The sequence below is a fragment of the Paraburkholderia unamae genome (assembly GCF_003268775.1).
GTDB lineage: Bacteria > Pseudomonadota > Gammaproteobacteria > Burkholderiales > Burkholderiaceae > Paraburkholderia > Paraburkholderia unamae.
In genome coordinates this window covers 1-55,861 of sequence record NZ_QLSU01000018.1, presented here as the reverse complement: position 1 = coordinate 55,861, position 55,861 = coordinate 1, and the positions used below count along the sequence as shown (strand labels likewise).

Annotated in this window: 54 protein-coding genes (1 of these 54 cut by a window edge); 22 read left to right on the top strand and 32 right to left on the bottom strand. The window is 66.7% G+C overall.

Annotated features, from left to right (window positions below; genetic code table 11):
* The 7 genes in view from C7401_RS26685 to C7401_RS26655 are tightly spaced (at most 49 nt apart) and all read left to right on the top strand, a layout consistent with a single transcriptional unit that may run on beyond the window.
* Positions 1–536, top strand: partial view of an acyl-CoA dehydrogenase family protein gene (locus tag C7401_RS26685; protein WP_112174433.1) — the 3' end only. 637 nt of this gene lie to the left of the window's left edge; only the last 536 of its 1,173 coding nucleotides appear in the window; its start codon lies beyond the left edge, outside the window; the stop codon is at positions 534–536.
* The gene (locus C7401_RS26680; protein ID WP_112174432.1) at positions 536–1,309 is read left to right on the top strand and encodes an SDR family NAD(P)-dependent oxidoreductase; all 774 of its coding nucleotides are present in this window, start codon (positions 536–538) and stop codon (positions 1,307–1,309) included. The genes C7401_RS26685 and C7401_RS26680 overlap by 1 nt, the downstream gene beginning before the upstream one ends.
* Positions 1,306–2,367: a phosphotransferase family protein gene (locus tag C7401_RS26675; protein WP_112174431.1), complete on the top strand. Its 1,062-nt coding sequence runs from the start codon at positions 1,306–1,308 to the stop codon at positions 2,365–2,367. The genes C7401_RS26680 and C7401_RS26675 overlap by 4 nt, the downstream gene beginning before the upstream one ends.
* Before the next feature lie 4 nt (positions 2,368–2,371).
* Positions 2,372–3,079: a CoA transferase subunit A gene (locus tag C7401_RS26670; protein WP_112174430.1), complete on the top strand. Its 708-nt coding sequence runs from the start codon at positions 2,372–2,374 to the stop codon at positions 3,077–3,079.
* A gap of 2 nt (positions 3,080–3,081) precedes the next feature.
* The gene (locus tag C7401_RS26665; RefSeq protein WP_112174429.1) at positions 3,082–3,723 is read left to right on the top strand and encodes a 3-oxoacid CoA-transferase subunit B; all 642 of its coding nucleotides are present in this window, start codon (positions 3,082–3,084) and stop codon (positions 3,721–3,723) included.
* A 49-nt stretch (positions 3,724–3,772) separates the two neighbouring features.
* Positions 3,773–4,924 carry a thiolase family protein gene (locus tag C7401_RS26660; RefSeq protein WP_112174428.1) on the top strand — a complete coding sequence of 384 codons (1,152 nt, stop codon included), beginning with the start codon at positions 3,773–3,775 and terminating at the stop codon, positions 4,922–4,924.
* Between the two features lie 2 nt (positions 4,925–4,926).
* Positions 4,927–5,316 (top strand): Zn-ribbon domain-containing OB-fold protein, encoded by a 390-nt coding sequence (locus C7401_RS26655; protein ID WP_112174427.1) that lies wholly within the window; start codon positions 4,927–4,929, stop codon positions 5,314–5,316.
* 49 nt (positions 5,317–5,365) lie between these two features.
* On the opposite strand, the gene C7401_RS26650 is transcribed toward C7401_RS26655, so the two are convergent.
* Genes C7401_RS26650 through C7401_RS26640 form a run of 3 tightly spaced genes read right to left on the bottom strand, consistent with a single transcriptional unit; the run spans position 5,366 to position 8,468 of the window.
* Entirely contained in the window at positions 5,366–6,715 is a 1,350-nt protein-coding gene (locus C7401_RS26650; RefSeq protein WP_112174426.1) for an MFS transporter, read from the bottom strand.
* A gap of 29 nt (positions 6,716–6,744) precedes the next feature.
* Complete coding sequence (locus tag C7401_RS26645; protein ID WP_112174425.1) at positions 6,745–7,107, bottom strand: AtuA-related protein; 363 nt, start codon at positions 7,105–7,107, stop codon at positions 6,745–6,747.
* A 5-nt stretch (positions 7,108–7,112) separates the two neighbouring features.
* Positions 7,113–8,468, bottom strand: coding sequence for an acyclic terpene utilization AtuA family protein (locus C7401_RS26640; protein ID WP_112174424.1), 1,356 nt, complete (start codon positions 8,466–8,468; stop codon positions 7,113–7,115).
* A 115-nt stretch (positions 8,469–8,583) separates the two neighbouring features.
* On the opposite strand from C7401_RS26640, the gene C7401_RS26635 reads away from it, so the two are divergent.
* The 3 genes from C7401_RS26635 (at position 8,584) to C7401_RS26625 (ending at position 11,720) form a co-directional block, all read left to right on the top strand.
* On the top strand, positions 8,584–9,474 hold the full coding sequence (locus C7401_RS26635) for a LysR family transcriptional regulator (RefSeq protein ID WP_112174423.1): 891 nt from the start codon (positions 8,584–8,586) through the stop codon (positions 9,472–9,474).
* Between the two features lie 118 nt (positions 9,475–9,592).
* Positions 9,593–10,828: an NAD(P)/FAD-dependent oxidoreductase gene (locus C7401_RS26630; RefSeq protein WP_258397244.1), complete on the top strand. Its 1,236-nt coding sequence runs from the start codon at positions 9,593–9,595 to the stop codon at positions 10,826–10,828.
* A 43-nt stretch (positions 10,829–10,871) separates the two neighbouring features.
* On the top strand, positions 10,872–11,720 hold the full coding sequence (locus C7401_RS26625; RefSeq protein WP_224044362.1) for a sugar phosphate isomerase/epimerase family protein: 849 nt from the start codon (positions 10,872–10,874) through the stop codon (positions 11,718–11,720).
* Between the two features lie 24 nt (positions 11,721–11,744).
* Here C7401_RS26625 and C7401_RS26620 read toward each other — a convergent pair whose 3' ends face one another.
* Positions 11,745–12,809 (bottom strand): LacI family DNA-binding transcriptional regulator, encoded by a 1,065-nt coding sequence (locus tag C7401_RS26620; protein ID WP_112174421.1) that lies wholly within the window; start codon positions 12,807–12,809, stop codon positions 11,745–11,747.
* A 160-nt stretch (positions 12,810–12,969) separates the two neighbouring features.
* Here C7401_RS26620 and C7401_RS26615 point away from each other — a divergent pair, with 160 nt between their 5' ends.
* A complete protein-coding gene (locus tag C7401_RS26615; RefSeq protein WP_112174420.1) occupies positions 12,970–13,797 on the top strand; it encodes a TIM barrel protein in 828 nt (275 codons plus the stop codon).
* 330 nt (positions 13,798–14,127) lie between these two features.
* Positions 14,128–14,361, top strand: coding sequence for a hypothetical protein (locus C7401_RS26610; protein WP_133254570.1), 234 nt, complete (start codon positions 14,128–14,130; stop codon positions 14,359–14,361).
* Between the two features lie 81 nt (positions 14,362–14,442).
* On the opposite strand, the gene C7401_RS26605 is transcribed toward C7401_RS26610, so the two are convergent.
* On the bottom strand, positions 14,443–15,954 hold the full coding sequence (locus tag C7401_RS26605) for a CoA-acylating methylmalonate-semialdehyde dehydrogenase (RefSeq protein ID WP_112174418.1): 1,512 nt from the start codon (positions 15,952–15,954) through the stop codon (positions 14,443–14,445).
* A 173-nt stretch (positions 15,955–16,127) separates the two neighbouring features.
* On the opposite strand from C7401_RS26605, the gene C7401_RS26600 reads away from it, so the two are divergent.
* Positions 16,128–17,069, top strand: a complete 942-nt coding sequence (locus C7401_RS26600; RefSeq protein ID WP_112174417.1) for a LysR family transcriptional regulator — start codon at positions 16,128–16,130, stop codon at positions 17,067–17,069.
* A gap of 23 nt (positions 17,070–17,092) precedes the next feature.
* Here C7401_RS26600 and C7401_RS26595 read toward each other — a convergent pair whose 3' ends face one another.
* A complete protein-coding gene (locus C7401_RS26595; RefSeq protein WP_112174416.1) occupies positions 17,093–18,133 on the bottom strand; it encodes a LacI family DNA-binding transcriptional regulator in 1,041 nt (346 codons plus the stop codon).
* A 91-nt stretch (positions 18,134–18,224) separates the two neighbouring features.
* Here C7401_RS26595 and C7401_RS26590 point away from each other — a divergent pair, with 91 nt between their 5' ends.
* Entirely contained in the window at positions 18,225–19,418 is a 1,194-nt protein-coding gene (locus C7401_RS26590) for a phytanoyl-CoA dioxygenase family protein (protein WP_112174415.1), read from the top strand.
* Between the two features lie 272 nt (positions 19,419–19,690).
* Positions 19,691–21,997, top strand: coding sequence for an EAL domain-containing protein (locus tag C7401_RS26585; protein ID WP_112174414.1), 2,307 nt, complete (start codon positions 19,691–19,693; stop codon positions 21,995–21,997).
* 36 nt (positions 21,998–22,033) lie between these two features.
* Here C7401_RS26585 and C7401_RS26580 read toward each other — a convergent pair whose 3' ends face one another.
* The 8 genes from C7401_RS26580 to C7401_RS26545 form a co-directional block, all read right to left on the bottom strand.
* Positions 22,034–23,140 (bottom strand): hypothetical protein, encoded by a 1,107-nt coding sequence (locus C7401_RS26580; protein ID WP_112174413.1) that lies wholly within the window; start codon positions 23,138–23,140, stop codon positions 22,034–22,036.
* Positions 23,141–23,306: 166 nt separating this feature from the next.
* Complete coding sequence (locus C7401_RS26575; RefSeq protein ID WP_112174412.1) at positions 23,307–24,740, bottom strand: aminotransferase-like domain-containing protein; 1,434 nt, start codon at positions 24,738–24,740, stop codon at positions 23,307–23,309.
* Between the two features lie 324 nt (positions 24,741–25,064).
* Positions 25,065–25,991, bottom strand: a complete 927-nt coding sequence (yddG, locus tag C7401_RS26570; protein ID WP_112174411.1) for an aromatic amino acid DMT transporter YddG — start codon at positions 25,989–25,991, stop codon at positions 25,065–25,067.
* Between the two features lie 117 nt (positions 25,992–26,108).
* Complete coding sequence (locus C7401_RS26565) at positions 26,109–27,611, bottom strand: aldehyde dehydrogenase (RefSeq protein WP_112174410.1); 1,503 nt, start codon at positions 27,609–27,611, stop codon at positions 26,109–26,111.
* Positions 27,611–28,519, bottom strand: coding sequence for a dihydrodipicolinate synthase family protein (locus C7401_RS26560; protein WP_112174409.1), 909 nt, complete (start codon positions 28,517–28,519; stop codon positions 27,611–27,613). Before C7401_RS26560 ends, C7401_RS26565 begins: the two co-directional genes overlap by 1 nt.
* A gap of 99 nt (positions 28,520–28,618) precedes the next feature.
* The gene (locus C7401_RS26555; protein WP_112174408.1) at positions 28,619–29,950 is read right to left on the bottom strand and encodes an MFS transporter; all 1,332 of its coding nucleotides are present in this window, start codon (positions 29,948–29,950) and stop codon (positions 28,619–28,621) included.
* A gap of 150 nt (positions 29,951–30,100) precedes the next feature.
* On the bottom strand, positions 30,101–31,420 hold the full coding sequence (locus C7401_RS26550; protein WP_112174407.1) for an NAD(P)/FAD-dependent oxidoreductase: 1,320 nt from the start codon (positions 31,418–31,420) through the stop codon (positions 30,101–30,103).
* 88 nt (positions 31,421–31,508) lie between these two features.
* Complete coding sequence (locus C7401_RS26545; RefSeq protein WP_112174406.1) at positions 31,509–32,240, bottom strand: GntR family transcriptional regulator; 732 nt, start codon at positions 32,238–32,240, stop codon at positions 31,509–31,511.
* Positions 32,241–32,493: 253 nt separating this feature from the next.
* On the opposite strand from C7401_RS26545, the gene C7401_RS26540 reads away from it, so the two are divergent.
* The gene (locus C7401_RS26540) at positions 32,494–32,805 is read left to right on the top strand and encodes a metalloregulator ArsR/SmtB family transcription factor (protein ID WP_112174405.1); all 312 of its coding nucleotides are present in this window, start codon (positions 32,494–32,496) and stop codon (positions 32,803–32,805) included.
* Positions 32,805–33,203, top strand: coding sequence for an SRPBCC family protein (locus tag C7401_RS26535; protein ID WP_112174404.1), 399 nt, complete (start codon positions 32,805–32,807; stop codon positions 33,201–33,203). Before C7401_RS26540 ends, C7401_RS26535 begins: the two co-directional genes overlap by 1 nt.
* A 29-nt stretch (positions 33,204–33,232) precedes the next feature.
* On the opposite strand, the gene gph is transcribed toward C7401_RS26535, so the two are convergent.
* The 5 genes from gph to C7401_RS26510 all read right to left on the bottom strand — a co-directional run bounded on the left by gph (position 33,233) and on the right by C7401_RS26510 (position 36,904).
* A complete protein-coding gene (gene gph / locus C7401_RS26530) occupies positions 33,233–33,943 on the bottom strand; it encodes a phosphoglycolate phosphatase (protein ID WP_112174403.1) in 711 nt (236 codons plus the stop codon).
* Positions 33,944–33,945: 2 nt separating this feature from the next.
* Positions 33,946–34,710 (bottom strand): HAD family hydrolase, encoded by a 765-nt coding sequence (locus C7401_RS26525; RefSeq protein ID WP_112174402.1) that lies wholly within the window; start codon positions 34,708–34,710, stop codon positions 33,946–33,948.
* A 119-nt stretch (positions 34,711–34,829) separates the two neighbouring features.
* Entirely contained in the window at positions 34,830–35,249 is a 420-nt protein-coding gene (locus C7401_RS26520) for an ExbD/TolR family protein (RefSeq protein WP_112174401.1), read from the bottom strand.
* The gene (locus C7401_RS26515; RefSeq protein ID WP_112174400.1) at positions 35,240–36,088 is read right to left on the bottom strand and encodes a MotA/TolQ/ExbB proton channel family protein; all 849 of its coding nucleotides are present in this window, start codon (positions 36,086–36,088) and stop codon (positions 35,240–35,242) included. The genes C7401_RS26520 and C7401_RS26515 overlap by 10 nt, the downstream gene beginning before the upstream one ends.
* Positions 36,089–36,127: 39 nt before the next feature.
* A complete protein-coding gene (locus tag C7401_RS26510; protein ID WP_112174399.1) occupies positions 36,128–36,904 on the bottom strand; it encodes an energy transducer TonB in 777 nt (258 codons plus the stop codon).
* A gap of 235 nt (positions 36,905–37,139) precedes the next feature.
* Between C7401_RS26510 and C7401_RS26505 the strand changes: the two genes are divergently transcribed.
* Entirely contained in the window at positions 37,140–38,306 is a 1,167-nt protein-coding gene (locus C7401_RS26505; RefSeq protein WP_112174398.1) for a YVTN family beta-propeller repeat protein, read from the top strand.
* Positions 38,307–38,380: 74 nt separating this feature from the next.
* Here C7401_RS26505 and C7401_RS26500 read toward each other — a convergent pair whose 3' ends face one another.
* Positions 38,381–40,738: a TonB-dependent receptor gene (locus C7401_RS26500; protein WP_112174397.1), complete on the bottom strand. Its 2,358-nt coding sequence runs from the start codon at positions 40,736–40,738 to the stop codon at positions 38,381–38,383.
* A gap of 223 nt (positions 40,739–40,961) precedes the next feature.
* On the opposite strand from C7401_RS26500, the gene C7401_RS26495 reads away from it, so the two are divergent.
* A complete protein-coding gene (locus tag C7401_RS26495) occupies positions 40,962–41,990 on the top strand; it encodes a histidine kinase (protein WP_112174396.1) in 1,029 nt (342 codons plus the stop codon).
* Here C7401_RS26495 and C7401_RS26490 read toward each other — a convergent pair.
* The 11 genes from C7401_RS26490 to C7401_RS26440 form a co-directional block, all read right to left on the bottom strand.
* On the bottom strand, positions 41,960–42,622 hold the full coding sequence (locus C7401_RS26490) for a response regulator (RefSeq protein ID WP_112174395.1): 663 nt from the start codon (positions 42,620–42,622) through the stop codon (positions 41,960–41,962). The genes C7401_RS26495 and C7401_RS26490 overlap by 31 nt on opposite strands.
* A 2-nt stretch (positions 42,623–42,624) precedes the next feature.
* The gene (gene pqqE, locus C7401_RS26485; RefSeq protein ID WP_112174394.1) at positions 42,625–43,842 is read right to left on the bottom strand and encodes a pyrroloquinoline quinone biosynthesis protein PqqE; all 1,218 of its coding nucleotides are present in this window, start codon (positions 43,840–43,842) and stop codon (positions 42,625–42,627) included.
* 4 nt (positions 43,843–43,846) lie between these two features.
* Complete coding sequence (gene pqqD, locus C7401_RS26480; protein ID WP_112174393.1) at positions 43,847–44,095, bottom strand: pyrroloquinoline quinone biosynthesis peptide chaperone PqqD; 249 nt, start codon at positions 44,093–44,095, stop codon at positions 43,847–43,849.
* The gene (pqqC, locus tag C7401_RS26475) at positions 44,092–44,844 is read right to left on the bottom strand and encodes a pyrroloquinoline-quinone synthase PqqC (protein ID WP_112174392.1); all 753 of its coding nucleotides are present in this window, start codon (positions 44,842–44,844) and stop codon (positions 44,092–44,094) included. Before pqqC ends, pqqD begins: the two co-directional genes overlap by 4 nt.
* A gap of 66 nt (positions 44,845–44,910) precedes the next feature.
* Positions 44,911–45,849, bottom strand: a complete 939-nt coding sequence (gene pqqB / locus C7401_RS26470; protein ID WP_112174532.1) for a pyrroloquinoline quinone biosynthesis protein PqqB — start codon at positions 45,847–45,849, stop codon at positions 44,911–44,913.
* A 23-nt stretch (positions 45,850–45,872) separates the two neighbouring features.
* Positions 45,873–46,415, bottom strand: a complete 543-nt coding sequence (locus C7401_RS26465) for a cytochrome b (RefSeq protein ID WP_112174391.1) — start codon at positions 46,413–46,415, stop codon at positions 45,873–45,875.
* 54 nt (positions 46,416–46,469) lie between these two features.
* Complete coding sequence (locus tag C7401_RS26460; RefSeq protein WP_112174390.1) at positions 46,470–47,327, bottom strand: formylmethanofuran dehydrogenase subunit C; 858 nt, start codon at positions 47,325–47,327, stop codon at positions 46,470–46,472.
* Positions 47,324–48,295: a formylmethanofuran--tetrahydromethanopterin N-formyltransferase gene (gene fhcD / locus C7401_RS26455; protein ID WP_112174389.1), complete on the bottom strand. Its 972-nt coding sequence runs from the start codon at positions 48,293–48,295 to the stop codon at positions 47,324–47,326. The genes C7401_RS26460 and fhcD overlap by 4 nt, the downstream gene beginning before the upstream one ends.
* A gap of 22 nt (positions 48,296–48,317) precedes the next feature.
* The gene (locus C7401_RS26450) at positions 48,318–50,000 is read right to left on the bottom strand and encodes a formylmethanofuran dehydrogenase subunit A (protein ID WP_112174388.1); all 1,683 of its coding nucleotides are present in this window, start codon (positions 49,998–50,000) and stop codon (positions 48,318–48,320) included.
* The gene (locus C7401_RS26445) at positions 49,997–51,355 is read right to left on the bottom strand and encodes a molybdopterin-binding domain-containing protein (RefSeq protein WP_112174387.1); all 1,359 of its coding nucleotides are present in this window, start codon (positions 51,353–51,355) and stop codon (positions 49,997–49,999) included. Before C7401_RS26445 ends, C7401_RS26450 begins: the two co-directional genes overlap by 4 nt.
* Before the next feature lie 356 nt (positions 51,356–51,711).
* Positions 51,712–52,494 (bottom strand): HisA/HisF-related TIM barrel protein, encoded by a 783-nt coding sequence (locus tag C7401_RS26440; RefSeq protein WP_112174386.1) that lies wholly within the window; start codon positions 52,492–52,494, stop codon positions 51,712–51,714.
* A 13-nt stretch (positions 52,495–52,507) separates the two neighbouring features.
* On the opposite strand from C7401_RS26440, the gene C7401_RS26435 reads away from it, so the two are divergent.
* The 3 genes from C7401_RS26435 (at position 52,508) to C7401_RS26425 (ending at position 55,395) form a co-directional block, all read left to right on the top strand.
* Positions 52,508–53,608: an ATP-grasp domain-containing protein gene (locus tag C7401_RS26435; RefSeq protein WP_112174385.1), complete on the top strand. Its 1,101-nt coding sequence runs from the start codon at positions 52,508–52,510 to the stop codon at positions 53,606–53,608.
* Positions 53,605–54,738 carry a hydantoinase/oxoprolinase family protein gene (locus C7401_RS26430; RefSeq protein ID WP_258397240.1) on the top strand — a complete coding sequence of 378 codons (1,134 nt, stop codon included), beginning with the start codon at positions 53,605–53,607 and terminating at the stop codon, positions 54,736–54,738. The genes C7401_RS26435 and C7401_RS26430 overlap by 4 nt, the downstream gene beginning before the upstream one ends.
* 66 nt (positions 54,739–54,804) lie before the next feature.
* Complete coding sequence (locus C7401_RS26425; RefSeq protein ID WP_112174384.1) at positions 54,805–55,395, top strand: amino acid kinase family protein; 591 nt, start codon at positions 54,805–54,807, stop codon at positions 55,393–55,395.
* A 171-nt stretch (positions 55,396–55,566) separates the two neighbouring features.
* On the opposite strand, the gene C7401_RS26420 is transcribed toward C7401_RS26425, so the two are convergent.
* The coding region (locus tag C7401_RS26420; RefSeq protein WP_146757927.1) for a transposase at positions 55,567–55,861 on the bottom strand (295 nt) is incomplete at its 5' end.

Below are 55,861 nucleotides of genomic sequence, written 5' to 3'. Positions count from 1 at the left end.
GCCACGGCGTGCTCGCGTTCGAGCGCGTGCGCATTCCGGCGAGCGACGTGCTCGGCGAAGTCGGCAAGGGCTTTCGTTACGCACAGGTGCGTCTTGCGCCCGCGCGCCTCACGCATTGCATGCGCTGGCTGGGCCAGGCGCGGCGCGCTCACGACATTGCCACGGCCTATGCGCGCGAGCGCCAGGCGTTCGGCAAGCCGCTAGGCGCGCACGAGGGCGTGGGCTTCATGCTGGCCGACAATGACATGGACCTGCAAACGTCGCGCCTGCATATCTGGCACACGGCATGGCTGCTCGATCAGGGCCAGCGCGGCAACTTCGAGTCGAGCCGCGCGAAGGTGGTGTGCTCCGAAGCGCTGTGGCGCACCGTGGACCGCTGCGTGCAGATGCTCGGCGGGCAGGGCGTGACGGCGGAGACGGCCGTGATGCGCATCTTCATGGACATGCGCGCGTTCCGGATTTACGACGGCCCGAGCGAGGTGCACCGCTGGAGCATGGCGCGAAAGATTGTCGAAGCCAGCGAGGGAAAAGCGTGATGACGGATATCGCAAAGCGCTTTTCGCTGGAAGGGCGCACGGCGCTGGTGACCGGGGCGTCGAGCGGCCTTGGCCGTCATTTTGGACAACTACTTGCTGCGGCGGGGGCACGGGTTGCCGTCTCGGCGCGCAATGTGGGCAGCCTCGGCGAACTCGTGGGGGAGATCGAGGCGGCGGGCGGGGAGGCGCGCGCCATGCGGCTCGACGTGACCGACGCGCAGAGCGTGCGCGCCTGCTTCGACGAACTGGGCGCGTGGGGTGCGCCTGACATCGTCGTCAACAACGCAGGCGTGACGGTCACGAAGCCGCTGCTGGAGCAAACCGGCGAGGACTTCGAGCACGTCATCGACACCAACTTCAAGGGATGCTGGAACGTCGCGACCGAAGCGGGCCGCCGGATGGTTGCGGCGCAAACGCGCGGCGCGATCGTCAATATCGCGTCGATTCTCGGCGAGCGGGTGGCGAACGGCGTGGCGCCTTATGCGGCCTCGAAAGCGGCCGTCATTCAGCTTACCCGCTCGATGGCGCTCGAACTCGCACGCTACGACATCCGCGTCAACGCGCTGCTGCCGGGCTATGTCGAGACCAACCTGAATCGCGACTTCCTGAACAGCGAGCCCGGCCAGAAGCTGCGCATGCGTATTCCCAGCCGGCGCTTCAGCACGATGTCCGACCTCGACGGTCCGCTGCTGCTGCTCGTGTCCGACGCGGGGCGCGCCATGTCGGGCTCGGCCGTCGCCGTGGATCGCGCTCATCTCGTGAGTTCGCTATGACGCATGTTCCGTTTCAGGCGCGCCTCGAAGCCTGGTTGCGCGAGCAAGGGTATGCCGGGCCTGGCGCGATTGCCATCGCGCCGCTCACGGGCGGCCAGTCGAATCCTACCTTCCGCATCGATTGCGCGGGGGGCCGCTACGTGCTGCGCAAGAAGCCGCCAGGCGTGCTGCTCGCCTCCGCGCACGCGATCGACCGCGAGTACCGCGTGATGAAAGCGCTGCGCGGCACGGCGGTGCCGGTGCCGGAAATGCTCGTGTGGTGCGATGACGAATCCATCGTCGGGACGCCGTTCTATTTGATGGAGTTCGTCGAAGGCCGCGTGCTCGCGGATCAGTCGCTGCCCGGCATGACGCCCGCGCGGCGCGGCGAAATCTACGCGCAGATGAACCATGTGATCGCGCCGCTGCACGGCATCGATATCGAGGCCGTGGGGCTCGCCGGTTTCGGCAAGTCAGGCAATTATTTCGAGCGGCAGATCGCGCGCTGGACGCGGCAGTGCCGCGACGCGGCGCAGCCCGTTAGCGCCGACATGCAGCGGCTGATGGAATGGCTGCCCGAGCGCGTGCCCGCCGACGACGAGACGACGCTCGTGCACGGCGACTTCAGGCTCGACAATCTCGTGTTTCATCCGGTGGAGGATCGCGTGGTCGCGGTGCTCGATTGGGAACTGGCGACGCTAGGCCACCCGCTTGCCGATTTCGCTTACCACTGCATGAGCTGGAGGATCGCGCCCGACGTGTGGCGCGGCATTGCAGGCCTGAATCTCAATGAACTTGGCATTCCTGAGGAGTCGGCCTATATGCGGCAATACGAGGCCGCTACCGGGCGACGCTTGAGCGAGCATTGGGAGTTCTACCTCGCCTACAACCTCTTTCGCATGGCCGCCATTTTGCACGGCATAGGCGAGCGCGCGCGGCAGGGCAACGCGGCCTCGGCCGACGCCCGCGAAACCGGCGCGAAGGCCGCGCCGCTGGCCGCGCTGGGATGGCAGTGCGCACAGCGCTACGACGCCGCGCGCAGCGCGAGCGCATCAACGAGACCTGGAGCAGGAGACTAAGCGGATGGGCAAGCTATACGAGAACGCGGCAAGCGCGTTCGATGGACTGCTGCGCGACGGGCAGCTACTGGCGGTCGGCGGATTCGGTTTGTGTGGCATTCCCGAAATGTTGATTGACGCGCTCGTGCAGACCGGCGTGCGCGGGCTCACGGTGATCTCCAATAACGCGGGCGTCGACGAATTCGGCCTTGGAAAGCTGCTGCAAACGCGGCAAATCCGCAAGATGATCGCGAGCTACGTGGGCGAGAACAAGGAGTTCGAGCGCCAGTACCTGGAGGGCGAACTGGAACTCGAATTCACGCCGCAAGGCACGCTGGCCGAGCGACTGCGCGCGGGCGGCGCGGGCATTCCCGCGTTCTTCACGAAGACTGGCGTGGGCACGATGGTCGCGCAAGGCAAGGAGGTGCGCGAATTCGACGGCGAAGCCTACGTGATGGAGCGCGCGCTCGTGCCGGAAGTTGCGCTCGTGAAGGCCTGGAAGGCCGATCGCGCGGGCAATCTGGTGTTTCGCCGCACGGCGCGCAACTTCAACCCGGCCGTGGCGATGGCGGGCAAGACGACGGTGGCCGAGGTGGAGGAAGTGGTGGAGTGCGGCGTGCTCGATCCGGACGAGATTCATTTGCCCGGCATCTACGTGCATCGCATCGTCGTGAATCCCACCCCCGAAAAGCGCATTGAACGGCGCATGACTTCCGCCCACGCAGGAGACTGAGCATGGCATGGCAGCACGAACAGATGGCGAAGCGCGCCGCGCAGGAACTGGAGGACGGCTACTACGTGAACCTGGGCATCGGCCTTCCCACTCTGGTGGCCAACCACGTGAGCGCGGGCAAGGAAGTCTGGTTTCACAGCGAAAACGGCATGCTGGGCATCGGACCCTACCCCGGCGAGGCGGAAGTGGACCCCGACATCATCAATGCGGGCAAGGAAACGGTGACGACGATACCGGGCACGAGCATCGTGGGCTCGCACGAGAGCTTCGCGATGGTGCGAGGCGGCAAGCTCGACCTTTCGATTCTCGGCGCGCTACAGGTGAGCGAGCGCGGCGATCTGGCGAACTGGATGATACCCGGCAAGAAGGTGAAGGGCATGGGCGGCGCGATGGATCTGGTGGCTGGCGTACGCCGTGTCGTCGTGCTGATGGAGCACGTGGTGCCCAAGAAGGACGGCGGTTGGGAATGGAAGATCCTGCCCGAATGCACCTTGCCGCTCACGGGCGTGCGCGTGATCGACCGGATCATCACCGACCTGGGCGTGATCGACGTGAGTACGGACGGCCTGCGCGTGGTCGAACTGGCCGAAGGCGTGACGCATGAGGAGATGCAGGCGAAGACGGGAGCGAAGTTGATATGGTAAGCATCATCAGGCAATTTTGTGGAACGAGCACTGGCGTAGGGAGGCAGCGATGAGCGAAGGAAGCCAGGCGTGGATCACGGGCGCGGCCGGCACCGCGTTCGGTAAATTTCCCGGCCGCAACGCGCTCGACCTGATGGCGCAGGCGGGCACCGGCGCGCTCGAAGCGGCCGCGCTCGAACGCGGCGACATCGACGGACTCATTTGCGGCTATGCCACAACGTTGCCGCATCTCATGCTTTCCACACTGTTTGCGGAGCGCTTCGGCCTGCGCCCGTCCTATGCGCACAGCCTTCAGTTGGGCGGCGCATCGGGCGCGGCCATGCTCATGCTCGCCGCCGAACTCGTGAGCTCAGGACGCTGCCGCAACGTGCTCGTGGTGGCGGGCGAAAACCGCTTGAGCGGGCAATCACGCGACGCGTCGATCCAGACGCTGGCGCAGGTTGGCGATCCGGACTACGAAGTGGTATATGGCGGGTCGGTTCCCGCTTACTACGCGCTATTCGCGTCGCAATACATGCATCGGGCGGGCGTGACGGAGCGCGATCTCGCGGAATTCGCCGTGCTCATGCGTGCGCGGGCAAGCCGCCATGAAGGCGCGCAACTGCGCGAGCCGATTTCCGTGGAGGACGTGCTCGCTTCGAAGGCGATTGCCGCGCCGCTCAAGCTGCTCGATTGCTGCCCGATCTCGGATGGCGCGATGGCGCTGGTCGTGAGCGCGAAGCCGGGTGCGAACGCGCGCATCGCCGTGACGGGAAGCGGGCAGGCGCACCGCCATCAGCATCTCACGGCGATCGACGACGTGTTCGCTTGCGGCGCGCAGGAGGCGTCGGCACGCGCGTTCGCGTCGGCGGGCCTCGAACGCAGTGACATCGACTATCTCGGCATCTACGACTCCTTCACGATCACGCTGGTTTCGCTGCTCGAAGAAATCGGTTTCGCGCCACGCGGTGAAGCCGCTCGCCTGGCGCGCGCGGGCGAATTCGACCCCGGCGGCAGTCTGCCCCTGAACACGCACGGCGGTCTGCTTTCGTTCGGTCATTGCGGCGTGGCAGGGGGCATGGCGCACGCCGTCGAGGCCTGGCTGCAAATGGCGGAGCGCGCACAGGCGCGCCAAATCCGTGCGCCACGGCACGCATTCATTCACGCGGACGGCGGCGTGTTGTCGTCGCACGTGAGCCTGATCCTGTCTCGCGAGGGGTAGTCATGCAAGAAGAACTTGTTTCCCGTTCGGACGGTGCGCTCGCGCATGTGGAAGGGCTGCGCCACGGCGTGCTTCGATTCCAGCGATGCACCTCCTGTGCCCGTGCGCAAACGCTGGCGCGCTACGCCTGCTCGGGCTGCGGAAAATCGACGTTGGTCTGGGAGGACTCGAACGCACAGGGCAATGTCGTTGCGATCACAACGGTCACGCGCGCGCCTTCCGAGGCGTTCGCGGCGCTCGCGCCTTATGTGCTCGTTATCGTGGAGTTGGATGAGGGCGCGCGGGTCATGGGGCATGGTGCGAAGGGGCTTCGTATCGGCGATCGCGTTGCCGCCACCTATTTCGCGCATGGCGAGCGCACGCTGCTGCGCTTTGTTGCGCTGGAAGGTTGAGAGGCGCTTAGCCGGTTTGACAAATCCGGCGAACGCCTCCCACGTTATCTCACCGCGCGGCCTCGCCCTGGCGAAGCGCCGCCGGTTTCACGAAGAGCAGAATCGTCAATCCGCCCAGGATCATCACCGCCGCCACCAGCCAGTTCGCGAGCGTGAGGCTACCCGTTCTCGTGCGGATCAAGCCGAGCACGAACGGACTGACGAACCCGGCAAGCTGACCGAGACTGTTGATGAGCGCCACGCCCCCGGCGGCAGCCGCGCCGCGCAGGTACGCGGGCGGAATCGACCAATAAGCGGGAAAGAGCCCGATCGAGCCCGCCGCCGCGACAGACAACAGACAGAACGAGAGCAGCATGTGCCCTTGCAGATACACCATGGCGACGAGCGAAACAGCGCCGATGAAGGCGGGAATCGCGCAGTGCCAGCGGCGCTCCAGCTTGCGGTCCGAGTGATGACCGTTGGCGATGATCGCGGCGCACGTGACGCCATACGATACGGCAGTGAGCAACCCGACATGGAAAACGTCCGTCACGCCGATGCCGCGAATGATCGTCGGCATCCAGAAACCGATCAGATTGCTGCCGCACGAGAAGCAGAACAGGGCGAGGGCGAGCGCGTAGACCTTGATGTCGCGAATCGCCGCCATGAACGACGTGGCGTGGCGCTCGCGCTTGCCGCCTTGCGTACCGGCTTCCAGCAGCAGATCCTGGCGGATGCGCGCCTTTTGCGCGGCGCTGAGCCAGCGCGCCTCCTCGGGGCTTTCGTCGAGCCTGAAGTAAATGAACAGCCCGAGCATCACGCTCGGCAAGCCTTCGAGCACGAACAGCCACTGCCAGCCGTTGAATCCCCACTGGCCATGAAAGCGGCTCATGATCCAGCCCGAAAGCGGGCCGTTCACGATGCCCGCAATCGGAATGGCGGTGAGGAACTTGCCGAGAAAGCGGCCGCGCCAGGCGTCCGGAAACCAGCGCGTGCAATACACGACGATGCCGGGAAAGAAGCCCGCTTCGAATACGCCGAGAAAAAAGCGCATCACGTAGAACTGACCAGGCGTCCGGGCGAACGCGGTGCCCATCGACATGAGGCCCCACAGCACCATGATGCGCGTGAGCGTCTTGCGCGCGCCGAACTTCTGGAGCAGCAGGTTGGCAGGCACCTCGGTCATCACGTAGCCAATGAAGAAGATGCCCGCGCCGAAGCCGTACATCGCGTCGCTCAGCCCCAGGTCCGCCTGCATCTGCAACTTGGCGAAGCCGACATTGAGGCGGTCGATGTAGGCGACGATGTAGCACATCATCAGCAAGGGCAGCAGCCGTCGCGTGACCCTTGCGTAGACATCGGCAGAGGACGCCGTGGTGGCGTCCAATGGCGCAGCGAGATCGATCTGTTCGTATGACATTATTGTTTGTCTCCTCGTGGGTGGATCGATCAGGCCGCGGCCAGCACCGCCTTGCCTGCCAGGCGCGACGCGAGCGCCTCGGGCACCTCGATTTGGAAACCGAGCACGGCGCTCGCGAGCGCCTTGCCGTAGTTATCGAGGCACAGGCTTCGCGAAACGCCGCCGCCCAGTGCGCCATTCGCCACGAAATTCAATGCGTGGATGTTGTCCATTTCGTAACGCGTCACGCTGCCGGTAATCGCGCCTCGGTAAAACGCCTTGAAGCGCGGCGCGGTGAGCTGATCTTTCAAAAGCGCATAGAACGCCGGTTCATAGGCGAACACGGCGATATTCGACGTATTGCCCTTGTCGCCCGAGCGCGTGTGGGCCAGATGCTGAAGAAGGACTTTCATGGAAATTAGCTCTCGAAGTATTCAATTGAAGCCTGCACCTGCTCGCGCGCGACGAGCGCCGACCACACGCCGATGACTTCGCGCGTGCGGTCCTGATGCGGCACACGCTTGCCCGTGTGAGCGATGCCCGAGACGGCCATGCCGTCCACCTCGCGGCCGACCTTGGCCGCTTCCGCGCGCGTGCGCGTGCGCGCGGCGACACGCACGGCGATCTCGTACGGTTCGGGCGCATCTTCCGGTGTCGCCGCGCCATGAATCGCGTTGAGACCGAGGAAGTCGATGCGAAGGTCCTGGGCGTCGAGCTTGACGAGCTTGAAGCGTTCCTCCAGCACTTGCTTTGCGAGCTTCGCGCGCCGCAATGCGCCCGGTCCCGCGTAGAAGAACATGTCCTCGCCGATGAAGCCTTCGAGGCAGCCAATCGATACCTTCAACGTGTCGGTGCGCGGTTTGCCGGTGAGCCCGGTCACGCGCACGCGTTGCTCGTCGATCTGTTCGAGCTTCGCCTGGGTGAAGTCGACAACGGCGTCGGGCGTGATGTAGTTGGCTGGATCGTGGACTTCATAAAGCATTTGCTCTTTTACGGTTTGCAGCGTGATGGCGCCGCCTGTGCCCGCCACTCGGGAAATCACGACGTCGCCGTTCGGTTCGACTTCGGCAATCGGGAAGGCCAGATTCCACGGCATGGGCACGTCCTTGAAGCCGGGATCGCAGAAGTAGCCACCCGTGATCTGCGCGCCGCATTCGAGCAGGTGGCCTATCGCGCTGCCCGCGCCGATGCGCGCGTAATCGTTCGCCTCCCAGCCGAACTCGTGCATGAGTGGCGCGAGAAAAAGCGAGGGGTCGGCCACGCGCCCCGTGATGACGATGCGCGCGCCGTCACGCAGCGCATCGACGATCGGTTCGGCGCCCATATAGGCTTCCGCCGAGATCAGCGTGGGTTCCAGTTCGCGCAACGGTGCGCCCGTTTCCATGATGGAGTCGGCCATGTCGAGCACGCGTTTGCCGATCAGGCTGCCGTTGACGGCGGCGACCTTTACGCCGTGTATGCCCATTTCGCTCAGCAACTCGACAACGCGCCGGGCGGCGCGCGTCGGATCGATCCAGCCTTGATTCGAAATGATGCGGGTATTGCCGCGCATGCACGCGGGCAGCACGGCGCGCATGCGTTCGTCGAGATACGTGTCGTAGCCAGGAAACGCCGGATCGCGGCGCGCGCGAACCTGCGCCGCCGACACGGTCGCCTCCGCCATGGTTTCAAAACACAGGTAATCGAGTGCGCCGTGTTCGGCGCTAAGGGCGGCGGGTTCGATGCGGTCTCCCCACCAACCGCTACCCGACCCGATGCGAATGCTATGGCTCATCTATCCATTCCCGTGGTGATTGTCGGTCCATTTTGTACAATTCACAGGCGCTTACCAATGACTCTGGCGGAACACCGCCTGTGAATTCGATTCATAAAGAAAGCGAGCAAACTGCATGGACAAATTCGGCGAGATGACCGTGTTCCTGTGCGTCGCAAAGGAAGGCAGCTTTTCGGCGGCGGGCCGGCGCTTGCAGTTGTCGCCCTCGGCCGTGAGCAAGCTGATCGCGCGGGTGGAGCAGCGCCTGAACGTGCGCTTGTTCGAGCGCGTTGCCGGGTCCATTCACCTCACGCAGGAAGGGCTCGCCTTCAGGCAGGCCAGCCAGCGCGTGGTGGACGCCATGAATGACGCCGAGAACAGTGTGATTTCGTCGGATGCGGAAATATCAGGCCAACTGACTATCCACACGGCGCTCACCACCGCCAAATACTTGCTGGCTCCCTTACTGGAAGAGTTTCTGGAGCGCTACCCCAGGATCAAGCTCAAGTTCATGCTCGGAACCGAGCGCGCGGACTTCGCAAGACAGAGTATTGATGTCGCCATTCACAGCGAGCAGCCCACCGAACTCTCTCTCGTGGCGAAGCCGCTCATGCCCAGGCCCTGGGTCGTCGCAGCCGCGCCCGCGTATTTGCAGAAGTTCGGCGTGCCCGCAACACCCGACGAACTCGCGCAACATCGCTGCCTGAACTTCACGATCCGCACGCAGTGGAATTCGTGGACGTTTCGCGAGGCAGGCGCGCTGACCACGATCGCGACCACGGGGCATTTGAGCGCCGACCAGGGCGAACTGCTCCGGACCTTCGCCATCAACGGGCTGGGTGTGGTGCGCCTCGCGCGATTTCATATTGCCGAAGACATCCGGCGCGGTGCGCTCGTGCCCCTGCTCGAAGCGTTTCAGGAGCCGTCAGCAGACGTCTTCTACGCGCTGTATCCGCAAGGGCGCGTGCTGGCGCCGCGTGTGCGCGCCTTCCTCTCGTTTCTGGAAGAGCGTCTGCCGCGCAATTGACGAAATTTCATCAACGTTTCCGTTGAGCGATTGCCCTGCGCCGCTTATGTTTGATCCCAGGAGCGAACTGACGCGCGGCGCGGCGGCAAAGCCACGCGTCAAACACAGGAGACGCGAGATGGCGGCCACGGAGCGGGTGATGGCGATCGTCGGGGCGGGGCACGTGGGCGGCCGCGCCGCGCAGACCTTGCGCGAGGCCGGTTGGCGCGGCCGTATCGCGCTGATTGGTGCGGAACCGCATTTGCCGTACGAAAGGCCGCCGCTATCCAAAGCACTCCTCACGGGTGAGCGAAGCGCGCAGCAATGCGGATTACGATCCCCCGAGGCATGGCGCGACGACGACGTCGAGCATATCGTCGCGACGGTGCGCGCGCTGGACCCTGCGCGGCGCACGCTCGAACTGGGCGACGGCGCGACGCTCCACTACGAAGCGCTGCTGCTCGCGACGGGCGGCCACGCGAGGCGGCTGGCGATTCCGGGCGCATCGCACGCGGGCGTGCTCTGCCTGCGCACGCTCGACGACGCCGCGATGATCGGCCCACGCCTCGCGGCGGGCGCGCATATCGTCGTGGTGGGCGGCGGATTTATCGGCCTGGAGGTCGCGGCGTCGGCCCGCGCGCGCGGCTGCGACGTGACGCTGATCGAAGGCGGCGCGCGCCTGCTGGGCCGCGCCGTGCCCGCGGCCATCGCGGCGCGGGCGCACGCCTTGCATGAGCGCAATGGCGTGCGCGTCCTGCTGAACCGTGCGCCACAGGCCTTCGAAAAGCGCGCCGACTCGACGTTCGACGTGATGCTGGAAAGCGGCGAGACGCTGCACGCCGACACGGTGATCGTCGGCATAGGCATCGAGCCCGCGGACGAGCTTGCGCGTGCGGCCGGCATCGAGGTGGCGCGCGGCATTCTCGTGGACGAAGCGCTGGCCACTTCGGCGCGCGGCGTCTTTGCGGCGGGCGACGTGGCCGTGTTTCCGAGCCGGTTCGGCGCGCATCGCATTCGCCAGGAGACCTGGCACAACGCCGAAACGCAGGCGCGCGTGGCGGCGCACAACATGCTGGGCGGGCGCGACGCGTATCGCGAGTTGCCCTGGTTCTGGTCCGATCAGTACGACCATCAGTTGCAGGTGGCGGGCGAGCCGGCGCTGGGCGCACGTTCGATCGTACGCATCCCCGGCGGCGACGCGGAGATTCACTTCGATCTGGACGAGCAGGGGCGGCTGGTCGGCGCGAGCGGCTTTGGCCCGACCGGCGCGTTTGCGAGGGAGATGAAGCTTGCGCGCATGCTGGTGGAGCGAGGGGCGGCGATTGATCCGCAGTCGCTGGCGAATCCCGAAGTCAAGCTAAAGAGCCTGCTTTGATGTGCGATTACGCCGCCCGCGCAGCGACCCACACAACGGAGACATGATGGCGCAACGACTGCTGGTGTTCCAGTCGCTCTGGGCGATGGAGCGTCGACATACCGACGGCTTCGAGCGCTCGCTCGAAGAGAACGTACGGATGATTGCCGAAGCGGGTTTCGACGGCGTGAGCGCGCATTGCACGAACCGCGAAGACGTGCGGCGGCTCGCCCGGTTGCGTAAGGACTACGGACTCGCGGCGGAAGGGCAGTGCTTTCCCACGACCGTGGACGATCTGCAACCCGTGCTCGAACTCGCGACGGAATTCGGCCTGCACCACGTGGACCTTCAGCCCGACGTGCGCCCGCGCACGCTGGCCGAAGCGCTCGCGTTGCTGGACGGCTGGCAGCGTCTCGCGGAGCAGGTGGAGATGCCCGTCTATATCGAAACGCATCGCGACCGCATGACGACGGACCTGTATTTCACGCTCGATCTGCTCGACGCGCGGCCCGATCTCAAGCTGCTTGGAGACATCTCGCATTACCTCGTGGGGCGCGAGTTCGCCTGGCCCGTGTCGCAGGAAAATCATGCGTATATGCAGCGTATTCTCGATTCGTCGTGGGCGTTTCATGGCCGTGTGGCGAGCCGCGAGCAGGTGCAGATCGAGCTTTCATTCGCGCCGCACCGAAAGTGGGTGGATCTCTTTCTCGACTGGTGGGGCTACGGGTTTCGTTCGTGGCGACGCCGCGCGGGCGCGGACGACACGCTCGCGTTTACCTGCGAGCTTGGGCCGCAACCGTACGCGATCATCGGGCCCGACGGCAACGACACGACCGACCGCTGGGCCGAATCGCTGCTGATGCGCGACTGGATTCGCGAGGTATGGGAGTCGGCAATCCAATCGGATACCTAATTGTTTGCTTGTGGAGCAGGGCGCTCAATGCCCGACGACGAGATACGGGTTGCGCCGCACATTCGCCGAGCAGAAAATCCGGAACTCGACCGGCCCCGGCGGCGCGGGCGTTTCCAGCACGCCGCATGCGTTGAGCGCATGCTGCAACGCCGAGATGACCTGTCCGTCCGGGTCCTGGTCGATGGCGATATCCATCGTGCCCGCCTCGATGTACTGGCGGTGCAGGTCGAGCATTTCGTGGCCCGCCCAGACGATCTTTCCCGTCGCGCCCACCTTGCGTAACGCCGCCTCGATTCCCGCCGACGCATAGCCGCTGTTGTAGATGCCGACCACGTCGCCGCGCTTGAGCGATTTGAGGACGGCGCGGTGGCATAGGTCGTCGTTGTCCAGCGATTCGATCGCTTCTTCGTCGCACACGAGGTGCGGGAACGATTCGGCCAGTTGTTCGCGGCAACCGCTGATGCGCTCGATATGCGCGTGATAGTCGTTGCGCGAGCAGATCAGCAGCACGCGGCCCGGCCGCGTGGCGAGCCTGCCGACGAAATAGCCCGCCGTGCGGCCTGCCAGCCTGTTGTCGATGCCGGCGTAGTGCACGCGCTCCACCGCGTCGATGTCGGTCACCATCGTGACCACGGGCTCGCCTTGTGCGATCACCGTGCGCAGCGCGTCGCGGACCTCGGCCGTGTCATGGGTCGTGACGATCAGCGCCGCGCGCTTGTAGCCGGGGCGCAGGATGGCGCGCGTGATCACGTCGTCGTCGGCTTCGGGCAGGAACTGCCGGTGCAGCACGATGCGCCGGTCGAGCATTTGCATCGAGCGTTCGAGACCGAGCGTCAGGCGCTGGAAAAACGGCGTGGGGTTGTGCGGCAGCAGGATGTCGATATGCACGAGCCCGTGATGCGTTTCGGGCAGCACGCGCGGCACGCCCAACTGGCGTGCGGCGGCCACGACGCGCGCGCGCATGGCGGCGGAAACGCTGCCGCGCTCGTTGAGCACGCGATCGACCGTGGCCGGGCTCACGCCCGCCGCCTCGGCAATTTCGACGAAACGCGCCGTGCGCTTGCGGCGCGGCGAAGCGGGGTTCGTCATGGGCTGTCTCCGTTGTCTTCGATTCCTGGCCGGCGCGCGAAAGCCGCGCGCGGCGCTGACGAAAAATCATCAACCTTTTCGTTGAGCCGAGTCAATGGGGCGCTTACCTTTTCGACATCGCACAGGCGACGAACCGAACGGAAAAGGCCAGGAGACGACGATGAGAGAAGCGCCGCAGTTTTCCCTCAACCGCATGAGCGCGCCGAGGCTTGGCCTCGCCGGGTTTGTCGCGCTGTGCCAGCGTCTGGACATCCGTGCGATCGAACTGCGCAACGATCTACCCGGTATCGAGATCGCCGACGGCACGCCGGCCGTGGAAATCAGGCAGGCGTGCGAGGCGGCCGGGCTCGCGATACTCTCGATCAACGCGTTGCAGCGCTTCGAGCAGTTCGACGCGACGCGCCTGAGCGAAGCGGTGACGCTCGCGCGCCATGCCGCCGCATGCGGCGCGCGGGCGCTGGTGCTGTGCCCCACCAACACGCCGCTCGACACGCGCACGCCGGCCGGGCGCCACGCCGATCTGGTGGCCGCGCTCAAGCAGCTCAAACCGATCCTGGACGACCACGGCTTGCTCGGGTTCATTGAAACGCTGGGCTTCGAGGCGTGCGCGCTGCGCCGCAAGTCCGACGCCGTGCAGGGCATTGACGACGCTGACGGCGAGGGCCATTTCAAGCTCGTGCACGACACGTTTCATCATCACCTGGCCGGGGAGGATCGCTTCTTTCCTGAGCGTACGGGGCTCGTGCACATCTCGGGTGTCGAGGACGCCGCGCTCGAAGCCAGTGACATGCGCGACTGCCATCGCGTGCTCGTGGGCCGCGACGATCGCCTCGGCAATGTGCGCCAGCTTGCGGTGCTGCGCGCGGGCGGCTACCGCGGGCATGCGTCGTTCGAACCGTTCGCCGATGACATCGCCCAGGCCGACGATATCGAGCAGCGGCTTGGCGCGAGCATGGGCTATTTACGCGTGGCGCTTGAAGCGGCTTGAAGATTGATCGCGTTGGTATGGACGGAAGGGTTCGCCATCACCACTGCGGAAAACTCACAATTGGCTACGTCGATGAGGCAGCTTCAGAACACCCATCGATCCGCTCTCCTTAGGAAATATCCTAATCGTCACATTTCATTGCGATAGCTTGACGCCGATTAAACCGAATATGCCCAGTGCGCGTTTTTCCTGTCGTATCATCGGTCGGCCGTTGAAGTCCTTCCCCTGAAATATCGGCCGAATACTCCCGGCTACGAAAGGCAAGTTCAAGGCGCATCTTTGCGGTGCGCCTTTCTTTTTTGCGAGTGCACTCTCCGGAGGCAAAGCATCGTGGAATATCTCCAGTTTGCCGGATACCTGCTGGCAGCCATGGTGGTTCTCTCGCTGTTCGCGTTGGCGGACTGGAGCGCGAGGAACAACCTCCCGTCCATGTTGCAAGACGAGTTCGAAAAGGTGATAGCCGGTTATGGGACTGCGAGAAATAGCCCAGAATGTGCTGACCGGAATCGCGATCCTTTCGCTGTTTATCCTCGTCGGGCGCAGCGCGTCGAGGAGTCTGCATGACCAGCGTCCGCGCGCGAAGACGCGGCGCTGAGATCTGACGATCGACGCGGCGGCAATGCGAAGCCGCCGCGTCAACCGGTTTTACTTCGCCACCGGCATCGTAAATTCCGCACCCTTTTCCGTGCTCTCCGGCCAGCGTTGCATGATCGACTTCTGCTTCGTATAGAAGCGCACGCCCTCTTCGCCGTAGGCGTGCATGTCGCCGAACAAACTCCGCTTCCAGCCGCCAAAACCGTGCCATGCCATCGGCACCGGAATCGGCACGTTGATGCCCACCATGCCCACTTCGATCTGGCGGCCGAACTCGCGCGCCACGTTGCCGTCGCGCGTGAAGCAGGCCACGCCGTTGCCGAACTCATGGTCGTTGATCAGTTGCACGGCTTCGGAGAAGTCCTTCGCGCGCACGCAGGCGAGCACCGGCCCGAAGATCTCTTCCTTGTAGATGCGCATTTCCGGCGTGACGTTGTCGAACAGCGTGCCGCCGGTGAAGAAGCCGTTTTCGTGGCCCGCCACCTTGTGGCCGCGTCCGTCCACCACGAGCGTCGCGCCTTCTTCCACGCCGGTCGCGATATAGCCTTCGATGCGCTCCAGCGCCTGCTTCGTGACGATCGGGCCCATTTCGGCATCGGCTTCCATGCCGTTCTTCACCTTGAGCGTGCGTGCGCGCTCGGCGAGACGCGGCACGATCTTGTCGGCCACGTCGCCCACCAGCACCGCCACGGAGATCGCCATGCAGCGCTCGCCCGCCGAGCCGTAGCCCGCGCCGATCAGCGCGTCCACGGCCTGGTCGATGTCGGCGTCGGGCATCACGACCATGTGGTTTTTCGCGCCGCCCAGCGCCTGCACGCGCTTGCCGTGCTTCGCACCCGTTTCGTAGATGTAGTTCGCGATCGGCGTGGAGCCCACGAAGCTCACGGCCTTCACGTCGCGATGCGCGAGGAGGGCGTCCACCACGACCTTGTCGCCCTGGACGACGTTGAACACGCCGTCCGGCAAGCCGGCTTCCTTGAGCAGGCGCGCCATGAAGAGCGCCGCCGACGGGTCGCGCTCGCTGGGCTTGAGGATGAACGTGCAGCCCGCCGCGAGCGCCACCGGGAACATCCAGCACGGCACCATGCAGGGGAAGTTGAACGGCGTGATGCCGGCCACCACGCCCAGCGGCTGGCGCACGGTCCAGTTGTCCATGCCCGTGGAAACCTGCTCGGTGTAGTCGCCCTTGAGCAGTTGCGGAATGCCGCAGGCGAATTCGATCACGTCGATGCCGCGCGCCACTTCGCCCTGCGCGTCGGCGAACACCTTGCCGTGCTCGGCCGTGATGATGGCCGCCAGTTCGTCCTTGTGGCGGTTCATCAGTTCGAGAAAGCGCAGCATGACGCGCGCGCGGCGAATGGGCGGCGTGTCGCGCCAGGCCGGGAACGCGGCTTTCGCGCTCGCCACGGCGGCGTCCACATCGGCGGCTTCGCCCAGCACCAGGCGGCGCGCCACGGCGCCCGTCGCGGGGTTGAACACGGCTTGCGTGCGGTCGCCCGCGCCGCGCTCGGTCTTGCCGCCAATGAAGTGGATTACGTCTGCGGAGTCGGTATAGGCCTGCATGTCATCTCCTCGGGTATGGGGTTAGTGGTGCCCAGTGTACGAAGCGCGCGGGGGCGTGCAAAGGCTCCGGCGCTGAATTGATTGTTTTCCATGGTGAACAATAGGTAGTGCTGAGCCTGAAAGATTGCTAGTATCGAAGCGGGTATGACCGGACTGAAGCGGACTTTTCATTGATGGATACGCAGCGAGTCGAAGCGCTCTGGACACATTTGCACTGGTTGAACGTGCTCGCCGCGCAGGGCAGCTATACCGCCGCGGCGGCGCGGCTGGGCGTGAGCAAGGCGGCCATGAGCCAGCGCATTGCGGAACTGGAGCGCGTGGCGGGGGTGCCGCTGGTGCAGCGCACCACGCGCAGCGTGCGCTTTACCGAGGCCGGCCGGCGGCTCGTGGAGGACACGCGCGCCCAGTTCGAGAACATCGCCGCGAGTTTCGCGAGTGTGCGCGAAATGGCCGACGTCGCGCGCGGCACCGTGCGCGTCACGGCGCCCGTCGCGTTCGCGCGCCAGCAACTCGTGCCGCGCCTCGCCCAGTTCTCTCGCGCGCACCCCGAGGTGCGCGTGCAACTGGAGCTGTCCGACCGCCTCACCTCCATTGCCACCGAGGGGTTCGATCTGGCGATCCGCCACAGCGCCCAGGTGCCCGAAACGCACGTGGCCTGGAAGCTTTGCGACACGCGCTCGGTGATCGTCGCCACGCGCGCGTACCTGAAGCAGCGCGGCACGCCGCAAACGCCCGCCGATCTCGCGCGCCACGACTGCCTGTTCTATCCGCGTACGCTGGGCGCGGCCGTGTGGTCGTTCGAGAAGGCGGGGCGGCGCGCGGAGAGCCCGCGCGAGAGCGTGACGGTGAACGGCCCGGTTTCGGCCAACAATAGCGAGGCGCTGCGCGACGCCGCGCTGGAACACCTGGGCATCGCGCTGCTGCCCGACTTCACCGCGCAGGCCGCGCTACAGGCGGGCAAGCTCGTGGTGCTGCTGCCCAACTGGCGGCCGGTGGAGGCGTTCGCTTCACAACTGCACGTCGTGCGCCCGTATGGCGCGCAGGTGCCGCGCGCGGTCAGGCACTTTGCGGAATTCTTGCGGCAAGCTTTCAAGGACGGCTTTCCGCTGGAGTGAGGCGGCAATGCGCGCTCGTGCGCTCACCGGAACCGGCTTGCCATGGACTCCGGAATATTTTCAGGCGTGACCACGACGACCGGGGAGGAGGGCGCGACAGCCGAAGCCGGCAGCAGCTTGTGGAAGTGCATGAGATGCTGGCACGCCGAGCGCATGTCCTGCCGCAGGTCGTGATGCAGAATCGCCTGCACCTTGCCCGCGCGCAGCAACGCGATGTTGTCGCGGTCCAGGTCGTGTCCGATGAAGCAATGCGGCGTTTGCCCCTGCGCTTCGAGCGCGCGAAGAATGGCAGGATTGCCGCCGCCCATCGAGTACACCGCGACGACTTCGCCATGCGCGGCAAGCACCTTGCGCACGCGCGCTTCGGTTTGCGTGTCGAGGCCGTGGCCGCCGCTCGCGTCGACTGGCACGAGTTGCGGCCAGCGGGCTCTGAGCGCACGGCGAAAGCTTATCTCGCGTTCTTCCTCGCCCCGGAAGCGTTCGTCGCTCATCGTGACCAGCACCTGCCCCGCGCGCGCGCCCACCCACTGGCCGATGAGGTAGGCGGCGGTCGCGCCCGCCACGCGATTGTCGAGCCCGGCATAGGCCATGCGCCCGGAAAGCGGAATGTCGGTGAAGATCGCGATCACCGGAATGTCGCGCTGCTTCAATTCGCCGATGGCGCCCGCGATCTCGGGCACGTCGCGCGCCTTCAGCAGCACGCCGTGGCTGCCCCGGCGAGCGATTGCATGGAGCGTGTCGACCACCTCGGCCGTCGTCATCGTTTCGCGCATCACGAAGCGCGGCCGGAACACGGCGGGGTGCAGGCCCGGCAATTCCGCTTCGAGCGCGTGGCGGATTTCGTCGGCGAAGCGCGCGGGCGCTTCCACCACCACGTCGATCATGAGCTTGCGCCCGGCGCTCGCGAGCTGAAACGCCTGCTGCTCCAGTTCCTTGATCGCCTGCTCCACGCGCCGGCGCGTGTGCTCGCGCACGTGCGCCCGGCCGTTGAGCACGCGGTCGACCGTCGCGACGCCAAGCCCCGCTTGCAGGGCGATCTCCTTGATCAGAAAGCGATGAGCCATGCCGCCGCCGTCTTGAGGTGTTTTTGATGGATTTATGGTATCTCGCCGCCGGGCGCGAACGCTATGCTTGATGCAAACCGGAGACACAGACATGGAACAGAGCGAGGCGCGTACGGCCCAAATGGGGCGGCAATGGTATCGCGAGCGGGATGGCTCGCTCGAAGCGTTCAAGGACTGCCTGCGCGACGACGGCGACGCGCTGCGCTACGCGACGGACGTGCGACGGGGCATTCCCGTGTACGACTGTGTGCCGCTCGAAGGCATGCTGCACGATGCCGAGCGGCGCGCGCAGTTGCAGGCCGAGTGGGCGCACGTGCTTCGCGACGGCGCGGGCGTGCTGGTGCTCGAACGCGCGTACGCCGACACACGGCCGATCGACGCGGCCACCGCCGTGTTCGAGGCCATCATCCGCGCGGAACGCGAGGAGGGCGTAAGCGGAGCGGACCACTTCGCGAAGGCGGGCGCGAACGATCGCATCTGGAACGCGCAACAGAAGCTGTGCCTGAAGGCGCCGGACGTCTTCGTCGATTACTTTTCGAATGCGGCGCTCATGGCCGTTTGCGAGGCGTGGCTCGGTCCGTGCTATCAGATGACCGCGCAGGTCAACGTGGTGCGGCCGGGCGGCGAGGCGCAACAAGCGCATCGCGACTATCACCTGGGATTCCAGACGATCGAGGCGGCCGAGCGTTACCCCGCGCATGTGCACCGGCTGTCCGCGTTCCTCACGCTCCAGGGGGCCGTGGCGCATGGCGACATGCCGGTCGAAAGCGGGCCGACGAAGCTCCTGCCGTATTCGCAGCGTTATGCCGAGGGCTATCTCGCATGGCGGCGCGCCGACTTTCGCGAATATTTCGAGGCGCACTGCGTGCAGTTGCCGCTCGCCAAGGGCGACGCCGTGTTCTTCAGCCCCGCGCTCTTTCACGCGGCGGGCGCCAACCGGACCGCAGGCGTGCAGCGCATGGCCAATCTGTTGCAGGTGTCGTCGGCCATGGGGCGCGCGATGGAAGCGCTCGACCGCACGAGCATGTGCGAAGCGATTTACCCCGTGCTGCGCGAGCGGCGGGCGAGCGGCCGAATGGATCGAGCCGCGACGCTCGCAGCGATTGCGGCGTGCGCCGAGGGCTATCCGTTTCCCACCAATCTCGACCGCGATCCGCCCGTGGGCGGCCTCGCGCCGCCGAGCCAGCAGGCGCTCATGCTGCACGCGCTCGACGAGAACCTGGAGCCGGCCGCATTCGCCCTGGTATTGCGCAACCATGACGCGCGGCGCGATCCCCGGCCGTGAGTTTCACCGGCCGGCCGGTTGGACGGCCGGTGAATGTCCAAACCCCGCTACGCCTGTTCACGCCCCTCCCATGTGACGCCAACGCACGCGCAAACCTTTGCTTTTGCCGCGCGCTCCTGCCGCGAAAATCTGGTTGACTTTGCAACTAAGGGTAATCCCGATGCCTCTGTGCCGCTGCAAACCGGTACAGTGCACGGGCTCTGCGATGATCGTCATCGCGGGCGTCGCACGCCCAGCGCAAGACCCAAGGCAAACAACAACACAAATCAGCCATGAGACTGATAAAACGCGCATTCAGGGGATTTTCCGGTAGCTCACGCGGCCGTCGCATCGCGCTCGCATTCGCGCCTGTGGGGCTGCTGGCCATGCTCGTGGCTTCGCTCATGCTGCCCGCGAGCGGCGCGTCCATGGGATTGCTCGCGGCGCTCGCTTCGGCCGCGATTCTCGTGCTTTGCGTCTCGGCGCTCGTCAACGTGCAGGCGCTCGGCGAGCGCGACAGTCTCGTTGCCCGCTTGCGCGTGAGCGAAGAACGGCTGAGTCTCGGCTTCGAGGGGATCAACGCGGGGCTCTGGGACTGGGATCTCGTCACCGACCGCGCCTACTACTCAAGCTACCTCTACCGCCAACTCGGCTATCGCGACGGCGATCTGGCCATGGACACCGCCGAGTTCAACGCGCTCGTGCATCCCGCCGATCTCGCGCGCGTGCGCGAGTCCATCATCGGCCACCTGAAACATCGCAGCGTCTACGACATCGAGTACCGCCTGCGCATGGTGGACGGCGCGTACCTCTGGTGCCGCGGGCGCGGCACAGCCATCCGCGACGAGAGCGGCCGGGCCACGCGCATCGTCGGGTGCATTTTCGACATCTCCGACCTCAAGCGCGCCGAAGCGCGCGTGGCCACGGAGCGAAGCCTTTCGGACGCGACGCTCGCCTCGATCGACGACGGCGTGATCCGGCTCGACACGCAGGCAAACGTCACCTACTGCAATGGCGCCGCCGAGCGCATGCTCGGACGCACGGCCGGCCAGGTGCATCTGCGATCGCTTTTCGACGTATGCGAGATTTACGACGACCGCAGCGGCGACGTCGTCACCAGCCAGTGCCTGAAGAACCGCGCGGCGGACGCCGACGATGTGGAGCGGCACTTGTCCGTGGCGCGGCCCGACGGGTCGCTGCTGCCGGTCGCCTGCTCCGTGTCCACGATGCGCGACACGGAAGGCGAGTCGATGGGCACGGTGATGGTGCTGCGCGACGCCAGCATGGCGCGCAAGCACGCGGCCGAGCTGGAGTATCAGGCCACGCACGACCACCTCACGGGCCTGCTGAACCGGCGTGAGTTCGAGCGGCGGCTCGCCGGCCTGCTCGCACAGGGGGCCTCGCGCGAGCAGGCGGTGATGTTCCTCGACCTCGACCAGTTCAAGGTCGTCAACGATACGTGCGGACACGCCGCGGGCGACGAGATGATCCGCCACGTGAGCGCGGTGCTCCAGCAGCGCCTCACGCGCGACGATATCCTCGCGCGTCTTGGCGGCGACGAGTTCGGCGTGGTGCTGCCGCAAAGCGGCATCGACCACGCCCTGAAGGTTGCCGAGGACCTGCGGCTCGCGGTGACGCAGCTGCGGCTGCCGTGGGACCAGCGCGCGCTCACCACGGGCGTGAGCATCGGCGTGGTCGGCGTGGACGCGACGCTCCCTTCGGCCTGGGACATCATGAAGGCGGCGGACGTGGCCTGCTACATGGCGAAGGAAAAGGGCCGCAACCGGGTGCACCGCTACTCGGTGGAGGACCAGTTGCAGTCCGCCACGCATACGCAGATGGAGTGGGTCGCGCGCGTGAAGGCCGCGCTCGATCACGACCGCTTCTGCCTGTATGCGCAACAGATCAAATCGCTCAAGCCCGATGCCTCCGGCGAGGAGTCGCACGTCGAGCTGCTGCTGCGCATGGTGGATGAATCCGGCGCGCTGATCGCGCCCGCCCGCTTCATCGGCGCGGCGGAGCGCTTCAACCTGATGCCGCTCGTCGACCGCTGGGTGATCGCCCACGCGTTCGACGCCATCGCCCAGGGCCAGCTCGCGGCGAGCGTCTGGTCGATCAACCTCTCGGGCGCTTCGCTTGGCGACGAGAGCCTCCTTGCCTATATCGTGCAGCAGCAAAGGCGGTGTGGAATCCGCTTCGAGCAGGTCTGCTTCGAAATTACGGAGACGGCCGTCATCACCAATCTGTCGAAGGCGATCGCGCTCATGGAAAGCCTGCGCGCCCTGGGCTGCCGCTTTGCGCTGGACGATTTCGGCGTCGGCATGTCTTCGTTCAACTACCTGAAGACGCTGCCCGTGGATTACCTGAAGATCGACGGCAGCTTCGTGCGCGGCATCACCAGCAGCGAGCTGGATCGCACGATCGTGCAGTCGATCCATCAGGTGGCGCATGCGGCGGGCAAGGCGACCATCGCCGAGTTCGTGGAAAGCGAGGCGATCATCGGCCGCCTGAGCGGGATCGGCATCGATTACGTGCAGGGCTACTGCGTCGGCTTGCCCGAGCCGCTGCCCGGGCGGCCCAGCGTGGCGATGGTGGCTTGAGGTTGCGTGGCGTTACCGGCGCGGCCGCGTCCGGTATCAGTAGTACATCCAGCGGCCGTACTGCGGCGACCAGTACACCCAGCGCGCCTGGGGCTGCGGTGCGTACTGGGCGTTCCACGGCGCGGGCGGCGGGTAGTACCCGGGGCGGGGCGGCGCGTAAGCGGGTTGTCGGGCGGGCAGTTGGGCATACTGCTGCGCGTATTGCTGCGGGTAAGGTTGCTGCGCGTACTGTCGGGCGTAGGGCTGCTGTGCGGGTGGTTGTGCGTACTGCTGTCCGTAGCGTTGTCCGTCTTGTTGAGCGTCTTGTTGCCCGTATTGTTGTCCGTACCCCTGCCCGTACGCTTGACCGTATTCCCGGTCGTCCTGTTGCTCGTATCGCTGGCCGTACTGCTGGCCGCCCTGTTGTTGCTCGAAAGCCGGCTGTTGCTGCTCGTAGACCGGTTGCTGCGGTTGCGGTTGCGGCTGAGGCCGCGGCTGGCCATAGCCACGCGGCTGCGACGACGCGTACTGTGCCGGTGCTTGCGCGTACTGCCCATTGCCGCTCGAGTACACCTGCGCGGCGCGCGGCGGCTGCGCCTCTTCCTCGGTTTCGTCGCTGGCCAGCGACCCGGGCGGGGCGATGTTCTGCTGCGCGGGCGGCGCCGCCGCGACCGGGCGATGGTTGGCGGGCGTTTGCGCGTAGGCGCGGGTCGCAGCAGGTTGGGCAGGAGCAGGCGCCTGTGCGGCGGCAACGGGCGCGGCCTGGGCGTCGCCGCCTTCGGCGAGCGGCTTGACCACGACCGGCACGGTCATGACCGTCGTGACGTCGCTGGTGTCACCTGCGTCGCTGTACGTATGCTTGAAGTCGAGAATGGGCTTGGGCGCGCCCGCGGCTTTTTTCGGCGCGGCGGCCGATGCGTTGGTTGATGCGTTGGCCGCGGTATTACCCGAAGTGCTACCCGCAGCAGCGGCCGGTGCATGGGTTGCGGACGATTGCGCCATCTCCTCCCTGGCCGCCTTGTAGCCGCGGTCGTACGCGGCCTGCACTTCGCGGTCCTGCGCCTGGGCGTCATCTTCCTTGCTATAGGCGTGAGACGTCACCGAGAATCCGCAGCCCAGTGCGATCACTGTGATGGCCGCCGCGTGCCGCACGGTCGTGTCCATGGGGTCCACCGTCTTTCTGGTTATCGATGGCTGGATCGTACACCGTGGCCGGTGACAATCAAGCGGCGGGAAAGCACCAGGGTATGCCGGCGAACGAAGGCGAATGCGCGGGCGCGACTCATCGCGCATGGCCCGGGCGCGATACGGCGGCTTGCGCCCGCGTCGCTCAGGCTTGCGCACGCACCTCGGGATGCACGAGCAGTTCGCCGAGCGTGCGGATCGCCTCGTCGATGCGCGGCGACCACGGGTGGCCGTAGTTGAGCCGGATGCAATTCTCGAACGCGTGCGAGGCGGAAAAGAGGGGGCCCGGCGCCACGCTGATGCCGCGTTCGATGGCGAGCCGGTGCAGCGCCATGGCGTCGACAGCCTCGCGAAAGGTGAGCCAGAGAAAGTAACCGCCTTCGGGGCAGGTGTGCTGCGTGCCTTCGGGCAGCCAGCGGCGGATCGCGTCGATCATCGCGTCGCGCTGGCTTTGCATCGCGAGGCGGATTTTCTTCAGGTGGCGCTCGTAGCCGCCGTGCTCCAGGTAGTCGGCAATGCCGGCCTGCACGGGAATGCTTGCCGAGATCGTCGTCATGAGCTTCAGGCGCTGCACGCGCTCGGCGAAGCGTCCGGCGCTCGCCCAGCCCACGCGGTAGCCGGGCGCGAGGTTCTTCGAAAACGAGCCGCAATGCATGACGAGCCCGCGCTTGTCGAAGGCCATGGCGGGCGGCGGGTAGTTCGGCGCGTAGTGCAGCTCGCCGTACACGTCGTCTTCGATAAGCGGTACGTCGTGCTTCGCGAGCAGCTCGACGAGCGCCTGCTTTTTCTGCGCCGGCAACGTGACGCCGGTGGGGTTCTGGAAGTTCGTCATGAACCAGCAGGCGCGGATGGGGTGCTTGTCGAGCGCTTCGGCCAGCGCGTCGAGGTCGAGGCCCGTGGCCGTGTCGACGGGAATTTCGACCGCGCGCAGGCCAAGGCGCTCGATCGCCTGAAGCGCGGCATAGAAGCCCGGCGACTCCACCGCGACGATGTCGCCCGGCTGCGTGACCGCCATGAGGCACAGGTTCAGCGCTTCGAGCGCGCCGTTGGTCACGATGATGTCCTCGGCCGGCTGCGAGATGCCCACGCGCATGTAGCGCAGCGCGATCTGCCGCCGCAGGTTTTCGTTGCCCGGCGGCAGGTCGACAACCGTGCTCCACGGGCTCACGTTGCGCGCGGCCTGCCCGAGAGACTTCGCGAGGCGCGAGAGCGGAAAGAGCAGCGGCGAGGGGAACGCGGAGCCGAGCGGCACGATGCCGGGCCGTTTCGCGGCGTCGAGCACCGAGAAAACCAGCTCGCTGATATCGACCGTGGCTGACTCGCCGGCCGCCGCGCGCGAGGCCGCACCGGCCGCACCGGCCACCTTCGCGGGCGGCGGCGCGACGTAGTAGCCCGAGCGCTCCTCGGCGCGCACGAGGCCCCACTGTTCAAGCAGATAGTAGGCGCGCGCCGCCGTGGACTGGCTCACGCCATGCTGTGCGATGATCTGCCGCAGCGACGGCATGCGCGAGCCTGGCGTCAGATTGCCGGAGCGAATCTCGGTGGCCATGCTCTGCGCGAGGCGTTCGTAGCGGGTCATGCGCTTGCGGTATTCGAAGGGGGCGTGGGCGGAGGGCGGCGGCGATGGGGTCGATTTTCGTCTGTCTCGCCGCGCTTGGGAAGCCGCCTGGGCAGCAATCTGCTGCGCTGTTTTTGTCCGCGACTGCTTCTGTACGGCGCGAGCGCCAGCGCGGATCATTGCGTTCAGCGCGCATCGAAGTCCGGGTCTGTTCTCCCGGGATGCGTCGGGATTACTGCGCGAGTGCCCGGTTCATCGCCTAAACCCGCAGAGCTTGCGGCTCTTCTTTTGCCTGTAGCGTGGCAAGCATTTCGCCCCGGCACTCGCGTGCCGGGGCATTTCTCGTCAGGCGCTTTCGCTCGTGCGAACGGGCGTCGCCGTTTTGGCCTGGCGGGTGCGCGTGGCGATCCAGCAGAGGATCGAGCCGCCGCACACCATCACCGCGCCTTGCCAGAACTGCACGGAAAGCGGCGCGTGCAGGAGAGCCGCCGCGAGGGCGGCGGAGAGCACGGGGATGAAATACGACGCCCCGGCGAGAACGGTGACGTTGCCGTGCAGAATGCCCACGTTCCACGCGGCGTAGCCGAAGCCCATGGCGCAGGCGGCCAGCACGAGATAGACGATCGCATGGACGCTGAAGGTCATGACGCCAGGCCCTTCTATGCCGAGCTTGATCCAGAGAACGAGCGAAACCAGCATGAAAAACAGCGTCACGCCGTTCTTGCCGTTGGCAATGCGCGCCGTGACCGTGCAATAGGCGGCCCAGATCAGCGCGCCGACAAACGCGAGGCCGTAGCTGAGCGGGTTGGCGTTGACGTTCTTCAGCATGCCCGGCAGGTCCAGGCCCTGGTCGCCGCCCAGCACCCAGCAAATCCCGAACATGGAAAGCAGGAAGCCCGGCACGACCAGCAGGTTTGCCCGTTGCCGGTTGAAGAGAATGGCCGAGGCGAGCGTGAAGGTCGGCCACAGGTAGTTCACCATGCCGACTTCGATGGCCTGCCGCCCGCTGCTGGCATAGCCGATGGAGAGCGACAGGCAAAGCTCGTAGGCGACGAACAGCAGGCTTCCCCACAGCAGATAGCTGCGCGGAAACTCGCGCAGCTTCGGAAAGCCCACGCTGAACACGAGGAACACGGACGCCACCGTATAGACCATCGCCGCGCCGCCGGTCGCGCCGAAGCTTTCGCTCACGCCGCGAATGAGGGCGACGATCGATGCCCACAATACGACGGCGATGAGCCCGATCAGCGTTGCCTTCTTCTTGCTATTCATCCTTCCCACTCGCTCAAATTGATTCAACCCCGTCACGCGCGCCGTCGTGACACACGCGATACCGCGTTCGGGGACACCACAACGGACGGCCCCGAACGGCACAGCGGCGCGATGCCCTTAACCGGCGCTCGCGGGCACGTCGATCCAGATGGTCTTGATCTCGGTGTACTGGTCGTGCGCCCACACGGACTTGTCGCGGCCGCCAAACCCGGACTGCTTGTAGCCGCCGAACGGCGTCGTGACGTCGCCTTCGCCGAAGCAGTTGACCGTCACCACGCCCGCGCGGATCTCGCGCGACAGGCGCATGGCGTGGTTCAGGTCGCTCGTGTAGACCGAGGCGGCGAGGCCGTAGACGGAGTCGTTGGCCAGCGCGATGGCCTCGTCGATGTGGGTGAACGTTGTCACCGAAAGCACCGGGCCGAAGATTTCTTCCTGGAACAGGCGGCTCGCCGGGCCCACGCCGTCCACCACCGTCGGCTCGACGAAAACGCCGCCCCGGGTGTCTCCGCCGTACGCCACGCGCAAGCCTTCCGCGTCGGCATGCATGAGGTAGCCGCGCACTTTCTCGAAGTGCGCCTTGCTCACCAGCGCGCCCACGCGGTGCTCCGGATCGAGCGGATCGCCCATGCGCCATTCGCGCATTTGCACGCCGATACGTTGCAGGAGGGCGTCCTTGATCTCGGCGTGGACGATCAGCCGCGACGACGCCGAGCAGTTCTCGCCCATGTTCCAGAAGGCGCCGTTGACGACGTGCTGTGCGACTGTATCGAGATCCTTGGCGTCGCGCAACACGACTGCGGGATTTTTGCCTCCGCATTCCAGCACGATGCGCTTGAGGTTGGAGTCGGCGGCATAGCGCAGGAAGCGGCGGCCCGTTTCCGTCGAGCCCGTGAAGCTCACCATATCCACGTCCATGTGCAGCCCGAGCGGCTCGCCCACTTCCTTGCCGCCGCCCGGCAGCACGTTGAAAACGCCTGCTGGCACGCCCGCTTCGTGTGCGAGTTGCGCCACGCGCAGCGCGGTCAGCGTGGTTTCCTTCGCGGGCTTCACGACGATGGAGCAACCGGCCGCGAGAGACGGGCCGATTTTCCATGCGAGCATCAGCAACGGGAAATTCCAGGGCAGGACCAGGCCAACCACGCCAATCGGCTCGCGCAGCACGAGGGCGAGCGCATTCGCGCCCACGGGCGCGGTGTTGTCGTAGATCTTGTCGATCAGCTCGGCGTGCCAGCGGATCGTGTGGATCGTTTCCGGCACATCCGTGTTCTGGCACTCGCGAATCGGCTTGCCGCTGTCGAGGCTCTCCATGGTCGCGAGTTCGTGCGCGTGGGCTTCGAGCAGATCGGCGAACTTCAGCAGGATCGCCTTGCGCCGCGAGGGCGCGAGCGCGCGCCAGCGGCCGTCCTCGAACGCGGCTCTCGCCTTGGCTACGGCGAAGTCGACATCGGCGGCGTCGCAGGCGGCGATTTCCGTGAGGACCGCGTCCGTCGCGGGATTGACCGTGGCGAACGTTGCGCCGGAGCGCGAGGGCTGGAATGCGCCGTCGATGAACGCCTGCGAAGGCAGCCGCAGGTTGGCGGCCAGCGCCGCATACTCGGGCGCGCTGAGCAGTTCAGCCATCAGGCTTGCCCTCCCGCAACCAACGCCACCTCGCGCTTGAGCGCGGCGACCACGCCCGCGAGCTTCTGCTTTTCCTGCTCGCCGAGCCCTTGCAGCGGCGCACGCACGCCGCCGGCGCGCAGGCCCGCAAGCTCGCAGCCGTACTTGATGGACTGCACGAACTTGCCTTCCTCCAGGAAGTCCATGAGCGGCAGCATGGCGGACATGATGCGGCGGCCCTTGTCGAAGTTCTTCTCGATCACGCACGCCTCGTACAGCGCGACATGCTCGCCCGGCAGGAAGTTGGAGCCGGCGCACACCCAGCTACGCGCGCCCCATGCGAAGAACTCCAGCGCCTGGTCGTCCCACCCGCACGACAGGTCGAGCTGCGGGAACTCGCGCGCGAGCATGTGCAGTTGGCCCGTCTGGCCGGAACTCTCCTTGATGGCCACGAAGTTCTTCGAAGCCTGCAACACGGTTTCGAAGAACGTGCGGCCCATCGCCACGCTCATGCGGCCGGGATAGTTGTAGAGCATGACGGGCAGGCCGGCGGCGCGGTCGATCGCCAGCGCGTGCGCGGCGTTTTCCTGCTCCGTGGGCAGCGCGTAGGGCGGGGAGCCGACCAGGATCGCGTCGGCCTTGATGGCCTTCGCCGCCTTGGCGTATTCGACGGAGTCCTCGGTGCGCACCGCGCCCGTGCCGATGATGAGGGGAACGCGCGCGCCGATCACTTCCTTCGCCCACGCGGCCAGGTCGAAGCGCTCCTGCGCGGTGTGCGCGTAATACTCGCCGGTCGAGCCGCCGATGATGATGCCGTGCACGCGCGCCGCGATCAGCGATTCGAGCACATCGGCGAACGCCGTCTTGTCGATTTGCCCTTCGGCGTTCAACGGCGTGATAGCGGGGGTGTAGATGCCTTCAAACTTCATGATGTTCTTCCGCGAAAGAGGGAAACGAATGGGTGGAAAACCAATGGATTGACGAAAAGCGCGCCGTTTTCCGGTTCGACGGTGGCGCGCCGCCGGGTGTCAGTGGTTGAGCGAAGCGGCCTCTTGCAGGCTCAGCGAGCGGGTTTCCGGCGCGAGGGCGAGCGAAGCCGCGAGACCGATGAACGAAACCGCCGCCGCCGCATACATGGTGTTGCCGATGCCGATGGTTTGCAGTCCGATGGGAACGAGCCAGGTGCCGACGGCCGCGCCGATGCGCGAGAGCGAGGCGCCCATGCCCACGGCGAAGGCGCGAATGTCGGTGGGGAAGATTTCGTTCGGGTACACGAGTTGCAGCACCTGCGCGCCGCCGATCAGGACCGCATACGCGCCGAACAGCACGAGGATCAGGATGGCCGAGCTGTTCGAACAGGCGCCGAGCGCGAGCAGCGCGAGGCCCGACCACAGGAAGCTGTGGATCACCATGGCGCGGCGGCCGAGTTCGTTGATGATGCGCGTGGCGATGATGCAGCCCACCACGAACAGCAGCGTGATCGCCACTGAGCCGAGCGATTCCCACTGGCCCGTGAGGTGCAGCGCTTCGAGCACGCGCGGGGCGAAGGAGTAGACCGCGAACACGGGAATCACGGAGCAGCTCCAGAACAGCGAGACGAAAAGCATGCGCTTGCCGTAGCCGGAATGCAGCAGCGCCCACAGCGAGATCTTCTTTTCGGTTTGCTCTTCGGGCAGGTTCTTCAAGGAGAACGAAGGACCGTAGACTTGCTTGATGACGGCCTCAGCCTCCGCGGCGCGGCCCTTGCTGAGCAGCCAGCGCGGCGACTCGGGCGTGCCGATGCGCACCACGAACAGCACGAGGCCGATCACCGCGGGACTGGCCAGCACCCAGCGCCACGCGTCGGGGCTGCCGCTGCTCAGAATGAGGTTGCCGACGATATAGGCGAGCGCCGCGCCCAGGAACCAGATGATGGTGAGCATGGCAAGGCGCGGCCCGCGATACTTGCGGGGCATGAATTCCACGAGCAGCGAACCTGCTACGGGATATTCGATACCCACGCCGATGCCGATGAGAAAGCGCAGGAAGAACAGCGCTTCGCCCGACTGGACCCAGAACTGGGCGACCGAACACACCAGGAAGATCACGGGGCCGAAGAAGTAGGGCTTCTGGCGCCCGAGGCGATCGGAGAGCCAGCCGCCGAGGAACCCGCCGAAGAAAATGCCGATGAGCGCCGAGGCGGCGACCATGCCTTCCCAGAAACTGGTGAGCCCGAGCGCCGCGGAAAACTGCACCATGGCCACGCCGATGATACTCAGCACATAGCCGTCCATGAGCCAGCCGCCGCTGGAACGAATGGTGAGCAACTGGTGGAATCCATTGAGCGGAACGTCCTCGATGGTCACGTGATTCTTCGACATTGCCTGTCTCCTTCCATGAAATGGGATGCGCTACATCCCGGCGCGAACCTTGTATATTGGTTCGCGATCCTGAATGTATCGAATGCAATATGTTCAGTCGAATAGCGGGCTTGTCGCCGCTTTGCCCGGCCTCGCGTGGCCGGAATACGTTCAGCTTTCCAGTCCCGCCTTGCGTTGCCCCCACCACAGGGTGGCGTTCACGCCCATCGAGAGGAAAGGTTCCGGCGGGGTCTTGTTCGGGCCCGATGTCGCCAGCAGAAAATCGATCAGATCGCCGCGCTTGCCCGCGAGCCAGTCGGCGAGCAGGGTGCCCGTGACGGTGCCGCGCGTGATGCCCAGACCGTTGCAGCACAGCGCGCCATAGACATTGGGCGCGAGCTGCCCGAAGAACCCCTTGTGATTGTGCGAGAGCGCCAGCGAACCGCTCCACGTGTAATCGAACCCGACATCCGGCAGCATCGGGAAGCGCCGTTCGAACGAGCGGCGATGGCGCTCGGCGAAGCGCGAGAGGTACTGTTCCTTCGGGCGGCCGTCGGGGTTGAAGCTGAAACTGTTGCGCACCAGGATGCGGTTGTCGTGCGTGCGGCGCAGCGTGCTGCCGAACGGGTCCGCCGGTATCACGCCCCAGAACGGCTTGCCGCCGAGCTGCGCCTGTTCGGCTTCGGTTAGCGGCCGGGTGAGGCTCGCATAGAGGAACACGGGCAGCATCGTGCGCTGAAGAAAGCCGAAGCGCATGCCGAACGCGTTGTTCGCGAGCACGAGCTTGTCTGCCGTGATGCGGCCGCCGCGATGTGCGAGCACGATCTTCTCGCCATACTCGACATCGGTAATGGGTGTGTGCTCGTGCAGCGTGACATTGGACGGCAACGCATCGGCAAGACCCTTGACGAGCGCCGAAGGCTGCACGAGTACGGTGCCGGGCGTGAACAAGGCCTTGCGATAGAACGACGTGCCTATGTGCGAGGGCAGGTCCTTGCCTTCGATCACCTCGTACGGCTGGCCGAGCTTGTCGAGGCCGCGCCGGTAGGCGTCGAGCACCGCCACGCCGCGCTCGGCCACCGCCGCCTGATACTTGCCGGAAGCGCTCAAATGACAGTCGATGCCATGCGTCGCGACGATGTCGCGCAGGATCGTCTGGCCGAGCACGTTGAGCTTCAACGTGGTCTTCGCCGTGGCGATGTCGCCGATATAGTCGTCGGCGCCGATATCGTGCGGCAGGTCGATTGCAAAGCCCGCGTTGCGCCCCGAGGTGCCGAAGCCCACCTCCTGCGCTTCGACGAGCACGATCTCGTCGTCGGGAAAATTCAGGGCGAGCTGACGCGCGGCGGCCAGTCCCGTGAATCCTGCGCCCACCACGGCCCAGCGCGCCTTCGTTTGCCCCGCGTGGCTCGGCCTTGGGTGGCGCTGCGGGCTCGTGTGATACCAGCCGCACATCCTGTCGTCCGCGGGAAGCGATGTAACGTTTTGCATTCCTAAATCCCATGTCGCCTGTGAACCGACCGCCGCGTGATGCGACCGACGGCGCACGACAGACTACGTGCGCCGCCCTGCGCGGCCCTTAAAACTGGATGGCTACGTTCAGACCTTCCGGAATCACGTACTCCGCCATGCGCCGGCGCGACAGCTCCATATGGCTGCGCACCAGTTCACCCGCGGCTTCGGGGTCGCGCCGCGCGATGGCCTCGATGATCTGGTCGTGCTGCTCCACCGCCTTTTCCAGATCGCGCTGCATGTCGCTCGTGGCGGGCGCGCGGTAGAAGATCTTGCCAAGGCGCGCGTGGTCGATCAGCACGCGGCGCAGGCTCGGCATCAAGTATGTGTTGCGCGCGATCCGGCCAATCTCGTGGTGAAACTCGTCGTTGTGCAGCACGCGCGCCACCAGATCGTTCTCCTCGATCGAGGTGCGGAACTGCGCCTGGATGGCTTTCAGGCGTTCCACTTCCTCGGGCGTGGCGTGGCTTGCGGCCAGTTGCGTCGTCGCGACGTAGATGAGCGGCGCGGCAAGGAAAAAGCTGCGCAGCGACTGATAGCTCATCGGCGAGACGCGGGCGGGGCGGTTGGGCTCGAGCTCCAGATAGCCTTCGGCGGCCATCTGGCGCAGCAACTCGCGTACGGGCGGCCGCGAGAGCCCGAACTCCTCGCTCAACGCCAGCTCGTCAACGGCGGCGCCCGGCGCGAGCTCCATGCTCACGATGCGGCGCCGAAGCGTTTCCGCCATCACGTTCTTTCGGTCTGCCGACGCGCCGGACTCGGTGTCCGCGGCGGCCAGCTGAAGCTTGGGTTTTGGCATGGCTCATCTGTCTACAAACTGTAGACACAGTATAGGTTGATAATAGACGCAGCAAAAATAAGGGTTTACGCGTTGCGTGAGCGTGCTCGATAGGGTTGAATCGGGCCGGATCGCAGCGGGCGGCGAAGCCCCCGCCCGCGCAGGATCGGTGCGGGTTGCGCAGCGCGCCAAGCGTACGCGAATCCGCCGGGTTGGTCTGCGGCGACGGCGGGAAAAATGGACGCGTCGGAGAGTTCCGACATATACTGCGCGCATGGCCACGACCGACATCTTTGGCGCGATTGTCAACCCGACGCGGCGGCAGATCCTGGAGATGCTGCGCGACGGCCCGCGCGCGGCCGGGGAGATCGCCGCCTCGTTCGCCGTGAACCGCCCGGCGATTTCCGAGCACTTGCAGGTGCTCCGTCTCGCGGGCCTCGTCAGCGAAGAGGCGCGTGGCAGGCAGCGTGTCTATCACCTCAACGCGCAGGCGTTGGGCGCGCTCGCGCAATGGCTGCATCCCTTCGAGCGGTACTGGGGGCAACGCCTCGATGCACTCACTGAAGCACTGGACAAGGACAAGTGATGACCGAACCCGGCCTGATACAGCTCACCCGTTTTATTCCGCATGCACCGGCCAGAGTGTGGGCGGCGCTGACCGACCCGGCCATTCACGCGCGCTGGTGGGCCGCAGGCGATGTGCGGGCGGTGCTCGGGCATCGCTTTACGCTCGATATGGGCCAATGGGGTTTGCAGCCTTGCGAGGTCGTCGCCGTCGAGCCCGAGCGGCTGTTGTCGTACTCGTTCGCGCCCGGCACGCTGAACACGACGATCACCTGGCGGCTGGCCGCCGAAGGCGAGGGCACGCGCCTTTCGCTCGAACATCGTGGCTTCGACCTCGACTCGCCGCTCGGCAAGGCCGCGTTCCACGGCATGAGCGGTGGCTGGCCCGGCGTCATCGACCGGCTGGAGGCTGTTCTATAAGGCGCGCGGTTGCGTGTGCGGCCGCGTGGTCACGCCGTGGCGCGCGAGGCCAGCAAGGCAGGCAACATCGCAGGCAACACCGCGAGCGAATCGATCAGCGCGTCGCATGACAGCGCGCTCGCGCCTTGTGGCCCGGCATAGCCATAGTCCACGATGAACACCGGCACGCCCGCCGCGCGCGCCGCCTCGGCATCGACGGCCGAGTCGCCCACCATCACCGCGCGCTGCGGCGGTGCGTCGAGCAAGCGGCAGGCGTGCCACAGGGGCTCGGGTGCGGGTTTCATGCTGGCGATGGTGTCGCCCGCTACCAGCGCGTCGAGATACGCGGCGATGCCCGTTTCCCTCAGCAACGGCCCGGCTAGCGCACGCGGCTTGTTCGTGACGCAGGCAAGGCGGTAGCCCCGCTGCTTCAATGCATCGAGACCCGCGACGACGTTTGGGAAAACACGGCCGTAGCGGCCATTGGTTTCGGCGTAGTGACGCTGAAAGTCCGCAAGCGCACGTGTGCCGTCGATTTCAGCGGCGAGCCCGGCGACCTCCAGCGCCTGCCTGACGAGTTGGGCAACGCCATGGCCGATCAACCCGCGCACCGTCGCGAGCGGCAAGGGCGGCGCATCGAATGCGGCGAGCGTGCGGGCAAGCGCTTCGGCGAGATCGGGCGCGGTATCGACCATCGTGCCGTCGAGGTCGAGCAACACGGCCCGCACCGGCTCGCTCCCGGTTGATTGAGGCGTACGCATGCTCAGGCCGTCGCGCTCAGCGCGTGCCGATGCCAGCGCCGCAAAGTCATGAGATCCACCCAGCCGGGCGCCTCGCCTTCGAGTGGCGAAGCGATGGGCGCGTGCGGATCGCCCAGGTGCGGGAGCACGGCCAGCGCGCCTTCGAATGCATCGTGCGCGGTGTACGCGGTGGGCGTCACCACCGTGGGCACGCCGGCCGCGCGCGCGGCGCGCAGGCCGTTCGCGGAGTCTTCGAAGGCCATGCAGTTCGCGCCGCGCAGGCCGAGCTGGCGCAGCACGTCGAGATAGACATCGGGTGCGGGCTTTTTCACCTGGGTCGTGCCCGCGTCCGCGATGGCGGCAAAGCGCTCGCGCCACGCGGGGCCGAACGGCGCACGCAGCAGCGCGTCGAGATTGGCGGGCGTGGTGGTCGTGGCGATTGCAACGGGCAGACCGGCGGCATGCGCCTCGGCCATCAGGCGCGCAATGCCCGGACGCAGCGGCAAGCCGCCGCCGCTCACGCGGGCCGCGTAGTGGCGCGTCTTCACCGCATGGACCGCCTCGATCACGTCGTGGATGCACGAACCGTCCGCGCACTCCAGGTCGGCAACGTGCCAGTAATGCAGCAGGCGCTCCTTGCCGCCCGCCACGTTCAGCAGGCGCGTATAGAGCGCTTCGTCCCAGTACCAGTCGAGTCCGACTTCGGCAAATGCGGCGTTGAATGCATGCAGATGCGCGGTTTCGGTGTCGGCGAGCGTGCCGTCGACGTCGAATATCAGGGCCTCCATGGTGCGCTCCTCGCTGTGGCTCATGTGGCCACGATAGCGAAAGCGCACGCGAAGCTGAACTCAGAGATTCTTTGGGTTGCGCTAAGGGATGCCTTAGTCGTGGCGCGGTTGCCGCGGGTTCATGGCTTCGTGCGCGGCTCGGTCACGAAGGCGATTTTCGTCAGGCCACCGGCCTGCGCGGCCGACATCACGTTCGCCACGCGCTCGTACGGCACCAGGCGGTCGGCGCGCAAATGCAGTTCGGGCTGCGGCTGCATGCGCGCCGCCGCGGCGATCTTCTCGCGCAGGGCGGCGTCGGTCACGGGATGGTCGTCCCAAAGCATCGAGCCGTCCGCGCGCACGGAAATGTCCAGATGCGCGGGCTTCACGACATCGGGCTGGCTGCTCGCGTGCGGCAGGTCGATTTTCACGGCGTGCTGCATCGCCGGAATCGTGACGAGGAAAATGATCAGGAGTACGAGCATGACGTCGACGAGCGGCGTCATGTTGATTTCGCTCATCGGCGCGTCTTCGTCGTCGGAGAAAGGTGTCATTGCCATCCGAGTGCTCCGGTGTTCGCGCTTTCGCTCATGCCTTCGCTCTCGTTTGCGCTCACGTTCTCGTCGACGTTCGACTTGACGTGGCTGCCCGTGTCGCGCGCCGGGTGCCGCGTGGCGGCATCGCGCACGGCGCTCGCGGGCCACGGCGCGCCCGTCACGAACGCCGCGTGCAGGCCATGCGCGAAGCGCTTGAGGCGCGTGGCGATCGTCCGGTTCGCGCGCGTCAGGCCGTTGTAGCCGAGCACTGCGGGGATCGCCACGAAAAGACCGAAGGCCGTCATGATGAGCGACTCGCCAACCGGTCCCGCCACATGGTCGATCGACGTTTGCCCGGTTTCGCCGATCACGATCAGCGCGTGATAAATGCCCCAGACCGTGCCGAACAGCCCGACGAACGGCGCGGTGCTGCCGATCGATGCCAGCACCGCGAGTCCGCTTTGCAGGCGCGCCATGGTGTCGTCCATGCTGTGCTGGAGGCGGCGCGTGATCCACTCGGACAACTCGGCGCGGTCCTGCGCTTGTGTTTGAGTTTGCGTCGGCCTTTGCTGCACCACTTCCGCACCGGCCAGCGCGAGCGCGAGCAGCGGATTGTCGCGCGCGGCCGTTTCCGGTGCGCGCTCCGCCAGTTCCCGCAGATTGCCGAGCGCCTGCGCGAAACTGGGCGCGCGCCAGAATTGCGCGTCGGTGCGCCCGCTCGCGCGCCTGATGCGCATGAACGCGAACAGCTTGAAGATCATGACGGTCCACGAGAGCACCGACATGAGCATCAACACGCCCAGTATGCCGCGCGTGACGAAGTCGCCGGTTTGCCAGACATTCGCGAGACCGTAGTGTTGCATGATCGTTTCCTTTGATCCGGTGACGGAATCGGCGCAAGGCTAGTCGCTCAAGCCGAACACGAAAGATTGCGAGTATGCGGCGCGCACTGGTTCGCCGTTTTCGCGGTACGTTTGGCACGTGCCGGCGTGAATGGCGGCGAGCGCGGCTTCGTCGAGCCGCGCATAGCCGCTGCTCTTTTGCAGTTGAACGGATTCGATGCGCCCGCTCAGGCCCACCACGAAGCGAACCAGCGCGGTGCCGCTTTCGCCGCGGCGCTTCGAGACGTCGGGATAGTCGGGGGCGGGAATCGCGCAGTCGACATGCGAGACGGTCTTGGGCTCGCTCGACGCGGGCGCCTGGCGCGCTTCGGCGGGGGCGGCTGTGCTTGCGGTCGTGTTCGCGGGCGGCGTGGCGGGTGCGGCCGGGGCGGTTTGCACAGCCGCAGACGGTTGCAACGCGGCGGCGGGCGTGGCCGATGGCGCAGGCGCGGGCGGCACGTGAGCCGGAGCGTTGTTGCGCGATGGTTTGGGGTGCGGCGCCGCCTGATTGTGCGGCGGGGCGGGCGCGGGCACGGGAAGCGCGGAGGGGGCGGCGCTCGCCCGCGTCTGCGCATGAGGCACAGTCGCAGGCGCATCCGGCGTTTCGCTCAGCAACGCCGCCACGATCGCGGGCGCTTCGACTTCGCGCTCGCGCGGCATCAACACCCATGCGAGCAGGCCCGCATGCAAGGCGATCACGGCGCCGAGCGTCGCGGCGAACCGGCGCGCGCGCGTCCTGTCGCACGTCGCGCCTGCGTGCCATTCACCGGTCGTCGTCAATGCAAGCTGCCGCATCATGCTTCTGGCCACGTTTCGATACGTCCTGCACATACTGCACGTACAGCACGTATTGGCCACCTCCGCAGGCATTGTCTCCCTTGGGGTGGCGCTTGAGAACCGCCGCGCGGCGCTGGCGCATCAATTCGGGAAAATCTCCCGGCCGCCTTTCGTTGTCAAACGATCCCTCAATGGACTACTTTGCTTGCATGGCGCGCGCGTGCGCCGCGCAGTGCATTCACTACGGAGCATAACCATGCAGGAGACACGGTTTCGTCACGTCCCGCCCGGCTTGCCCAGGCGGCCACGGCGCTTTCTCGTCCACGCGCTCAGCGCGTGCGCCGGCGCGGCCGCGCTGGCGTTCGCCGCCGGCACGGCCGCGGCGTCGACGCCCACGGCCTACGTGACGAGCGAGAAAGCGGGCGTGGGTGTGATCGACCTCACGCAGATGACGCTCACGAAAACGTTCCCCGTGGGCGCGGCGGGCCCACGCGGCCTGAGTCTGAACGCGGACGGCTCGCGGCTGCTCGTGGCCAACAAGAACACCGGCGACCTATCGGTGATCGACACGGCCTCGGGAGACGTGGTGCAGCGCGTGAAGATCGGCAAGAACCCGGAATATGTGCGCGTGCGCAACGGCTTTGCGTACGTGACCTACGAGCCCGGCGAAACAGGCGGCCCGCCGCCGGGTGCGGGAGGCGCACAGCAGGCTGAAAAGCACGGGGAAAAGCAGGCCGACAGCAAACCCGGCGGCAAGCCCGGCGCCGATGACGACGACGCCAGCCAGCCGCCCGCGGAAATCGCCATCGTCGACATGAAGACATGGCACGTGGTGCGCTCGGTGACGAGCGGCCACGAAACCGAAGGCATCGAGTTCTCGCGCGATGGCAAGACGATGCTCGTCACCAACGAGGGCGACGACACGGTCTCCGTCTATCACGCCCAGACCGGCGCGCCCGTGCGCACAGTGAAGCTCGCGGCGGGCGGCCGTCCGCGCGGCATTCGGCTGTCGCCTGACGGCAAGGTCTACGTGGTGACGCTGGAATCGCTCAGCAAGTTCGTCGTGCTCGACGCGCACACCTTCGAAGTGCTAAAGACCGTCGATACGCGGCTTGGCCCCTATGGCGTGGCGTTCGGCCCCGAGGGGCGGCGGCTTTTCGTCGCCGCCGCACGGGACAAGACGGTGCAGGTGTTCGACGGCCACAGCTACGAGCATGTCGCCGACGTGCCGGTCGGCCAGCGTTGCTGGCACTTCAGCTTCACGCCCGACGGCGCGAAGCTGCTCGTGGCCTGCGGGCGCTCCGACGCCGTCTACGTGCTCGACGCGCGCAGCTACCAGCCGATCAAGCAGATCGGCGATCTGCCGCTTGCCTGGGGCATCGTGACCTGGCCGCACAGCGACGGCTCGATCGAATCGCGCTAAGCCGTTCACCATGCAGCGCGGCGCGCGGGCTCATCGCCCGCGCGCCGCGTTCATTTCCGCTCACGCCGCTTCGCTCACTTCCAGGCGTAACGCAGCCCGACCCAGAACCCGCGCGGCGCCCCCGGACCGATGAACTGCTCGTTGGTCGGGTTGGAGCCGTCGAACGAATGGTTCGGACCATTGAAGAAGTTCTCGCCGAGCGCGCCGAACGTGGCATAGCGCTTGTCCAGCAGGTTCGTGATATTGGCCCACACCTGCAACTGCTTCGTGACCTGGTAGGTGGTGTCGAGGTCGACCAGCAGATAGCCGGAAATCTTGCCGTTCACGTCTTGATTGTTCTCGTCGCCCTGCGCGTAGATGCTGCCGCGCCACACGAGATTGGTGCCGATATTCCACTTCGGGAAGGGCGCGTAGTCGAGCCGCAGCTTGACCGTGTTCGCCGGAATGCCGGGAATATGGTCGCCGGATTTCACGGTGATATTGCCGTCGGCGTCGGCGCTGGAGTTGCTCGGGCTGTTTTCGGTCCAGGTCGAACGGTAAGTCGCGTTCACATAGCTGTAGCTCGCCGTGACGGCCACGGGACCGACTTGCGTATGCCCCGAAAGCTCGAAGCCCTGGCGCAGCGTGCGGCCCACGTTCTGGAAGTAGCCCTGATTGCTCGTGGCGCCGTTGCTGGCGATGAACTGGATATCGTTGTCGAGCGTCGTGCTGTACGCGGCGGCGCTCCAGGTCGTGGAGGCGCCGACGCGTCCGCGTGCGCCGACTTCGAAGGTCTTGGAGATCACCGGCTGAAGGTCCGGGTCCGAGACGAAGTCGTTGGGCAGCGAGCAGGGCGCGGCGGGGTCGGCGCAGGCCAGTTCGATCGCCGTGGGCGAACGCATGCCTTCGTTATAGGTCGCGTAGGCCGTGAAGGCGTTGTTCGGATTCCAGTTGATGCCGACGGCCGGATTGAAACGTGAGAACGTATGGTGCCCGTCGAGCTGCGGCTGCGTGCCGCTCGCGTCGCCAATGGTGGCGCTTGCCCAGTTGTAGCGCCCGGCGAGCATGATCGACAGTTGCTTGGTGATCGACAAGGTATCCTGAAGATAGATACCGTAGGTCGAGTTGTGCGTGTTGGCGGCCGTCTCCTGCTCGAAGTCGCCAATGCCGATGGTCGCGCGCGTCGGGGTGAAGTACGCGTCCTGCGACGACTGCGTGTAGCTGGAGTTGGCGATATCGGCCGAAATGCCGCCGACGAACTGGTTGTCCATGCCGCCCAGCTTGCCGAGCAGCGTGAGCTGGAGGCTCGCGCCGTAGCTGTCGGTCGAGACCACCGACTGCTCGTTGGTAGCCTGCGTGGTGTCGATGTCGCCGTCGTCTTCCACCTCGCCGTAATTCGGGTTGGTGTTGCTGCTCACGTTGCGGTTGCGGAAATGGCGATAGTACGCATTGCCGCTCAATTGCACGTTGTCGGTGATATAGCGGTCGCCCGAGAGCGTCACAAAGGCCGCGCTGTTCTGGTTGAGGTCCGGATACGTGTAGGGTTGCTTGCGATTGTCGAGGAAGGACTTCGGGATCGTCTGCGTGCCGTACAGGTCGTTGTCCGCGCCGCCCGCCGAAAGCGAGAGCGTGGTGTCGGCGTCGGTGTAGCGCAGCTTGCCGAAGCCCTGGCGCACGCGGCTTGCGTTCTGCTCCGCCCAGCCGTTGTCGTTGGTGGCGGTGCCTGTCACGTAGTAGTCGAGGTTCTGGCCGATCGTGCCGCCCTGTTCGATCTGCGCGGTCTTGCGGCCCCACGAGCCCAGCGCCACTTCGGCTTCGCCGCCGGGGCTCGTCTTGCCGTTCTTGGTCGTGATGACGAGCGCGCCGCCCAGCGTGTTGAGCCCGTAGGTCGGGTTCGAGCCGGGAATCAACTGGATGGTGTCGATCGCCTGCTGCGGCAGCAGATCCCAGTTCACCACGTCGCCGAAGGGCTCGTTCACGCGCACGCCGTCGAGAAACACCGAAAGGCCTTGCGGCGTGCCGAGCACCGGCGAAGCCGTGAAGCCCCGGTAATTCACGTTGACCTGATACGGGTTGCCCTGCGCGTCGTTGATATCGACGCTCGGCAGGTTGCGCTCGAAGTATTCGGTGAGCGTGCTGCGGTGCTGCTGTTCGAGGTCTTTCGCGTGCACGGTCTGCACGTTGGCGGGCACAAGCGAAAGCGGCGTGCCGATGCCAAGGAGCGGCGTGGTGCCGACCACGACGATCGGCGCGAGCGTGGTGACGGGGGGAGTCGTCGCGGCGGCGGGCGCGGGCGCGGCTTCGGCGGCCGAAGCCGCCACGGCGGGCTCGGCCTGCGCCCACGCGGTGACGGAAAGGCTTGCGAGGGCGCTGCCGAAGCCGAGCGTGATGCCCGCCCGTTTGCGCAAGTGGGGGAAGCGTTTTACGCGGCGCGCGCGCGATGGCATGCTCATGGTCGTGTCTCCTGCTTTATCGGTTTTATCGGTGCGTGAGCGCGGCTGCGTGACGGTGTGACGGTGTGCGTCGGGTGTACGTGGCGCTTTCTTTCAGTGTGTGTAAAGCTTCGCATACGGCGCGGCGCATGACCCGGGACCTTTTCCCGAAATGAAAGGGAAAGCTTCCTGAGGGCGTCGCGGCATCTTCGGTACGCGTGTGGCCTGAGTAGAATGCAAAGCGATGGCAAGCGACTTCCCAACCCCTTCTTCTTCGCGAGCAAACGCGCGAGCCGAGCCGCCGCACTCCACGGTGTGGCGCGATCTTGCGTGGGTGCTGGCGTTCGCGGTGCTCGCCGCCGTGCTCGGCTCGACCTTCGATTTCAGCGAGCGCGCCTATCGCTGGACGCGCGGTCTCGAACGCTTCCAGGTCGACGAATTGCCGGGCACGCTATGCGTGCTTTCGGTGGGGCTCGCGTGGTTCGCATGGCGCCGCTATCGCGAGGCGCGCCGCGAACTGCGTTATCGCCGGGCGCTCGAGGAGCAGGCCGAGCGTCTCCTTGCCGACAACCGGCGGCTCGCCAACCAGGCGTTGCAGGTGCAGGAGCACGAACGCCGCCATCTCGCGCGCGAACTGCACGACGAACTGGGGCAGTACCTGAACGCGATCTCGCTCGACGCGGCGCGCATTCGCGATCTGGCCGAGACGCGCGAGCCGGAAATCCAGCGTATCGCCGTGGCGCTCATGCAGAGCGCGAGCCACGTCTACCGGCAGATCGGCGGCATGATCCGGCGGCTGCGGCCCATCGGGCTCGACGAATTCGGCTTGCCGAGCGCGCTGGAGCATTGCGTGGACGGCTGGCGCGAGCGGCTGCCGCAGGCCTCGTTCCAGCTCACGATCGAAGGGGATTTCACGGGCCTGAGCGACGCGCTCACCATCACGCTCTACCGGCTGGTGCAGGAAGGGCTCACGAACGTCTCGAAGTTCGCGCCCGCCGCGCGCGTGGAGGTGTTCATGGTGCGTGCGCCGCGCGAGGTCCAGGAAGGGCAACCGCCGCTCGCGGCGCAGATCGACGAGATCGTCGTCACGCTGGCCGACGACGGTCCCGGCGTCGATCTGGAGAAGCCGCGGCGCGGGCTGGGCCTGATCGGCATGCGCGAGCGGGTGGAAGCGCTCGGCGGCGAGTTTCACGTGGCGAGCAAGCCCGAGGGCGGTTTCCTGATCTGCGCGCGGGTGCCCTCTCAGGCGGGGCTGGCCGAGCCCGTGAACTGAAGGCCCAGGCGGCTCGCCATTTGCGCGAGCTGCACGCCATTGTCCGCGCCGAACTTCTGGCGGATCACCGACTGGTGGTTGGCCACCGTCTTCTGGCTCAGCCCGAGCTTCTCGGCAATGCTCACGAGCGTGTAGCCCTGCACGAGCAGACGCATCACCTCGAACTCGCGCGCCGACAATTGCCGCCCCGGCGGCCCTTCGCTATAGGCGTTGCGCAGCGCGAGCGCCTGCGAGATATCCGGGCTCAGATAGCTCGCGCGCCGCGCAACCGTGCGCACCGCCTCCATCAGCACGTCGGGGGCGCTAGCCTTGGTCACGTAGCCGAGCGCGCCCGCGTCGAGCGCGCGCCGCACGAAGATCGCTTCTTCGTGCGCGCTGAAAATCAGCACGCGCGCGTCGGGCTCTCTGGCGAGCATGCGCCGCATCGCTTCGATGCCGCTTGCCCCCGGCAATGAAACGTCCATCACCACCACGTCGGGGCGCAGCGCGCAAAAGCGCTGATAGGCCTGGGCCGCGTCGGCCGCTTCTCCGCATACGCGGACGTCCGTGCCCAGTTCGAGCAGGCGGCGGTAGCCTTCACGCACCACCGCATGATCGTCGACGAGCAGAACGGCGATGTCTCCCGGTGTCATGGTCAACCTTCCGTGTGGCTGCGCCCGCACGGCTCGCCGCCCGCGTGGGCGGCGGCCAGCTGGCGTGAGTTGGCGTCGTTGCGAAACAGGATGGGTTGCTCGCGCGCTTGCTCCCCGGAGGCCGCGCGGCGGGCCGCGTTCACCACCTTCACCACGGCTTCATGGGCGGGCGACTTGTCGCAGACCGGGTCGGCGTTGGCCGCGTCGCCCGTGAGCAGAAACGCCTGGCAGCGGCAGCCGCCGAGGTCGTGCTCCTTCTCGCTGCAACTGCGGCAGGGCTCCTTCATCCAGTCGAGGCCGCGAAAACGCGAGAACGCGTCGCTCTCCTGCCAGATCTCGCGCAGCGACATGTCGCGCACATTCGGCAGCACGAGGCCGGGCAGGCCGCGCGCCGCGTGGCAGGGCAGCGCCGCGCCGTCGGGCGCGACGCCGAGAAACACCGCGCCCCAGCCGTTCATGCAGCGCTTGGGGCGGCGCTCGAAGTAGTCGGGCACGACAAAGAAAATCTGGCAGCGATCGCCGTGCGTGCGGCGGTAGCGCTCCACCACGGCCTCGGCCTCTTCGAGCTGTTCGCGCGTGGGCATGAGCTGCGCCTGGTTCTGGCGCGCCCAGCCGTAGTACTGCGTGTTCGCCAGCTCCAGATATTCCGCGCCCATGGCGAGCGCCATGTCGATGATCTTGTCGACATGCGGGAGGTTGTAGCGATGCAGCACGCAGTTGAGCACCATGGGAAAGCCGTGCTGCTTGATCGCCGTGGCCACGCGCTGCTTCAGGTCGAAGGTACGCGTGCTGCTGAGAAAGTCGTTGAGCGCCTGGGTGGAGTCCTGGAACGACAGCTGGATATGGTCGAGGCCCGCGGCCTTGAGCGCGCCGAGCCGCTGGTCGGTCAGGCCGACGCCCGAGGTGATGAGATTCGTGTAGAAGCCGAGCGTGTGCGCTTCTGCCACCAGCACTTCCAGGTCGTCGCGCATGAGCGGCTCGCCGCCCGAGAAACCCAGTTGCGCCGCGCCCAGCGCGCGCGCTTCGCGCAACACGCCGACCCATTGCTCCGTGCTCAGTTCGCGGTTGTGCGAGGTGTAGTCGAGCGGGTTGTAGCAGAACGCGCAGTGCAGCGGGCAGCGGTAAGTCAGCTCCGCGAGCAGCCAGAGCGGGGGTGCCACGGCGGGCGCGGTTGCGGGTGCGGTCCCGGCCACAGTCATGGGATGCGAGAGGTCGGTCATGGTGTTACTCCAGCCAGCCGCGCTGCTGGGCGTGGCTCACGAACGCGCGCACTTCGGGGCCGATGCCGGTCGTCTCGAAGGCGCGTTCCAGGTCGTCGATCAGCGCGTCGATCTCGCGCGAGCCGTCGCAGCGCAGGAGGATTTGCGCGGCGCTCGGGTTGAGTTGCACCATGCCTTCGGGGTAGAGCAGGACGTGGGCGTTCTGCGCCGGTTCCCATTGCAGGCGAAAGCGCTTGCTGAGCGTGAGGTTCATTGCGGAAAGGCCTTCTCGATCGAGTCCAGCATGGTCCACAGGATGTCGAGCTTGAACTGGAGGATCTCCAGCGCGCGCTCCTGCTGCTCGCGGCGCACGAAATGCGCGAGCGTGACTTCGAGCCCGTGCTCCACGTCGCGCTGCGCGAGGGTGATGCGCGAGCGGAAATACGCGAGTCCGGCGGGTTCGATCCACGGGTAGTGCCCGGGCCAGCTCGCCAGCCGGTCGCGGTGCACCTGCGGCGCGAACATCTCCGTGAGTGACGAACACACGGCCTCCTGCCACGGCGCGCGGCGCGCGAAATTCACGTAGGCGTCCACGGCGAAGCGCACGCCGGGCGTCACGAGCTTGAGCGACCAGAGATCGTCGCGCGAGAGGCCGACCGCGTCGCCGAGACGCGCCCAGGTTTCGATGCCGCCTTCCTCGTCGCCGTAGCCGTCGTGGTCGAGAATGCGCTGCACCCAGCGGCGGCGCGTTTCGCGATCGGGGCAGTTGGAGAGGACCGCGGCGTCCTTGAGCGGAATGTTGATCTGGTAGTAGAAGCGGTTGGCCACCCAGCCGCGGATCTGCTCGGGCGAGCAGCCGCCGCTATTCATCTTCACGTTGAACGGATGGTGAATGTGGTACGCCACGCCCTTTGCGCGCAGGCGGTCTTCGAACGCTTCGCGCGTCCATGCGGACCCGCTGTCGTGTTCCGTCGCCTGCGCTTCGCCCGGTGTTGCCGCGTGCAGGATGTCTTTTGCGTTCATGCCGTCTCCGATTCTTTTCATGAATAAACTTCGTATACCGAACTACATCACTTCATCTTTCGCGCCTCAAAGCTCGAATGTCATGCCGTCATGGGCTACCTCGATACCGTGCTCGATCAGCACGCGGCGCTCCGGGCTGTCCTCGACGAGTATCGGATTGGTGTTGTTGATATGAATGAGCACCTTGCGCACGTCACGTCCATCACGTCCATCACGTCCGCCGATCGAATCGAGCACCTCGATCATGCCGTTGGGGCCGCTTTGCGCGAGATGCCCCATTTCGGCCGCGGTCTTGCTCGACAGGCCGAGCCGGATCATTTCGTCGCCGGTCCACATCGTGCCGTCCACGAGCAGCAAATCCGCCTCGCGCATGGCCGCGAGCACATGGTCCTCGACCTCGCCGAGTCCCGGCGCGTAGAACACGCGCTTGCCCGTGTGCAGGTTCGTGAAAAGCAGGCCGATGTTGTCGCCGCGCTCCGGCGCGTGGCGATGCGGCGAGTAGGGCGGCGCCTTGCTCGACAGCGGCAACGCGTCGATGCGTATGCCTTCCAGCCCCGCAACGGCGAGCGGCGCGCCGTCGAGTGCGATGCGGCGATGCGCCACGCCGCAATAGTGCGACAGCATCTTCGTCACCGGAAAGCCGCTCGACAGGTCTTGCCAGACCGCGTCGGTGGCGTAGAGCGGCAGGGGCGTGTCGCGCTCGCGCAGCATCAGCAGGCCGGTCACGTGGTCGATCTGCGCGTCGATCACGAGCGCGGCGGCAATGCCGCTGTCACGCACGCGCCGCGCGGGCTGCAACTCCGGGTTGGCCGCGATCTGCGCGAGCAGGTCGGGCGAAGCGTTGACGAGCAGCCAGTCCTCGCCGTTCGCGCTCACCGCGATCGACGACTGCGTGCGCCGCGTCGCCTTCACCGTGCCGCGGCGCACGCCGTCGCAGTTGCGGCAATTGCAGTTCCATTGCGGAAAGCCGCCGCCCGCGGCGGAGCCGAGCACCTTGATCTTCATGTTGCGTCGCGTGTGTTGGCCCGTCATGGCAGCATCCTTGCAAGCAGATTGTCGCGGTCGATCCATTGATGTTTGAGCGCACCGGCCACGTGTAGAACGATCAACGCGATCAGCACCCAGGCGAGCACTTCGTGCAGACCGAAGAAGCGCTCGCGCAAGCCCGCGTCGTCCCAGCCCCACTTCGGCAGCGCGATGCCCCAGAAGCGCGTGCCGAAGCGGTTGAACGACGAGCCGAAGTAGCCGCTCAGCGGCATCGCGACCATGGCCAGATATAAAAGGCCCTGCGTAGTGCGCGCGGCGGCGCGTTGCCACGCACGCATCGGCGGCAGGGGCGGCGATGTGTGCGCCGCCCGCGCCATGATGCGTAGAAGCACGAGCAGGAAAATCGTCAGTCCCAGCGACTTGTGCAGATTGATGAGCGTTGACTTGAGCGGCAGCCCTTTGGGCAGCGAGACCATATACAGGCCGAGCGCGAGCAGGCCGACAATGCCGAGCGCAATCAGCCAGTGCAGCGCGATCATCGAGCCGGTGTAGCGCGCCGCCGTGCGGGAATGCGCCATCGTCATGCTTGTCTCCTTTCTATTGGTGTTTGTTTCGTACTTCTGTGCAACTCCGGTTTGCTAACCGGCGAGCAGTATTTCTCCTCGCCCGTCGACCGCGAGGTCGCCGGTGTATCGCGTGGGCGGGCGGGCCGCGCGCCACTGCGAAAACGGCGCGATTTCGTTGGCGAGGCTGCGCACGAGCAGCGCCCAGAACACCTCGAAACCACGCCCGCCTTCGGTGAAGGTGGGTGGCAGGCGATCGGGCCGTTGCGCGAGCAACAGCGTGCCGCGCCGCATGCCGTACGCGTAGTGCGCGCCCAGCCGCCCGGCCACGCCCACGGTGCCCGCCACGAGCCGGGACGCGGCGAACTCGCCCGCGTCGCCGCCCACCAGCACGAGGCCGCGCCGCATGCGGTCGGCCAGGCGCGCGCCCGCGTTGCCGTGAATCGTCAGCGCGCCGCCCGTCATGCCTTCCATTTCGCCCGCGCGCGCACCGGCGGCGAAGTCGCCGCTGTGGCCGCGCACCGTCAACCGGCCGCCGCGCATTTCGCATGCGGTGAAGTGCCCCGCATTGCCTTCTATGCGCAACGCGCCCCCGGTCATCTGGAAGCCGCTCGCGTCGCCCGCCGAGCCGCGCACAAGCAGGTTCCCGTGCGTCATGCGCGCGCCGACGTGGTCGAGCCACGGGGCGTCGCCGTCGATCACCAGCGTGGCTTCGTCGTTCGAGGCGTCCGTGCCTCCAGTGACGTCCGGAGCGCGCGACGATTGCGAGACCTCGAACAGGTCACCCACCATGCACCGCTCGTTGCCGGCGGGCAGCGTCATGCGCTCGATCGCGGCCACCGGCAGTGCGCAAAGTTGCGCGGGCAACAAAGCGCCAGCGTCCACGCGCGGACCAGGGGCCGCCTTCACGCGCAAGGTGGTGATGAGGCTCATGCGCGGCCTCCGTCGAGCCCGAGCCCGATTCCGTTCGCGAGCGCATGCAGATGAAAGTGGTACGGCCCGAGCTTGCCGCCGTAATTGCCCGCTGAAATGCGCAGCAGGCCCGCCGCCTTGCCGAGCCCGGCCGCCGCCGCGATGCCCGCGCTCATGGCCGCGCCCACGTCCGCGTCCGTGAGCCCGTCGATCACGATTTCGAGCACGCAGCCCACGTCCTCGCTCAATTCGCTGCGCGCCGAAAGGCCGATGAGCGTGGGGCAGAACGCGTCGTTGGTGGAGGCGCCGGCGCCTTTGTATTTCGAGCCGACCTTCGATCCGGAGCGCACCACGCCGCCGGGGAACGGCATGATCACATTGGGCAGCTTGCGCATGGAGGCAACGGCGGCTTCGGCGGCGTCGAGCGCGGCGTCGGCGTCGCGCGCGAGCAGGATCAGGTTGCCGCCGCCCACGGCCTTCACGGTCTGCGTCGCTTCCTCGCAGACGAACTCGCCGTCCATCACCGGCACGCGCCAGTAGCGTGTCGTGCCGAGCATCTTGGAGATCTGCCAGCCGTCGCCGAAAAAGCGCAGTCCGCTGCCAAGCGGCGCGCGATCGGAAAGCGGCGCCTGGCTCGTGTGCGGATCAATGCCGCCATACACGGCGCTGGTCGGGCAGGTGAGCACGCATTGCCCGACGCGCCGCTCGATTTGTTTGGCCAATTCCTTCGACGACACCGCGAACAGCAGCACGGCGACGCCTGGCCGCCCGTCCGGCGTTTCCTCGGCCGCCAGCGCGCGCTCCACGCCCGCCTCGCAGCCGCAGCCGATCACCGAGGTCGCGAAGCCCGTGAGAGAGTGGGCCGCGTGCATGGCCCACGCCGCCGTGCGCGCCGTGATGACGAGGCGCGTGGCCTTCATCGGAAAGGCTTCCGCGAAGGTGGCGTCGATCAGGGTGCCGTTGATCTGCAAGGTGGCCGGGTCGCTCATCGTGTCGGGTTCCGGTCTCGTGTCAGCGCGAAAAACAGGCGACGGGGAGCAGCCGTCCGCCACGGCAGCAGTCGCAGACTTCGTCGTCGCTGATGGCGGCATGCGCGAAATTGCTCGTGAGATTGGCCTCGCCATACGCGCGCAGCGTCTTTTCGATGCCGCTGTCGAACTCGGGCTTCACGTAGTGGAGGCCGCCGGTGGGCGCGGCGACGAGTTCGCCGTCGCGCGCGACCAGTTCGCCGTCCTTGAACACATAGGCGGGCGACGTGAACATGCGTTCGCGGTCCGCTTCGTCGCGATAGACGGCGATGTCCGCCGCCGCGCCCGCGCCGAGATGGCCGCGATCGCGCAGGCCGAGCAGGCGCGCGGGGCCCGCGCGCGTGATGATGGCGATCTCGTAGAGCGAGAACTCGCGTTGCAGTTGCGGCAGCGCGCTCGCGACCTGCGCGTCGGCGTGCAGGCGCGCGAGCTGCTCGTCGCGAAACGTCTTGTCCATCAACAGACGAATGAGGTGCGGGTAGCTCGTGAACGGGCCGCCGTTCGGATGATCGGTGGTCATCGCCACGCGCCACGGGTCGTCCACCAGCAGGAAGATTTCGAGGCCGATGATCCATTGCAGCGCATTGACGTAGCTCTGCTCGCGATACTGGAACGGCACCACGCCGCAGCCCGCGTCGCACTCGATATCGCCCACCACCCACTTGTGCGGCCGGGCGAGCGGCGTGTTGCGGAACTGCATCATGGTGTCACCCGAGGCCGTGACGGTTTGCCCGAAGATGATCTGCCCCACGTCGATCGACACGTTAGGCCGCGCATTCACGGCTTCGGCAATGCGCTGCGCGCCCGACGAAAACTGTCGCGGACCTTCCGTGCCGTAGCTGTGAAACTGGATGTGCGTGAGGTGGATCGGCAGACCGTCGGCGGCGTCCATGGTCGCGATGGTCGAATCGATATTGCCGGGCACGCCCAGGTTGCTCGCGTGCACGTGCAGCGGATGCGGCACGCGCAGTTCGGTGAGCGCGCGGGAGAGCGTGAACAGCACGTCGCGCGGCGTGACGCCGTAGTGCACGTGCGGCTCGTCCACGTTCAGCGAGCGCTGGTTGAACTTGAACGCCGAGATGCCGCCCGGATTGACCACCTTCACGCCGAGCGCCTTGCTCGCGTGCATCGTCCAGCCCACGTAGTCGCGCAGGCGCTCGAAGCTGTCACGCGCGGCGAGCAGTTGCAGGAACAGTTCGTCGTTGCCGAGCATCACGTAAGCGCCGTGATCGATGATCGGCGTGTCGCCCATTTCGAGGTGCGTGTGGCGCGCGTTGGAGGGCATCATCGCGGGCTCGAACGCGGCCGTGTAGCCCATTTCCGCATAGCGGTAGCCGGTCGCGAGCGTGCCGGGCGCGCAGGTGCCGCACGAGGGCAGCTTGAGATAGCGGCCGCTTGTGTCGCCCGCTTCGCGCGGGGCACTGTCGCGATGATCCTCGGGCAGCAGCAGCCGCGAGAGATTGGTCTTGCCGCCGCCGATGTGCGAATGCATGTCGATGCCGCCTGCCATCACGATCATGCCGGTGGCGTCGAATTCGCGCGCGGCGGGCATGGCGGCGGGGACATCGACGATGCGGCCGTCGCGAAACGCGAGGTCGCGGCGTTCGCCGTTCACGCCGTTGGCGGGGTCGTAGAGCGTGCCGCCCTTGAGTCGCACGAGACTCATGGCTGCTCCTGCGCGGTGCGCTCTGCGTTCAGCCTCGCCGTGAGTTGCGCGACGACCGTGGCCACCGAGGGGAGCGGGGCGCGGCGCGCGGCGGCGAGCGGCGTGACGACCGGGCCGTCGGTGCGAAACAGATGGCCGCCGCAGTCGATGCCGGGCGTGGCGACCGGAATGAAGACGGTGGCCCCGCCGCGCGCCTTCGCCGCTTGCGCCAGCGCGGGATGGCCGAGCACGATCGCGGGAAGGTCGCCGGATATCTCGGGTAGCGCGGCGGGCGGTGCGAAGCTCGCCACCCACAGCAGCGCGTCGATCTCGCCGTTGGCGAGCAGCCGCGCGGTGCGATAGCGGTGAGGATTGTGATCCAGCGGCGCCGCTACGTGCGTGCGCAGCGGCAGGCCCGAGAGCCAGGTCACGGTCTGGTTCACGCTCAGTGCGCCTTCGTCGCCGCCGAGCGCGAGACAGCCCGCGCGCACCGTGCGATTGGCCGCCTTGACGATACGGTGCAAGGCCTCGATCAACAGCGCCGCATGCGGGCCGGGCAGCGCGGCGGGCTCGTACACGAGCACGGTGTAACGCGCCGCCGCGATGCGCGCCTGCAACGCGGCGAGCGTGCCGGCGGCGTCGGCCGGATGCGCGGCGCCGCCGCGCAGCGCACCCGGCGCGCGCCCTTCGCTGAGTGCGGACCAGAGGGCGAGCGTATCGAAGGGATCGGCGTCGGGCAGGATCGCTTCGACGCGCGCCTGCGCAAGGCCGGGCGCCGCCACGTCCGGCTCGCAGCCGACGAACACGAGATCGCGCGCCATCGGGCTTGCCGCCAGCGTGCGCTCGAAGAACCGCGGATAGCGCCGCGAAGGCTGGCAACCGAAGAACACGACCAGGTCCGCGCGCGTGCGCACTTCGGAGAGCGTCGTGAAGAACGCGCCGCGATCCTGCAACGCGAGGGTGGCCGCGCTCAGCGCGTCGCCGTGCAGATGGTCCAGGATGGCGCCGCATCCGGCGGCCAGCGTGTAGAGCGCGCGCGCACCCGCCACGTCGGTCGCGAGCGAGCCGAACAGGGGCCGCTGCGCCTTGGCAAGCAGTTGGGCGGCGTGCGTGAGCGCAGTGTCGAGATCGGTGTCGTTCGCGCCCACGCTACAGCGGCCGCGCGCGTCCGCCTCGCCGTAGCACGCGAGCGCCTGCGCGAGACGCGGGCAGTTCGCGGCGGGCGCGGCGAGCCTGCCGCCCTCGTGCGACTCGATCGCGAGGTCGTCGCACAGCAGCGCGCAGAACGGGCAGGTCCAGTCGCGCGTGATCGACGCGGCGGGTCTGGCGGCATCCGATAGGCGCGTGGACGAAGGGGCGGTGGGCGAGAGATGCATGGGGCCCTTCAAGCAAGCTCCATGCCGATGCAGCGCTCGCTACCGCGAGTGAGGCGGCCCGCACGCGAGGCGCGCCGGGCGGGACGTTGTGCCTCGCTCGCGGGCGATGACACAAGACGCGCGGGCGAGTTGCACGAATTGCGCTTCGCACCCGGCGCGCAGGTGGCCGTTCCGTTAGCGCGCCGCGTCCCTCATCGAATCCGTACGAGCGAGCACTTTTGCGCGGTGCGACCTCGCGCGAGGTGTTGCATGCCACAACGCGTGTGTGCCGTTCTGCAACAGAGTGTCACAGCGGCTTGCTACAGGCTTACACAAGCAAGGTGCTGCAAGAGTGGCATGGAATTTGTATGGATCGGCTAGGCGAAACCGGCGAGCGGCGCGCCGAGGCGGCCGTCGTGCAGCGCGGAAGCCACGAGCCAGGCCGATGCGCCCGCCTGGGCCGCCGCGGCCACGTCGTCGCGATGGCGCACGCCGCCCGCGCCGATCACGCCGGTATGCGCGGGCGCGGCGGCGCGAATGCGTTCGAAGGTGGCGAAGTCGGGACCGTCGTAGCTGCCGACCTGGTCGAGCGTCATGGCGATGACCCGGCCCGGCCACGCGGCGGGCGCGAGTTCGACGCCGCCGGCGTCGAGGCGCCGGCCCGCGCGATGGTCGAGCGAGAGGATGGGCGCGAGACCGGCGGCTTCGGCGCTGCGCAGCGCTTGCGCGTCGCGCAGCGACTCGGTGCCGAACACCGGGACGAGCGTGGCGGGATCGGTGGTTCGCGGGTCGTTGTGCGATCGGTCGCGCGAGTCGTCGCGATCGCGCCGGATGAGCTGGACGTGCTGCTCGATGCGCTCGAACAGCGCCTGCATCGACGCGTAATCGGCATAGCCCGCGTCGAGCCAGATTTCGCCGCCGGGCAGGGCGGCGCGCAGTGCGGCGAGCGCTTCGACGTGCGCGCCGCGCAGGAGGATTGCGCCGAGGTCGGCGACATAGAGCGTGCGCGCGCCGCTTGCGGCAAGGAGCGCGCGGGCGACGGGAAGCGGCGCGCTGGTGGCCGCGAGCGCCGAGCGCACGGGCAGGTAGCGCGTGCGCTCGCCGCGCACCGCGCGCACGACGTGGCCGTCGAGCAGATCGAGAACCGGTATCACCTGCATGAGGACGCATCCTTTGACCAAGATCTTTGTGTTCGAGTATCTCACCGGCGGCGGCATCGACCCGGCGCACGCGGGCGCAGGCAGCCTCGCCGACCTGAGCGCGCTGATCGTCGAGGGGCGGGTGATGCGCGACGCGCTCGCGAACGACCTGCGCGCGCTCGACGGCGTGACGGTGAGCGTGGCGAGCTCGCGCTTCGAAACGCTCGACCCCGCGCTTGCGCACTGCAAGGCGGCGCCGGGCGAGTCGATGACCGCCTTCGTCGCCCGTGCTGCGCGCGAGCACGATTATGCCTGGGTCATCGCCCCCGAATGCGACGGCTTGCTGCTGCGCCTGCACGACGCCGTGGGCGCGGCGCGCTGGCTTGGTTGCGCGAAGGAGGCGATTCGCGTGGCGTCGAGCAAGAGCGCCACGGCCGCGTGCCTCGCGGCGCACGGCATTGCGACGACGCCCGCCGTCGAGCCAGGTGAGCCAGGCGAACCCGTCGAGCACGCGGCGAACCAGGGCGGGCGCTGGGTGGTGAAGCCCGACGACGGCGCGGGCGGCCTCGACACCTTTGTTTTCGACGACTTCGCCGACGCCTGCGCCGAATACGAAGCGCGCGCCGCGGCCGCGCGCAACCCCGTGCTTCAGGCCTGGGTGGATGGCGAGCCGCTCAGTCTCTCGCTGATCTGCGAGAACGGGCGCGCGGAAGTCGTGAGCATCAACCGGCAGCAGATCGGCGTGAGCCCGATGTGCGACGCAGGCGAAGCGGGTGGATCGGGTGAACCGGGCTCGCGCGCCGCTTCGGTGGTGGAGTTCGACGGCGTGAGCCTGAACGAGATCGCGCTGTCGAGCGACAAGGGACGCGCGCTTGCCGCGCTCGCGCAACGCGTGGCGCAGGCGTTGCCGGGCCTGCGCGGCTTCGCCGGGATCGACGTGGTGTGGCATCCGGCGCGCGGGCCGGTGGTGATCGAGGTGAATCCGCGCTTGACGGTGGCCTATGCGGGGCTTTCGGCGGCGCTCGGCACGAATCTCGCGCCCGTCCTGCTGGCGACGCACGGGGTGCGCCTCGGTGGCCGCGACGACGCGCACGCCTGCGCCGTCGCGCAGCCGATGTGTGGAGCGCGGCCATGAGCGCGTCGGTCGAGACGGGCGAGGCGAGCATGGAGACCGGGACCGCCGCGGCGACGTTCGGCTGGGACGTGGGCGGCGCGCATGTGAAAGTGGCGATGACCAACGCCGGCGGCGGCGTGCTCGACGTCGCGCAATGGGCGTGTCCGCTGTGGCAGGGACTCGATCATCTCGCGCACACCATCGACCTCGTGCTTGCGCGCTGGCCCGCCGCACGCTCGCGCGGCGCGCGGCACGTGGTGACGATGACGGGCGAGATGGTCGATCTGTTCGAGAACCGCGCGCAGGGCGTGCGCGAAATCGTTGCGGCGCTCGCGCAGCGGCTCGGCCCAAACCTCTCGTTCTACGCGGGCGAGGCGGGCTGGCTCGGCGCGAGCGCCTGCGCGGCCGGCTGGCGCAGTGTTGCCTCGGCGAACTGGCTCGCCACCGCGTGCTGGGTCGCGACGCGCGTGCCCGACGCGCTGCTGGTCGACATCGGCAGCACGACGACCGACCTCATTCCGATCGTGGACGGCCGCGTGGCCGCGCGCGCCGCGACCGACGCCGGGCGGCTCGCCAGCGGCGAACTCGTCTACCAGGGCGTGGTGCGCACGCCGTTGTGCGCGCTCGCGCAGCGCATCGAATTCGCGGGCGCGCAGGTGAACGTGATGAACGAATGGTTCGCGACCACGGCCGACGTCTACCGGCTCACGGGCGAACTGGCCGCGCACTACGACCAGTACCCGGCCGCCGACAACGGAGCGAAGACGCAAGCCGCGAGCCGCACGCGCATCGCGCGCATGATCGGGCGCGACGCCGACGAGGCGAGCGACATTCAATGGCGTGCATTCGCGCAGCGCTGGCGCGAGCAGCAGATGCGCGAGATCGGCGCAAATCTCGCGCGCGTCACGGCGGCGCATCCGGCGCTTGCGCGCGCGCCGCTGGTCGGTGCGGGTTGCGGACGCTTTCTCGCGGCGGCGCTGGCGCGCGAGGCGGCGCGCGGCTATGTGGATTTCGGCGCGCTTGCCGTGGGAGCGGGCGAGCGCGCGGACGAAGCGCAGTGGGCCGCGACGTGCGCGCCGAGCGTGGCTGTTGCGCTGCTTGCGGTGCAAGATCGACACGCGGGCGGCGCTGCGCCGTCGCGGGCCGCATGAGGATACGGACAAGCAGGCAGGCAAACGCGGGCCAACCGCGGTTAACCGGAAATGAGGACAACGATCATGTGGGTGGTCAAGATCGGGGGCAGCCTGAGTCACGAGCCGATGCTACGCCAGTGGCTCACCGAACTGTGCGAAGTGGGGGGCGGGCGTATCGTCATTGTGCCCGGCGGGGGCGATTTCGCGGACAGGGTGCGGCAATATCAGAGCGAGTGGCGCTTCGACGATCTGGCTGCGCACAACATGTGTCTGCTTGCCATGGCGCAGTATGCGCTGCTTATGCAAGGGCTCTTGCCCGAGCTGGTGCTCGCCACGAGTGAGGCGAAGATCCGGCGTGCGTTGCGCGATGGGCATGTGGCAGTGTGGGTGCCGACCGCGCTCATGCGCGAGACGCCCGATGCGATGAGCAACTGGGATACCACGTCGGATAGCCTCGCCGCCTGGCTTTCTACCATGCTCAATGCCGAGCGGCTGATTGTGGTGAAGTCTTGTCCGCTGGATGGGGATGAGGGGCTGGAGGTGCTTGCCGCTTCGGGGGTGGTGGATCGGCGGTTTGTCGATTATGTTAGGGAAGCTAATTATGTGGTTGAGCTGTTTAATAAGGATCATGTGGAGTTGATGCGGGATCGGTTGCTTAATGCGCCTGTGGCTTGATTTTTTTGTTTTTCGTGCTTTCTTTTTTTTCGCGTTTTCTTGTTTTCGTGTCGGTCTGCCAGGGTTGCCCCTGTGCGGGGCGGCACCTACTTTTCTTTGCAGCGGCAAAGAAAAGTAGGCAAAAGAAAGGAACCTATCCGCATTTTTGTGTGCAAGGCGGTTTAACAGATCCTAACCTCGGGCGAGCGTAAAGCGCTCGCCAAACAGGATGGCAAACTGGTTCATCGCGGATTTCCAGTCGAAGGTTGCCCGTACCGACTTGGCCAGCACATTGCGCAGCGCCAGCCAGAGTAGTTTGATGGCAGCCTCGTCGGTGGGGAAGTGGCCCCGGGTCTTGATGATCTTGCGTAGCTGCATGTTCAGACTCTCAATGGCGTTGGTCGTGTACACAACCCGTCGAATCTCGGGTGGAAACACGAAGAACGGCGTGACGTGCTCCCAGGCTCGCTGCCAGCATTGCACAATC

Coding starts and splice junctions, on each gene's coding strand:
- C7401_RS26520 (WP_112174401.1), bottom strand. CDS start 35,249: ATGGCAATGACACCTTTCTCCGACGACGAAGACGCGCCGATGAGCGAA.
- C7401_RS26600 (WP_112174417.1), top strand. CDS start 16,128: ATGGATACGCAGCGAGTCGAAGCGCTCTGGACACATTTGCACTGGTTG.
- pqqD (WP_112174393.1), bottom strand. CDS start 44,095: ATGAACCTCACGCTCAGCAAGCGCTTTCGCCTGCAATGGGAACCGGCG.
- C7401_RS26495 (WP_112174396.1), top strand. CDS start 40,962: ATGGCAAGCGACTTCCCAACCCCTTCTTCTTCGCGAGCAAACGCGCGA.
- C7401_RS26450 (WP_112174388.1), bottom strand. CDS start 50,000: ATGAGTCTCGTGCGACTCAAGGGCGGCACGCTCTACGACCCCGCCAAC.
- yddG (WP_112174411.1), bottom strand. CDS start 25,991: ATGAATAGCAAGAAGAAGGCAACGCTGATCGGGCTCATCGCCGTCGTA.
- C7401_RS26595 (WP_112174416.1), bottom strand. CDS start 18,133: ATGGCTCATCGCTTTCTGATCAAGGAGATCGCCCTGCAAGCGGGGCTT.
- C7401_RS26505 (WP_112174398.1), top strand. CDS start 37,140: ATGCAGGAGACACGGTTTCGTCACGTCCCGCCCGGCTTGCCCAGGCGG.
- C7401_RS26640 (WP_112174424.1), bottom strand. CDS start 8,468: ATGAGCCATAGCATTCGCATCGGGTCGGGTAGCGGTTGGTGGGGAGAC.
- C7401_RS26625 (WP_224044362.1), top strand. CDS start 10,872: ATGATGGCGCAACGACTGCTGGTGTTCCAGTCGCTCTGGGCGATGGAG.
- C7401_RS26680 (WP_112174432.1), top strand. CDS start 536: ATGACGGATATCGCAAAGCGCTTTTCGCTGGAAGGGCGCACGGCGCTG.
- C7401_RS26660 (WP_112174428.1), top strand. CDS start 3,773: ATGAGCGAAGGAAGCCAGGCGTGGATCACGGGCGCGGCCGGCACCGCG.
- C7401_RS26630 (WP_258397244.1), top strand. CDS start 9,593: ATGGCGGCCACGGAGCGGGTGATGGCGATCGTCGGGGCGGGGCACGTG.
- C7401_RS26525 (WP_112174402.1), bottom strand. CDS start 34,710: ATGGAGGCCCTGATATTCGACGTCGACGGCACGCTCGCCGACACCGAA.
- C7401_RS26535 (WP_112174404.1), top strand. CDS start 32,805: ATGACCGAACCCGGCCTGATACAGCTCACCCGTTTTATTCCGCATGCA.
- C7401_RS26560 (WP_112174409.1), bottom strand. CDS start 28,519: ATGAAGTTTGAAGGCATCTACACCCCCGCTATCACGCCGTTGAACGCC.
- pqqB (WP_112174532.1), bottom strand. CDS start 45,849: ATGAAGATCAAGGTGCTCGGCTCCGCCGCGGGCGGCGGCTTTCCGCAA.
- C7401_RS26440 (WP_112174386.1), bottom strand. CDS start 52,494: ATGCAGGTGATACCGGTTCTCGATCTGCTCGACGGCCACGTCGTGCGC.
- C7401_RS26515 (WP_112174400.1), bottom strand. CDS start 36,088: ATGCAACACTACGGTCTCGCGAATGTCTGGCAAACCGGCGACTTCGTC.
- C7401_RS26565 (WP_112174410.1), bottom strand. CDS start 27,611: ATGGCTGAACTGCTCAGCGCGCCCGAGTATGCGGCGCTGGCCGCCAAC.
- C7401_RS26655 (WP_112174427.1), top strand. CDS start 4,927: ATGCAAGAAGAACTTGTTTCCCGTTCGGACGGTGCGCTCGCGCATGTG.
- C7401_RS26650 (WP_112174426.1), bottom strand. CDS start 6,715: ATGTCATACGAACAGATCGATCTCGCTGCGCCATTGGACGCCACCACG.
- C7401_RS26620 (WP_112174421.1), bottom strand. CDS start 12,809: ATGACGAACCCCGCTTCGCCGCGCCGCAAGCGCACGGCGCGTTTCGTC.
- C7401_RS26445 (WP_112174387.1), bottom strand. CDS start 51,355: ATGCATCTCTCGCCCACCGCCCCTTCGTCCACGCGCCTATCGGATGCC.
- gph (WP_112174403.1), bottom strand. CDS start 33,943: ATGCGTACGCCTCAATCAACCGGGAGCGAGCCGGTGCGGGCCGTGTTG.
- C7401_RS26545 (WP_112174406.1), bottom strand. CDS start 32,240: ATGCCAAAACCCAAGCTTCAGCTGGCCGCCGCGGACACCGAGTCCGGC.
- C7401_RS26425 (WP_112174384.1), top strand. CDS start 54,805: ATGTGGGTGGTCAAGATCGGGGGCAGCCTGAGTCACGAGCCGATGCTA.
- pqqE (WP_112174394.1), bottom strand. CDS start 43,842: ATGACCGACCTCTCGCATCCCATGACTGTGGCCGGGACCGCACCCGCA.
- C7401_RS26510 (WP_112174399.1), bottom strand. CDS start 36,904: ATGATGCGGCAGCTTGCATTGACGACGACCGGTGAATGGCACGCAGGC.
- C7401_RS26430 (WP_258397240.1), top strand. CDS start 53,605: ATGAGCGCGTCGGTCGAGACGGGCGAGGCGAGCATGGAGACCGGGACC.
- C7401_RS26585 (WP_112174414.1), top strand. CDS start 19,691: ATGAGACTGATAAAACGCGCATTCAGGGGATTTTCCGGTAGCTCACGC.
- C7401_RS26575 (WP_112174412.1), bottom strand. CDS start 24,740: ATGACCCGCTACGAACGCCTCGCGCAGAGCATGGCCACCGAGATTCGC.
- C7401_RS26500 (WP_112174397.1), bottom strand. CDS start 40,738: ATGAGCATGCCATCGCGCGCGCGCCGCGTAAAACGCTTCCCCCACTTG.
- C7401_RS26490 (WP_112174395.1), bottom strand. CDS start 42,622: ATGACACCGGGAGACATCGCCGTTCTGCTCGTCGACGATCATGCGGTG.
- pqqC (WP_112174392.1), bottom strand. CDS start 44,844: ATGAACGCAAAAGACATCCTGCACGCGGCAACACCGGGCGAAGCGCAG.
- C7401_RS26460 (WP_112174390.1), bottom strand. CDS start 47,327: ATGAGCCTCATCACCACCTTGCGCGTGAAGGCGGCCCCTGGTCCGCGC.
- C7401_RS26635 (WP_112174423.1), top strand. CDS start 8,584: ATGGACAAATTCGGCGAGATGACCGTGTTCCTGTGCGTCGCAAAGGAA.
- C7401_RS26555 (WP_112174408.1), bottom strand. CDS start 29,950: ATGTCGAAGAATCACGTGACCATCGAGGACGTTCCGCTCAATGGATTC.
- C7401_RS26675 (WP_112174431.1), top strand. CDS start 1,306: ATGACGCATGTTCCGTTTCAGGCGCGCCTCGAAGCCTGGTTGCGCGAG.
- C7401_RS26465 (WP_112174391.1), bottom strand. CDS start 46,415: ATGACGATGGCGCATTCCCGCACGGCGGCGCGCTACACCGGCTCGATG.
- C7401_RS26645 (WP_112174425.1), bottom strand. CDS start 7,107: ATGAAAGTCCTTCTTCAGCATCTGGCCCACACGCGCTCGGGCGACAAG.
- C7401_RS26605 (WP_112174418.1), bottom strand. CDS start 15,954: ATGCAGGCCTATACCGACTCCGCAGACGTAATCCACTTCATTGGCGGC.
- C7401_RS26665 (WP_112174429.1), top strand. CDS start 3,082: ATGGCATGGCAGCACGAACAGATGGCGAAGCGCGCCGCGCAGGAACTG.
- C7401_RS26580 (WP_112174413.1), bottom strand. CDS start 23,140: ATGGACACGACCGTGCGGCACGCGGCGGCCATCACAGTGATCGCACTG.
- C7401_RS26615 (WP_112174420.1), top strand. CDS start 12,970: ATGAGAGAAGCGCCGCAGTTTTCCCTCAACCGCATGAGCGCGCCGAGG.
- C7401_RS26670 (WP_112174430.1), top strand. CDS start 2,372: ATGGGCAAGCTATACGAGAACGCGGCAAGCGCGTTCGATGGACTGCTG.
- C7401_RS26540 (WP_112174405.1), top strand. CDS start 32,494: ATGGCCACGACCGACATCTTTGGCGCGATTGTCAACCCGACGCGGCGG.
- C7401_RS26590 (WP_112174415.1), top strand. CDS start 18,225: ATGGAACAGAGCGAGGCGCGTACGGCCCAAATGGGGCGGCAATGGTAT.
- fhcD (WP_112174389.1), bottom strand. CDS start 48,295: ATGAGCGACCCGGCCACCTTGCAGATCAACGGCACCCTGATCGACGCC.
- C7401_RS26550 (WP_112174407.1), bottom strand. CDS start 31,420: ATGCAAAACGTTACATCGCTTCCCGCGGACGACAGGATGTGCGGCTGG.